Raw genomic sequence first — 57,671 nt, 5'->3', positions numbered from 1 at the left:
ACCACCTCGACCGGGGTCTTGGCCGGAACGGTGCCAATGGCGGCAGCGCCGGTTTTCGGACCCGACCGCATCGTCACGGCCCGCAATGTGTGGCCGGATGCCGCGTCGTTTGGCGCACCATCCTTCGGCGTTTTGGCATCCGTATCCGTGCCGCCAGCCTCGCCCGGCGGCGTCGGCCTCGGCGTCGGAATGGCGGCGATCAGCGGCATTTGCTGCGCGGCCCCATCCTTACCGCTGTAGGCCAACGGTGCAGTACCATCTCCATCCACCGCCGGAACAGCGATGGCTGCGGCGGCCTGCGGGTCCAGTTCGGGGATTTCCGGCTGCGCCATCGGTGCTTCAGGCTGCTGAACAACCGAGGCCGTTTCAACGGCGTGCACAGGCGGCGGCTCGGTTTCCGGAGCGGTAATCCCGGCGCTATCGGTCGAGATCGCGGTCGCCGGGGCCACAATTTCCGGCTGCTGATCGACCTTGGCCTCGGCAAAGGCCTGACGCTCGCCTGCCGGCATGGCCAGCCACAATGCGACCGCGGCCACGGCCAGAAGGGACATCGTTCCGACCGCGGCGATGACAAGATGCGCGTGCGCCTTGACCTCCTGCCACCAGGAGCGCCGCGCATCATAGCCATACTGCATCGAAATGCGCTGCCGTCCCGGCTTGCCGAAACTCGATAGCCCCTTCACCTAGACATCTCCAAAAGAGCCGGCGTTCTTTCATTCGAGGATCGGTTCAACGCCCGATCCGTCCAGCGCCGGTCTCGCACTCCCGTCGGACAGTGTGGCAGATTTCACCGCCATGGGCTATCCGCAGCCGGGGATAGTAAGGCAAATTGTGGCATCACTGCGTTAAGCCGGGGACAATGCGACTTATCTCTATTGCGGCGCAAGAGCTTGTGGCGGTGCTTTTTTCATACCAAAACCGCAGCGGTCCCATGGCAACAGGAGTGCGATTCGTGGCGTTTCGGGCATTGATCGGCGTCTTTTCCGCCCTCGCTATTCTGCTGCCGTCAGCGCAGGCGGTTCATGCGCAATCGCCTGAGATGCCTATCTTGTGGGATGCCAAGGAGCGCTTGCCGAAGCCGGACCTTTCGGCCCTGCCGCGTCTCCGGTTCCTGACCACCGTCGATTTCCCGCCCTTCAACTTCCTCGACGGCAGCGGCCGCCTGTCCGGCTTCCATATCGATCTGGCGCGGGCGGTCTGCGCCGAACTCGGCATCTCCGACAAATGCCAGATCGAGGCGCTGCCGTGGGCGGAACTGGAGGATGCACTCGCAAAAGGCAATGGCGAGGCCATCATCGCCGGCATTGCCGCGACCCGCGAGACGCGCGCGAAATACGTGTTCTCGCGCCCCTATCTGCAGTTCCCGGCCCGCTTCATCGTACCCAAGGCCAAGCCGCTCACCGAGCCCATCTATGACAAGATCCAGGACAAGTCCGTCGGCGTGCTGGCCGGCTCCGCGCATGAGCGCATGCTGCAAGACTATTTCGGCAAGGTGAAGACCGTGCCCTTCGCCAAGCCGGACGAACTCTATGCCGGTCTCAAGGCCGGCAAGGTCGATGCGGCTTTTGGCGACGGCATGCGGCTTTCCTTCTGGCTGGCAAGCGACGATGCCGCAAATTGCTGCCGCTTTGCCGGCGGCCCCTACATCGCGCCCGAATATCTCGGCACGGGGCTCTCCATCGCGGCCAAGGCCGACCAACCGATGCTGGCGGCTGCCTTCGACTACGCCCTGCAGGAAATTTCCGAGAAGGGCGTCTTTGCCGAACTCTATCTGCGCTACTTCCCGGTCAGCTTCTACTGATGTATGTCGCCCTGGGAACCGGCTTCGGGATAACGACATGCATAAAATCAAATACTTAAAGCGCGGCCAGCGAACCTGAAAGACGCGCTGCAGGCCTCAACAGGGTCAGGCCGAAAGCGCTTGCTCCAGATCGGCGATCAGATCGTCGGCGTCTTCTATGCCGGCGGAGAGCCGGACCAGCGAATCCGAAATCCCGATCGCGGAGCGCTGCTCGGCCGGAATGGACCCGTGCGTCATCAGCGCCGGATGCTCGATCAGGCTTTCGACGCCACCAAGGCTTTCGGCCAGGGCAAACAGGTGGGTGTGCTCGAGAAAGCGCTTGGTGCCGGCCAGGTCGCGGTCCAGTTCGACCGTCACCATGCCGCCGAAGGCGTGCATTTGCGTCTTGGCGATACCATGCTGCGGATGGCTTTCGAGGCCGGGATAGATGACGCGGCGCACGTCCGGCCGCGCCTCCAGCCAGCGGGCGATCTTCTGCCCGTTCTCAGAATGGCGCTCCATGCGCAACGCCAGCGTTTTCAGGCCCCGCAAGGCAAGGAAGCTGTCGAACGGACCGGAAATGGCGCCGACGGCATTTTGCAGGAATTTCAGCCTGTCCCTCAGGTCCGCGTTCTCGCCGACGATGACGGTGCCGCCGATCATGTCGGAATGGCCGTTGAGATATTTGGTGGTCGAATGCACGACCAGATCGATGCCAAGTTCCAGCGGCCGCTGGATATAGGGGCTGCAGAAGGTGTTGTCGGCAACCGCGATGATGCCCTTGCGTTTCGCCAGCGCCGCCACCGCCGCCAGATCGACGATGCGCAGCAACGGATTGGTCGGCGTCTCGACCCATAGCATCTTGGTGTCGGGGCGGATCGCTGCTTCGACCTTGGCCAGATCGGTGAAGTCGGCGAACGTCACCTGAAGCCCGGCCGAGCGCTTGCGCACCCGCTCCAGCAGGCGGAACGTGCCGCCATAGATGTCGTCGGTGGCGACGACATGGGCGCCGGCGTCGAGCAATTCGAAGATATTGGCGATCGCCGCCAGACCCGAGGCGAAGGCGAAAGCCGCCGTGCCGCTTTCGAGATCGGCCACCGCGCGCTCGAAGGCGAAGCGCGTCGGGTTCTGGCTGCGCGCATATTCGAAGCCCTTGTGCACGCCGGGGCTTTGCTGGGCGTAGGTAGAGGTGGCGTAGATCGGCACCATCACCGCGCCCGTCGTCGGATCGTGGCTCTGGCCGCCATGGATGGTGCGGGTCGAGAAGGCGAGGCGGTTCCTGCCCTTTGGCGGCTGTTGGGTCATCTTGAGCGTCTCAAATGGTTGATCAGGTCGATACGGGTGATGAGGCCGACGAACTCGTCGCCGTCGAAGACGATGGCGACCTCGTTGCGGTCGAACACCGGCAACAGCGCATCCAGTGTCTGGCTGGCCTGAAGCGTGTGAAGTTCCGAGGTCATCGCCGAGCGCACCGGCGCCTCGAAACGCTGCCAGCGGCCCTGATAGTTGCCGTCGACCCTGGCCAGTATATCGCTCTCGTCGATGATGCCGACCAGCTTGCCGCCGTCGAGCACGGGAAGCTGCGAAAGGTCGCCGCGCCGCATGCGGCCATAGGCGGTGAGCAGCGTGTCGTCCGAGCCGACGAAGACGGTGCCGCCCTCGCGGTGCGAGCGGGCGACGAGGTCGGAGAGGTCCCCATGCTGTTGCCGTTCCGCCAAACCCTGCTCGGCCAGCCAGAAATCGTCGAACACCTTTGACAGGTATTTGTTGCCGCTGTCGCAAACGAAGGTGACGACACGCTTGGGCGTCTGCTGTTCACGGCAGTAGCGAAGTGCCGCGGCAAGCAGCGTGCCCGACGAGGAGCCGGCCAGTATGCCTTCCTTCGACAACAGGTCACGCGCCGCCAGCATCGAGTGGCGATCCGAGATCGTATAGGCCTGGCTGACCAGCGAAAGGTCGGCATTCGGCGGCACGAAGTCCTCGCCGATGCCTTCCACCGTCCAGCTTCCGGCCTGCTCCAGCCGGCCGGTCTTGACCAGCGGCGCCAGCACGGACCCGGCCGGATCGGCCAGGATCATTTCGGTTTTCGGAGACACCTTGGCGAAGAAGCGGCCAAGGCCGGTCAGCGTGCCGCCCGAGCCGACACCCACCACGACGGCGTCGACATCGCCGTCGAGTTGCTGCCAGATTTCCGGACCGGTCGTCGTCTCGTGCGCAAGCGGATTGGCCGGATTGGCGAACTGGTTGACGTAGAAGGAGCCCGGCGTCTCGGCGGCGATCTTCTCGGCCATGTCCTGATAATATTCGGGGTGGCCCTTGCCGACATCGGAGCGCGTGAGGCGCACGTCGGCGCCAAGCGCGCGCAAATGCTGCACCTTCTCGCGCGACATCTTGTCGGGCACCACCAGGACGATGCGATAGCCTTTGGGGATGCCGACCTGCGCCAGGCCAAGGCCGGTATTGCCGGCGGTTGCCTCGATGATGACGCCGCCTTTCGACAATCTCCCGTCCCGCTCCGCGGCGGCGATCATCGAGCGGGCGATGCGGTCCTTGATCGAGCCGCCCGGATTCTGGCTTTCCAGCTTGATGAACAGGCGGCAGCGCCCGGTGTCGAACTTGGTCAGTTCGACCACCGGCGTCTCGCCGATGAGGTCGAGAACCGAGCCATAGGGCGGCCTCACCCGGTCGAATACGGCGTTCTGTTCGATTTTTGCGGTGCTCGTCATCGGATAGCTCCTTTTGCTCCCGATGCGCGCACTGATCGCAGACTTAGGCCTGCATTGTCGAAGACAAATATTTCAATAATTTTCTATTATCGGAATTGTTTTCCAATTCCGTGCAGTTCCGGTTGGACTCAGCGCGGCGCCGGATTCGACCGCGCCGGGCGCTCGCCTTCGCCTTCCGGCGTCTCGTCCATGGCGCCGTCGTCGATTTCGACGGCATCCTCAAGACGCGAGGCGATGAGTTCCTGGATGTCGCCGACCTCTTCCTGGATATCTTCCAGCGGAATCCCGGCTTCGGCAGCTGTGGCGGCGCATTCGCGGGCAAGCGTTTCGGCGTGCTGTTCGATCTTTATCGGCAAGGCGGGTGTCTGGCACTTCTCGCCGATCCATTCCTGCAGGAACTTGATCGCATGTTCACTCATTCCAATGCCCTGTATGTCCTGGTCTGGTTGTAACCTGCGGCGTCTCCAAAAAGATGCCGTTTGTTTCAAACTGCGTTGGCATTCATCAGGCCCAGGGTCGGAACCCTAGCATATCGACAGCCCGGGGCCTGACGGAGTTCAAGGTTTCAACAGATTCGTTTGGAGGGGTGGTACCGTTGGCTGGGCTCGAACCAGCGACCTCCGGATCCACAATCCGGCGCTCTAACCAACTGAGCTACAACGGCACATCGGCTTGGCCCGATCGGCGAAAAGTCCATCCTTTGCGATAAGCTTTGTCGTTCGGCGAAGCGTCAATACGGGTTAATGGAGTGTAATTCAAGCCATTTGGGAAGGCAAAAGGTCGCTTGCGCGAATTGCCCTCATCCTCCCTTGAAAAGCAGGCAAAGAAAAAGGCCGGCGGGAGGAGGTGCCGGCCTTTTCCTTTATTGGCCAGCGGAGAAATGCTGGCCGCTTCGCCCGTCGGGCAGAGGGAGGAGGAACCACCCGCCGGGTATTTGCCTGGCCGCCGAAAACCGGCGCCCCGAAAGATTGCGCGACCTGAAGTAGGATTACGCGACCTTGAGTTCCTTGAAGGTCTTCTCGAAGACGGCCTTGACCGGCTTGGAAACGTCCTCGGCGGCCTTGGAAGCGGCAGCCTGGAAATCCTTGGTCTGCTCGACGGTCTGCTCGACGCGCTGACGCAGGAACGCCGTCTGCAGCTCGAACACTTCCGACAGCGACTTGGCGCCGACGAGAGCCTCGAGATGCGAGAAATTGGCTTCGGCGTTGGTGCGCAGCGCAGAGATCGCCTTCAGCGACAGGTCGCTGGTGGCGGACCTGGCGGTCTCGTAGGTGGTTTCGAGAACCTTCTGGGCCTCTTCCGAGCCGGTCTTCAGCTTGGCATAGGCCTCTTTCGACTGCTCGACGCCCTTTTCGGCGAAAGCGCGGATCTGGTCGGTGGCCTTGGAAGCGTCAAAGCTCGGGAATTCGACATTGCCGATGATGTCGGCGGTCTTGGTCTTGTTCATTTTCCATCCTTTCAGGGGAAGCGACTTTGACACAAAGCCGTCTCGTTCATGTATGATGGCTGTATATAGCACGAATTTTGTGCAATGCAATATTTTTATTGCGACGCACCATTTCGGTCGGGCCGGGCGTTAACCACGTGGCCAGATTTCGGCTCCCAAACGCCATGGCTTGTGGACCTTCGCGCCATCGGCTTTTATTAACAAAGCGTTAACTGCAATCTGCCCGACCTGCGAGGGTTCGCCAAGCGCAATGCCGTCCGACAGCTACTCCTTCCTCGACGTCGCCGTACTCGATACGGTGCGGCAGCGCTTTGCCGCCGGCGACGCGCTGGTCATCCTGCCCACGGATCTGGAGCAGGTGCTGTGGGCGAACGGCCCCGGCGCTGCGCTGTTCGGCTACCCGGACATCGAACGCATCATCGGCGAATCCTCCGGCCTTTCCCCAGTCGCGCGGCGGCAGATCATGGCGACCTCCGGCTTTCCCGACATCGGCAGCGACCGATCCCTCATGGTTCGCCTGACCAGCGGCATGGTGAGCCACGCGGTCGGCTTCGTCGCCAGCAGCGTGACCATGCCCGACGGTGAAAAGGCCATCCTGATGGCCGTCCCGGTCGCGCAGGACGAGCAGGCCGGCTCAACCGGCCATGCCGCGAAGGCGATCGGCGGCTTCACCGAAGACGGTCATTTCCTCGCCTTCATCGACGGCAAGGGCGAAGTCGAGGCCGCGTCGCCGGGTTTTTCCGATTTGGGCATCGCGCCCCCGACGCTGGTCGCGCTGGTCGGCCAGGTTGCCAATGAGAGCGACAGGATCGTCAAGCGTCTCGTCGAGGCGGGTAAAAATTCCTATCCGGCGGGCATGGCCCGGCTCACCGACGATCCCGCTCGCCACCTTCTCGTCGTCATCGACGAAGGCCAGGTCGGCGGCATCGAACCATCGGCGCTGGCCCACAGTGCGGCCGAAGCCGCATCGGCGGTTCCCGGCTCCGGCGCCGGACATGCAGATACCGCTCCGCCCGACAGGCACCATCATCACGATCACTGGTATTTCAGCGATGGCGATGCCGCGCCAGACGCCGAACCCGACCAGGAGCCGGGCCATGCGGAGGCTCCAGATGCTTCGCAGGCGGAGCAGACGGCGACTTCCGAAAGCGATACGGCCACGGATGGCCTTTCCGGCGCAGAGCCGCCGAAGCGCGCACCGGCCCCTGTCCGCTTTGTCTGGCGCACCGACGCCGAGGGCAGGTTCAGTGCCGTCTCGCAGGAGTTTGCCGATGCGGTCGGCCAACCGGCGGCGGATGTCCTTGGCCGGCGTTTCAAGGATGTCTCCACGACCTTCGGTCTCGATCCGTCGGGTGAAATCTCCGGCCTTCTCGAGCGGCGCGACACGTGGTCTGGCCGCTCCGTGCTGTGGCCGCTGGCAGGCACGGGCCTGAAAGTGCCGGTCGATCTCGCCGCCTTGCCCGTCTACAGCCGCAACCGCGAGTTCGAGGGTTTTCGCGGATTCGGCGTTGCCCGCATGGCCGATGCAGTAGCGGACCCGGAAGGGATCGGCATGGCGCTGGTTCCAAACCAGCCGCAGCCGGCCGCCGAACCGGCACCGCCGGAAAGCCACACGGAAGCCGCGACGCCAGACCCCATCCAAAGTCCAGACCCTTTCCAGGGTGAAGTGCCGGCTCTTTCGATTGCTCCGAAGCCGGAGCGCCGTTTCACCGACAAGGTCATCCGGCTCGCGGAACACCGGCCGCCGGCCAATGACAAGGGCCTGTCGACGCTTGAGCGCAGCGCTTTCCGGGAGATCGGCGAGCGTTTGAAGAAGGTGAGCGAGCCCGAATTGCGCCCCGCGCCGTCCGAAGCCACCGACACGACCGCTCCGATGCCTTTACCGGAAGCCGTCACGGAAGTCGAAGGCACAAGCAAGCCAGTTGCGCCGCAGAGCGAAGCTGCGCCTGAAAGCGGGAGAGCGATGCAAGAACCGGCAGCGTCGGTGGCGCACGGCTCGCTGCTCGACTACGCGGATTCGGCGGCCGACCCCGTCGCAGATGACGACAGCATGGCTGTCGCCGATTTTCGCGATGCCGCGTTTCAAGAGCCCGGCGGCGACGATACCGTGGCGCCGCCCGCAGCGCCTGACCTCGCCGTCAAGCCCGCCGAACCTGCCCGCTCCATTGCCGGATTGCCGCTACAGGCCGGCAGCTTCCTGCCATCCGCCTTTGCCGAGGGGGAGCCGGACGCACCAGATATCTCGATCCTGGCCAAGCTGCCGGTGCCTGTCCTGATCCATTCCGGCGACGTCCTTCACTACGCCAATGACGAATTCCTCGATCTCGCCGGCTACGGCACGCTCGACGAACTCGACGAGGCCGGCGGGCTGGACACGCTGTTTGCCGAACCCTACGCCGATGACGGGACTGCCGACGAGGCCGACCGTGCGCTGCGCCTGCGCAGCCGGGACGGCAGCGAATTCCCGGTCGAGGCGATCCTGCGCTCGGTGCCCTGGCAGGACCGCAAGGCATTGCTGCTGGTCGTGCGCCGCACCGGCGACACCCGCGCCCCGGTCGCTGTCGAACCCGCGGCACCGCAGACCGCGGCAAGCGCGCCGCAGCAGCCGGACGTGTCGGAGCTCAAGGCGCGCATAGCCGAAATGCGCACCATCATCGACACCGCCACCGACGGTGTGGTGCTGATCGGGCGCGACGGCAACATCCGCTCCATCAGCCGGCCGGCCGAGGCTTTGTTCGGCTTCGACAGCGACGAGGTCAACGGCAAGCCATTTTCCTCACTGTTTGCCATAGAGAGCCAGCGCGCCGCCCGCGACTATCTCGCCGGCCTCACCGAGCATGGCGTCGCCAGTGTCCTCAACGACGGCCGCGAGGTCATCGGACGCGAGTCGCAAGGGCGCTTCATCCCGCTGTTCATGACCATCGGCCGCCTGCCCGGCGACAGCGGCTTTTGCGCCGTGGTGCGCGACATCACCCAGTGGAAGCGGGCCGAGGAGGATCTCACCCAGGCCCGTACCGTTGCCGAGCGGGCGTCGTCGCAGAAGACCGATTTCCTCGCCCGCATCAGCCATGAGATCAGGACGCCGCTCAACGCCATCATCGGTTTTTCGGAACTGATGGTGGACGAGAAGTTCGGCCCGGTCGCCAACGACCGCTACCGCGACTATCTGCGCGACATCAACCGGTCCGGCAACCATGTGCTCGATCTGGTCAACGACCTGCTCGACATCTCGAAGATCGAAGCCGGCCAGCAGGACATGGACTACGAAGCGGTGTCGCTCAACGACACGCTGGCGGAAACCGTGGCGCTGATGCAGCCGCAAGCCAACCGCGAGCGGGTCATCATCCGCTCCAGCTTCGCCTCGCGGCTGCCGGAAGTGGTGGCGGATTTGCGCAGCGTGCGCCAGATCGCGCTCAACGTCCTGTCCAACGCCATCCGCTACACCCAGGCCGGTGGCCAGGTCATCGTCTCCACCGCCTATGAAATCTCGGGCGATGTGGTGCTGCGCGTGCGCGACACCGGCATCGGCATGACGCAGGCCGAGATCGAACAGGCGCTGAAGCCGTTCAAGCAGATCAACGCGCTGAAGCGTGGCCGCGGCGACGGCACCGGGCTCGGCCTGCCGCTGACCAAGGCGATGGTGGAGGCCAACCGCGCCCGCTTCACCATCAGCTCGACCCCCGGCGAAGGAACGCTGGTCGAGGTCGCCTTCCCGTCGACGCGGGTGCTGGCCGAATAGCCAGGCTTTCACCGCGTAAAGAAAAAGGCGCCCTGGAGGGCGCCTGAATTATGGAATTTGTCACAACGGGCTTGAGCGAATTCAGCGCCTTGGCGGGGGCCGAGGAACGGGATTTCTCCCTCAAGTTGCCCGCGACTATCGGGGCGAGGACGTTAACAAATCCTTACCGGGCCGGCAGAAACTTTACGAATCCGTACCACAGCTGAAGTTTAGGTAAATTTGTCCGTTCAGCTTTCGTTTACCATCATGGCTTGACCATCTGCATCAGCTTGCCAACTCGGGCAGATCCCTGAACAGGTCCAGCGCCTCGGGATTGGCCAGCGCCTCCTTGTTCTTGACCGCGCGGCCATGGACGACGTCGCGCACGGCAAGTTCGGTGATCTTGCCGGATTTGGTGCGCGGAATGTCGGTGACGGCGACGATGCGGGCCGGGACATGGCGCGGGCTGGCGCCGGTGCGGATTTTTGCACGGATACGCTTTTCCAGAGCTTCGTCCAGGGCAACGCCAGCCGCCAGCCGCACGAAAAGCACCACTCGCACGTCATTGTCGAAGTCCTGGCCGATGGCGAGCGCCTCGAGGATTTCCGGCATCCGCTCGACCTGGTTGTAGATCTCGGCCGTGCCGATCCTGACCCCGCCGGGATTGAGGGTGGCGTCCGAACGGCCGTGAATGACGATACCGTCATGATCGGTCCATTCCGCGAAGTCGCCATGGCACCAGACATTGTCGAAGCGCTCGAAATAGGCGCCGTGATATTTTTTGCCTTCAGGGTCGTTCCAGAATCCGATCGGCATGGCCGGAAACGGTCGGGTGCAGACCAGTTCGCCCTTCTGTTGCCGGACAGGCTTGCCGTCGTCGTCCCAGACATCGACCGCCATGCCCAGTCCCGGCCCCTGGATCTCGCCTTCCCACACCGGCTCGGTCGGAACGCCCAGCACGAAGCAGGAAACGATATCGGTGCCGCCCGAGATCGAGGCCAGGTGCACGTCGCGCTTGATACCTTCGTAGACGAAGCGGAAATCTTCCGGCGACAGCGGCGAGCCTGTCGAGGAGATGGTGCGCACGCTGGCGAGATCGTGGCTGCCAATGGGTTTCAGCCCGGCCTTGCGCACCGAATCGATGAACTTGGCCGAGGTGCCGAAATAGGTCATCTTCTCGGCGTCGGCGTAGTCGAACAGCACGTTGCCGTCCGGATAGAATGGCGAGCCGTCGTAAAGCAGAAGGGTCGCACCCGTCGCCAGTCCGGTCACCAGCCAGTTCCACATCATCCAGCCGCAAGTGGTGAAGTAGAAGAAGTGGTCGCCCTCGGCCAGCCCGGCATGCAGCCGGTGTTCCTTGACGTGCTGGATCAACGTACCGCCGGCGGAATGCACGATGCATTTGGGAATGCCGGTGGTGCCCGACGAGAACAGGATGAACAGCGGGTGCGAGAACGGCAGCCGCTCGAACGTCACCTCCTTGATGGCGAAAGGTTCGATCGCCGCGTAAAGGGCGGCGGCCTTGTCGATCGACGACGCGACGTCGTCCGAGGTGCCGAGATAGTCGACGATCAGCACCTTTTTCACGCTGGCAAGCTTCGCCGCCACCGCAGCGACCTTGTCGGCCACCTCGATGGCCTTGCCGTTGTACCAATAGCCGTCGGGGGCGATGAACACCACCGGCTCGATCTGGCCGAAGCGGTCGAGCACGCCCTGTTCGCCGAAGTCGGGCGAACACGACGACCAGACCGCGCCGAGCGAGGTTGCGGCCAGCATCGCGGCAATCGCTTCGGGCATGTTCGGCATCATTGCAGCGATGCGATCGCCCTGCTTGACGCCAAGAGAGACGAAAAGCTGCTGCAGGCGCGAGACCAGCGCGTGCAGTTCGTTCCACGACAGCCGCCGCTCGACCTTGTCCTCGCCGCGAAACACCATCGCCGTGCCCGGCCCGCTGGTGCCGAGAAGGTTCTCGGCATAGTTAAGCCTGGCCTCGGGGAAGAACCGCGCACCGGGCATCCGGTCGCCATCGGCAAGCACGGAGCCGCCCTTGTCGCCGATCACGCCGCAGAAGTCCCAGACCAGGTCCCAGAAAGCCTCGGGTTCGGCAACCGACCACGCATGCAACGCGCCATAGGAGGCAAGCTCGCGCCCGGCACGCGTCTCGGCTTTCGCGGCAAATGCCGTCAGCGGTGAAGCCTCGATGCGCTCCGCGCTCGGCTCCCACAAGGGCATTGTTGTGGTCATGATCTGTCCTCCATTCGCGCCGTAGCGTGTCCTGAACAAAGGCAGCGGCGCGTCACATGTCTGCCGGCCCGGTTAAGCACACCGTGGCGCGACAGGGCAAGCATATGTGCGGGCACGGGGCGTCGATGTGGGCAATGCGCCTTGGCGAGGTCATAAAGACTTGAAATGCATCCGACACCGGTTACACCTTGCGTCGGCTTGGCGGAACGCAAAGAAGGGGCGAGATGCCATCAACCTGGATACGACGAGGCGTATGGGCGGCCGGCTTTGTCGTGATCGTCGCGACACTGGTGTTCGTGGCGCTTCCCTTCATCGCCTCGACCCGGATCGTGCGCGACCGCATCGCCTGGGAGATGAGCGCGTGGAGCGGCTATCGCGTCACCATCGCCGGCGCTCCGCACATTGAGGTCTGGCCACAGTTCCGCGCCATCCTGACGCAAGTCGCGCTGTCGCAATGGACCGATGCAAACGAGCGGCCGGTGGTCGCAGCCGAGCGCGTCGAGATCGGCCTGTCGGCGATGGCCGCCTTGCGCGGCGATGTCGTGTTCTCTTCGGCTCGCCTGATCCGCCCCACGCTCAGGGTCGAGCGCACGGCCAAGGGCCTTTACATGCCGCCCTTGCCGGAAGGCGGCCGCATCAACCGCTCCATCGACACTGCGCGCGCGCTGTTGAGCGCCGATCCCGCCAACCCCGATATCGGCAGGTTGCCCGCCGATGCGCTGGGCCTGCTGGAATTTCGCGACGGCCGAATCGTTGCTGCGGTCAACGGCAAGGAAGAAGAGATCGTCACCAGCCTGACCGGGCAGGCGAACTGGTCGACGCTGAACAGCGGCGCATCGTTGTCGGCCTCGGGAATCTGGCATGGCGAAAGCGTGACCCTCGACGCTGCTTCGGCCAAACCGCTCCTGCTTGCCGCCGGCGGCCCCGCCCCCGTCACCCTCAATTTGAAGGCGGCGCCCGCCAATCTCTCTTTCGAAGGGACGGCCAGCCTGTCCGCCAATGCCTATGTCGACGGGCAGTTGAAATTCTCGGCGCCGTCGCTGCGGCGCATGCTGGATTGGTCGGGCGCCGGCATCGCGCCCGGAGCCGCCATCGGCTCCGTTTCCATTTCGAGCAAGGTCGCAGGCAGCGCCGGCCGCGTGAAATTCGACAGCGCCGAGATCGTCCTCGACAAGAACCCCGGCATGGGCGCGCTCGATTTTGCCATTGCCGAGGGGCGGCCGGTCATTTCCGGCACACTCGCCTTCGAAACGCTCGACCTCGTTTCATTCCTGTCCGCCTTCACGCCGCTTTCTTCGCCGGCCGGCCAGGTCTCCGGCGAGATCGACCCCTCCTTCGCTGATCGGCTCAACCTGGACCTCAGGCTGTCGGCGGCGCGTGCAACCGCAGGCGCCATCACGCTGGCCGAGGTCGCGGCCACCGCGCAGGTCAAGAACGGGCTCGCCGCCTTCGACGTGTCGGATGCCGCCGCTTTCGGAGGCCATGTCCAGACCAGCCTGCGCTTCGACCGCAATCCAGGCGGCACCCAGGTCGAGATGCGGCTGCTTGCCTCGGACATCAATGGCGGGGCTTTCGGCGAGGCGGCCGGCATGGCGCGATTGATGCCGACCGGGACAGGAACCGTCTCCATCATCCTGAAAGGCCCCGGCAAGGGCTGGAACTCGATCCTCGAAAATGCCGACGGCTCGATATCGGCGACGTTCGGGCCTGGCTCGCTGACCGGCCTGAACCTGCCGGCATTCCTGAAACGCAACTCCGAGCGCGGCTTCTTCCCGCTCGACGACGTCGACGACGGCACCGTGGCGATCGACGGCGCCGAGTTGAAGGCGAGCATCGCCAAGGGCGTCGTGCGCATCGACAAGGCGCAGGCCACATCCGGCAAGTCGCGGCTATGGCTGACCGGCATCATGCCCTATGCGGGGCGCGGCCTTGCCCTGTCCGGCGGCATCGCCCCGACGACCCCCGCAGCCGCCCCGAAGGATAGCGAAAGCGTGGCAGCCGCAAACGCGAACCAGACGCAATTCTTCGTCGGCGGCAGCTGGAGCAGGCCGTTCATCTCGCCGATAACGCCAGCAATCCCAGTCGAATAATCTGGTGCATGTCGGAAAACGACTTGCATAGAAACCGGTAACTGGAGCGCGCCGGCGAATCTGAAAGATCGCGACGCGCGCTCTGGCGCTTCATGGTCAGACAGGAAGCGGGTCAAGCCCGCTGTGCGGCCTGCTCGTCGCGTCGCCGCTGCACTTCACGCTGCTTGTTGACGATCGACGCGGCAATGACGCCGACGGCAACGATGGCGATCAGGATGGTGCAGGCCGCGTTGATCTCCGGCGTCACGCCAAGGCGCACCTGGCTGTAGATCTTCATCGGCAGCGTCGTTGCGCCCGGCCCCGATGCGAAGCTTGCGATGACGAGGTCGTCGAGCGAAAGCGTGAAGGCCAGCATCCAGCCCGAAATCACCGCCGGCGCAATCACCGGCAAGGTGATCTGGAAGAAGGTCTTCACCGGCGGCGCGCCAAGATCCATAGCCGCCTCTTCCAGCGACCGGTCGAAGGTGAGCAGGCGCGATTGCACCACCACCGCAACGAAGCACATGGAAAAGGTGATGTGGGCCAGCGTGACGGTAAGGAACCCGCGGTCGAGGCCGACGGCGACGAACAGCAACAGCAGCGACAGGCCAGTGATCACTTCGGGCATCACCAGCGGTGCGAACACCATGCCGGTGAACAGCACCCGGCCCCTGAAGCGCGTGTAGCGGGTCAGCACCAGGGCGGCCAGCGTGCCCAGCACCGTCGCCACCGAAGCCGAGACCAGCGCGACGCGGATAGTTACCCAGGCCGCATCCATCAAGCCCTGGTTCTGGAACAGCGACGCATACCATTTGGTCGAGAAGCCACCCCACACGGTGACGAGCTTGGAGGCGTTGAAGGAGAAGATGACAAGCAGCACGATCGGCAGATACAGGAACGCAAAGCCCAGCACGATCGAGGTGATGTTGAAGCGGCTCCAGGTCGTGTTCATGTCAGCGATCCTGTTCCTGCGCCTTGGCCTGCGCATGCTGGAAGAGCACGATCGGGATGACCAGGACGAGCAGCAATATGGTGGCCACCGCCGAAGCGACCGGCCAGTCGCGGTTGTTGAAGAATTCGTTCCAGAGCGTGCGGCCGATCATCAGGGTCTGCGATCCGCCGAGCAGGTCGGGAATGACGAATTCGCCCACCGCCGGGATGAACACCAGAAGACAGCCGGCGATCACGCCGGGCAGCGACAGGGGAAAGGTGATCTTCCAGAAGGCGCTGATCGGCGGACAACCCAGATCGTTGGCGGCTTCGATGAGCGAATTGTCCATCTTCTCGAGCGTCGAATAGAGCGGCAGCACCATGAAGGGCAGGTAGGAGTAGACGATGCCGATGAAGATGGCGGTGTAGGTGTTGAGGATGATCAGCGGTTCCGAGACGACGCCGACGCCTATCAGGAACTGGTTGAGCAGGCCCTCCGGCTTCAGGATGCCGATCCAGGCATAGACGCGGATCAGGAACGAGGTCCAGAACGGCAGGATGACCAGCATCAGCAGCGTGGGCCGCAGCGAGGCCGGAGCGCGCGCCATGCCATAGGCGATCGGATAACCGACCAGCAGCGTCAGCACCGTCGAAATTCCGGCGATGACGACACTGGAGACATAGGCGTTGAAATAGAGCGCGTCTTCGGTCAGCCACAGATAGTTGTCGAAGCTCAGCTCTTTCAGCGAACCCAGAAGACCGGAGATACCGCCGCCCAGGTCGAGGGTCGGCATGTAGGGTGGCATCGAGATCGCCGTCTGCGACAGCGATATCTTGAACACGATGACGAACGGAACGAGGAAGAAGAACAGCAGCCAGCAATAGGGAATGATAATGACCAGGCGCGCTGCCAGGCCCGAGATGATCCGGGACAGGCGCGACTTGTTTTCTCCGGCTGGTGCGTTGACCGAAACTGAGGCGGCGGCATTGGTCATAACCGCCCCCTAGCGCGTCAAGACGACACCGGCGTCCGGCCGGAAGGAGACCCATGCGCGATCACTCCAGGTCAGCGGGTCGTCAACGGTACGGGACGCGTTCATGGTGCTGGCGCGAACCACCTGCCCGTCTTCCAGCTTGACGTGATAGACCGTCATGTCGCCGAGATAGGCGATGTCGTAGACTTCGCCTTCAAGCGCGTTGACCGCGTCGGCCGGCTTCCTGGACGAGACCTTGATCTTTTCCGGGCGTATGGCGAAGGCCACGCTGGCGCCCGCCGTGGCGTCGCCGGCGTTTTCTACGAGGATTTCGGCCCCGGTCGATCCGGTGATCCGCGCCGTCTTTTCGGTGCGCTCGGCGACCGACCCCTCGAACATGTTGACGTTGCCGACGAAGCCGGCGACGAAACGCGAGTTGGGGGCCTCATAAACCTCGGCCGGCGTCGCCACCTGCATGACTTCGCCCTTGTCCATGATGGCGATGCGGTCGGCCATCGTCATCGCCTCTTCCTGGTCGTGGGTCACGACGACGAAGGTGAGGCCGAGTTCCTGCTGCAGGTCCATCAGTTCGAACTGGGTTTCCTCGCGCAGCTTCTTGTCGAGCGCGCCGAGCGGCTCGTCGAGCAACAGCACTTTCGGGCGCTTGGCGACCGAACGGGCCAGTGCGACGCGCTGGCGCTGCCCGCCCGACAATTGGTGCGGCCTGCGCTGGGCGAAGTGCTCGAGCTTGACCAGCTTGAGCATCTCGGCGACCCGCGCGTCGATGTCGGCCTTGGCCATGCCGTCCTGCTTCAGGCCGAAGGCGATGTTCTTCTCCACCGTCATATGCGGAAACAGCGCATAGGACTGGAACATCATGTTGACCGGCCGCCGATACGGCGGAATCCCCCGCAAATCCTGGCCGTCGAGCAGGATGCGGCCTTCCGTCGGCTCCTCGAATCCGGCGAGCATTCTGAGCAGGGTCGACTTGCCGCAACCGGACGCGCCCAGCAGCGCGAAGAATTCGCGCTCGAAGATCGCCAGCGACAGATTGTTGACGGCGGTGAAGTCGCCGAAACGCTTGGTGACGTTTTCAAAGCGGATATACGGCTTGGTATCCGGATCGTTCCACGGTGCAAAATCCCTGCGTATACTGCCCAGTGACTTCATGTCCCGCTCCGTCCCTGCACGCCCGCCCGGGCGCTCTACGCTGGTGGCAAGAGCCCCGGCGGGATATCGCCGGGGCTCTGATTGTGTCGGTTATTGACCGGTCACGACCTTGGTCCAGCTGCGCGTGAACAGGCGCTGGGTCTTCGGGTCAAGCGATGTGTTGACGAACAGCTTGGCCAGCACGTCCTCCGGCGGATAGACAGCCGGGTCTTCGCGCACCTCGGCATCGAGGAATTCCTGCGATGCCTTGTTGCCATTGGCATAATAGACGTAGTTCGAAGACTTGGCGATGACTTCAGGCCGCATCATGTAGTTGAGGAACTCATGCGCCTCGGCTGGATGGGGTGCGTCGGCCGGGATCGCCATCTGGTCGAACCACATCTGCGTGCCTTCCTTCGGAATGGCATAAGCGAGTTCGACGCCGTTCTTGGCTTCGTCGGCGCGGTCGCGGGCCTGGAAGACGTCACCCGACCAGCCGACCGCCACACAGATGTCGCCGTTGGCGAGGCCGTTGATGAACTCCGAGGAATGGAACTTGCGCACATATGGGCGCACCTTGAGCAGTGCCTCCTCGGCTTTCGCGACGTCCTCGGCCTCATGGCTGTCCGGGTTGAGGCCGAGATAAGCCAGCACGACGGGGATCATGTCGGTCGGCGAATCGAGGAAATTGATGCCGCAGTCCTTGAGCTTGGCGGCCTGTTCGGGATCGAACACGGCCTTCCAGCTATCGATGCTGTCGGTGCCGAGCGCTTCCTGCACCTTCTTCACATTGTAGCCGATGCCGACCGTGCCCCACATGTAGTTGATGGAATATTCGTTGCCGGGGTCGAAGATCTGGGTGCGCTCGGAAACGATGTCCCACATGTTCTTCAGATTGGGCAGCTTCGACTTGTCGAGCTTCTGGTAGACGCCGGCCTGAATCTGGCGGGAGAGGAAGCTTCCGGTCGGCACCACCACGTCATAGCCGCTGCCGCCTGCCAGAAGCTTGGTTTCCAGGATCTCGTTGGAATCGTAGACGTCGTAGACGACCTTGATGCCGGTTTCCTTGGTGAAATCCTCTATGATCGAGGAGTCGATATAGTCCGACCAGTTGTAGACATTGACCACGCGCTCCTGCGCCTGTGCTCCGAAAGCAAAGGACGCAGCCGCCAGAACGGTTGTGGCGAGAAGCCATGTTGCCTTGTTATTCATTCGATTCTCCCTTGATGAATGTTCCCTTGCCGGTTCGCGGCGATGCCGCAACCGGTCTACATGTGCCTAATTCTATTGAGCTTTTTGGCTCCTAACAAGCAGCAATTGGCCGCAGTGGGAGAGCCTTTCCGGGCAGCACGGGCAATGTGTCCGGCTGCCGCCGGATTTTGCCTGAGGCCGCGCAACGGCGCTGTTCCAGTGCTGGCGCAGGCGCGAGATCGATGATTTCGGCCAGCCGCCAGCGGACTGGTTGGAACAAGGGGCAAGATGAGCCTGTCTCGTTGTTGCCTTCCCGCACAGCCTGCCCGGCGCGTCGATGACTTGTCAATGGCTAAGCGGAGCGGCGCTGCGATGGCCCTTCACAAAACAGCGACCGCGTGGCGGTCAGTTGGGGGATGGCAATCCGCTGACGCCGGGGCGCGAGGGCTGCGTCTGCCGCTTGAATTCGAGTGCCAGATGGATAAGCAGCGCGGCGAAAACCACAGTGCCGCCGACGATGGTACGGCTGGAGGGAACCTCCGCATGCGCCAGCCAGACCCAGATCGGGCCGAGCAGCGGCTCGAAGGTGCCGAGCAGTGCTGCCATCGCCGCCGGGATCATGCGGGCGCCGGTCGCAAAGCAGGCGAGGCCAAGGCCGAGATTGACGACGCCGAAGGCGAACAGGAAACCCATGTCATGGGCCGACACCATCAGCGTCGAGGCCTGGCTCAGGGCAAAAGCGGCGGCAAGCATGGTGCCAAGGCAGGTGGCGGGCGTCATGCGCACATGCGCGAAGCGCCGCGTGATGACGGTTGCCGTTGCAAACAGGACCGCAATCAGCAGCGCCAGCCCGTCGCCGACCGGAGACACCGCGCCGCCGAGCGATTCCGACACCATGATACCGACGCCGGCGATGACCGCCGCAATGGCGATCCATGTGGCGGTCGACACTTTTTCGCGAAAGGCGATCCAGGCAAACAGCGCCGCCATCAGCGGCACGCCGGCCTGCATGAGCAGGATGTTGGCAACCGTCGTATAGGCCAGCGCCACCACGAAACTGGTCGAGGCGGTAGCAAAGCATAGTGCTACGGCAAAGCCCGGCAACCCCATGTCGCGGAACAGCTTCAGCGTGCCCCGCCCTCCGTCACGCCAGGCCATGAAGCAGAGCAGGAAGGCCGCCGCCCATATCGAGCGCCAGAACACCACGGTCCAGCTGTCGGCGATGTCGATATAGCGGGCGATCGCACCGCCAAAGCTCCACATCAGAGCCGACAGGAACACGAGCAAGACGCCGCGGCGTTCGTCGCGCGGCGCAAGCGCCGGGCCGGATTGTACTGGACTGGAGACGACTTCGGTCATGGCGGCGGTTTCAAAAAAGAGAGCGGATATGCCGTCGGCGGCCGGTTGTGATGCGGTCTGGATAACGCAAACCGCAGGCGCTTGCGTGATCCACGCGCTGTTCGTGGTTGTGGCAATGCGCCCGGCCGATCGGCCCAACCCGTGGGCCGGATCCAGCCTACTGGAAGTCGAAGGCCGAAAGCCCCGTCACCATCTCGTCGAGGCCGAGCGGACGGGTCACCGGGGGGGCCGCGCGCGACAGGCAGCCCGGCCGCTCGCACAGCCGGCAGGCGGCGCCGACCGGGGTGGTGGCGACCGCTCCTTGTCCAGCCTTGCCGGCCGCAGCAATGAGTGCCGCGCCATAGACGACCTCATCCTTGAAGGCGATGTCGCAACCGAGCAGCAGCGCCGTGCGGCGCGGCCGCTCGTTGAAGGCCCCTTGCGGGCCTTCCAGCGTGCGGGCCACGCACAGGAATTCCGCCCCGTCCGGCATCTCCACCGCCTCGACGAAGATCTGGCCGGGCTGCGTAAAGGCGGCATGCACCGGCAGCTTGGGGCAACCGCCGCCGAAGCGGCTGTGCGGAAAGCCGAGGCTGCCGGCCTTGCGGAACGGGTGGCCGGCATTGTCGATCTCGAGCATGAAGAACGGCACCCCGGCGCTGCCCTGCCTTTGCAGCATGGTCAGCCGGTTGGCGGCCTGCTCGAACGACACGCCGAAGCGCGAACGCAAAACGTCGATGTCGTAGCGGGACCGGTTCGCTGCCGCCAGGAACGGCTGATAGGGCATCATCAGCGCATGCGCGCCATAGCGGCCAAGCTCGAAACGGGCCAGCCGCCGCGCCTCGTCGCTCGACAGCTTGAGCCCCTGGATCTCGCCGGCGACGGCCACCGTTATGCGGATCAGGCAGGCTTCCATCGCCACTTCGCGCAACTGGTCGAAGGGCGACAGCCGCTCGGACAGGAACAGGCGCTGCGAATGGCGGTCGTAGCGGCGGCGCCAGTTGGGCATGGTGGCCACCGGCAGCACCTTGACGACGATGCCGTATTCGCGCTTCAGCCACGCCTTCAGCGCCCCGAACAGGTCGTCGCCCGGATCGAGCACGCTGGTGAAGGCCTCAGCCTCTTCCTCGATATTGGCGAAATGGTTCGCCCGCCGCTCGAAGACCTCATGCACCTCGTCGATCGGCAGCCTTGCACCGGAAAGGGCCGTGCCACGCCCTTCATGCGCCAGAAGTTCGTTGAGGTCGGACAGGCGTTCGGCCTGCTCGCGATAGGCGCGGTAGAGCTTGACGATGGCCGCCGCAGCGTTGGGCGCGGCCTCGGCGACCTCGACCAGTTCCTGGTCGCCGGGCAGTTCGCCGGCCAGCAGCGGGTCGGAAAACGCTTCCTTCAGCGCCGCGATCGAGCCGCGCGCCTCCCCTTGCAGTTCGTCGGGCTCGACCTTGTAGACGGAAGCCAGCTTCAGGATCAGCTGAACCGTCAGCGGCCGCTGGTTGCGCTCGATCAGGTTGAGATAGGACGGCGAAATGCCGAGCCCCTCCGCCATCGCCGTCTGGGTCAGCCCCTTGGCGTTGCGGATGCGGCGGATACGCGGCCCGGCGAAGATCTTCTGTTCGGCCATGCCTGTCGCCCTACATTCCGGCTTTACAGCAATTTACAAAATTTGACCGACCCGAAGACCAGCAACGTCTTTTACACCTTTTACAAATTTACAACGCCCTAATGTCAAAGGCAACACAGATTTTCCTTTATTTTTCGGCCTTTCATACTGTTTTTCTCGCTCTTTTCGCGGCGCAATGTAAAGACAGTCATATCGATGCATCATCAATCCGGGCTGCGGAAGTGGTGCTTTCCTTTCAAGGCAAGATAGCTGGAGCCGCAAATGACTGATTTTTACAACCTCGTCCCATCCGCATCGGAAGGCCGCTTCGACGGTATCGAGCGCCCCTATTCCCCGGAAGACGTGAAGCGGCTGCGCGGCTCGGTGCAGATCAGGCACACGCTGGCCGAGAACGGCGCCAACCGGCTGTGGAAGCTCATCCATGAGGAATCCTTCGTCAATGCGCTCGGCGCCATGACCGGCAACCAGGCCATGCAGCAGGTGCGTGCCGGCCTGAAGGCCATCTATCTGTCGGGCTGGCAGGTCGCGGCGGACTCCAACACCGCTTCGGCGATGTATCCCGACCAGTCGCTCTATCCGGCCAACGCCGCGCCCGAACTGGTCAAGCGCATCAACCGCACCTTGCAGCGCGCCGACCAGATCGAGGTTTCCGAGGGCAAGGGCCTGTCGGTCGACACTTGGTTCGCGCCGATCGTCGCCGACGCGGAAGCCGGCTTCGGCGGCCCGCTCAACGCCTTCGAGATCATGAAGGCGTTCATCGAGGCGGGTGCCGCCGGCGTCCACTTCGAAGACCAGCTCGCGTCGGAAAAGAAGTGCGGCCATCTCGGCGGCAAGGTCCTGATCCCGACCGCTGCCCACATCCGCAACCTCAATGCCGCCCGCCTTGCAGCGGACGTCATGGGCACGCCGACCTTGATCGTTGCCCGTACCGACGCGGAGGCCGCCAAGCTGCTCACCTCGGACATCGACGAGCGCGACCAGCCTTTCGTCGATTACGATGCTGGACGCACGGTGGAAGGCTTCTACCAGGTGCGCAACGGCATCGAGCCGTGCATTGCCCGCGCCATCGCCTATGCGCCGAATTGCGACCTGATCTGGATGGAAACCTCCAAGCCGGATCTGGGGCAGGCAAGGAAGTTCGCGGAAGCGGTGCAAAAGGCCCATCCGGGCAAGATGCTGGCCTACAACTGCTCGCCGTCGTTCAACTGGAGGAAGAACCTCGACGACGCCACCATCGCCAAGTTCCAGCGCGAACTGGGCGCCATGGGCTACAAGTTCCAGTTCATCACGCTGGCTGGCTTCCACCAGCTCAACTTCGGCATGTTCGAGCTGGCGCGCGGCTACAAGGATCGCCAGATGGCGGCCTATTCGGAGCTGCAGGATGCCGAGTTCGCGGCGGAAGCCAATGGCTACACGGCGACCAAGCACCAGCGCGAAGTGGGCACCGGCTATTTCGACGCCGTGTCGCTCGCCATCACCGGCGGCCAGTCGTCGACGACGGCAATGAAGGAATCGACCGAGCAGGCACAGTTCAAGCCGGCTGCGGAATAACCACCAGCGACGCCCAAAAGGGTCGTCAACCCAGGGAGAACCGAAATGGCTTCGATCAGCCGCGTCAAGGAAAGGGCCGAGGAACAGTCCTCGACCATGAATACCGATCAGCAGGCGACAATCCGCATGCTGGCCAACGACCTGCACCGCCTCAACCAGTCGGTTATGAAGGCCGTCGAAGCCGGCGTTTCCGTCGAACTGGTGCGCTCGGCCCGCCACCATGGCGGCGACGGCAACTGGGGCGACCTGCTGATCCCGGTCATCGTGACGCAAAGTCATAGCTGAGCCGACATCGTTTCCACGATCGGGAACCGGTCAGGATTTGTTAATCACCCGCGCGTTTCACGCGCGGGTGATTTCATTTTGGGCGATCTAGACCCTATAGACATAGGTGATGGAATTTGCCTTACTCGCCCCGCTGGCGAAAGCGCTGCGGCCCGTTCCATTGGTTCTTGACACAGGTTACCGTATCAACCAAAGGTTACATAGATTTCAACCCTTAATTGAATGTTTGGTGTAGTCGCCTTGCCTACGCATACCTCCGATCGAAACGACGAAGCTTCCAGAGCCGCGCGAGGCGCGACAGGGCCACTGGTCGTGGACATGTCGAAAATCCTGATTGTCGGCAAATCCCGGATCAATCAGGTGGTGGTTTCAAAAATCATCGAGAGATTGGGGCTGAAGCCGACCTCGGAAACGCCCGAGACCGCAGCGAAAGTGCTGCTGGCCCTGGTGCCCGGCGCGATTGTGCTCGACGGCGGGCCCGACAACAAGGACTGCGAGGCCTTGATGCCGGCGATTGCGGCGTTGCGGCAAGCCTCCGGCCAATCGAGGCCTTCGGTGATCCTGCTTTCAAACCGCAACGGCACGCCTGAAAACCTGTCGCTGTCCGGCCTGATCGATGTCGTCGTGGCCAAGCCCATCACCTCCGACCGGCTGCAACCGGTGCTGAACCGGCTGATCGTGTACGGCCACGCCTGAGGCCGCGCCGGGACTGCCTACGGCTCGGCGCGCATCCTGAGGGATGCATAGTAGCGACTTATCTCTTTGTTTGAGCATTGGATTTTCCGAAAGCCGGATTCCACTTTTCGGTCCGATACTCTAAACAAAGCGCATAAAACGCGCAGCGAATCCGAAAGATCGCGACGCGCTTTGGATTTCCGCAAAGGAGCAGTGCGATGAGCATCGATGAGCTTCTCGATTCGGCGGCCCCCGAAGGCACCGTGCCTGCCATCACCATTCGCCGCCCCGACGACTGGCATATCCATCTGCGCGACGGCGCCATGCTCAAGGCCGTGCTGCCGTTCACCGCCGCCCAGTTCGCGCGCGGCATCGTCATGCCCAATCTGGTGCCGCCGGTCACGACCGTTGCCGGCGCCGCGGCATACCGCGACCGCATCCTGGCGGCGCGGCCGTTCGGTTCCGACTTCCAGCCCTTGATGACATGCTATCTCACCGATCGCACCAGGCCGGATGAGATCGAGAAGGGTTTTGCCGAGCGCGTCTGGATCGCCGCCAAGCTCTATCCGGCCGGGGCCACCACCAATGCCCATCATGGCGTGACCGATCTTGTTGCGCTCGCCCCGGTGCTGGAGCGGATGGAAAAGATCGGCATGCCGGTGCTGGTCCACGGCGAATCGACTGACCCGCAAGTCGATATCTTCGATCGCGAAGACGTGTTCATGGAACAGAGCCTGTTGCCGCTCATCAAGCGTCACCAGGGCCTGAAGATGGTGATCGAGCATGTCACCACCGCCGGCACCGTCGACATCGTGCGGGCGCACGCGCCGCGTGTCGCCGGCACCGTCACCCCGCATCACCTGGTCATCAACCGCACATCGATCTTCCAGGGCGGCTTGCGCCCGCACCTCTATTGCCTGCCAGTGGCGAAGCGCGAAAGCCACCGCCTTGCGCTGCGCAAGGCGGTCACCTCAGGTGAAAGCTGCTTCATGATCGGCACCGATACGGCCCCGCATGTGCGCGGCGCCAAGCAGGCCGAGTGCTGCTCCGCCGGCATTTTCGGCGGCGTCACCGCCTTGCAGACCTATGTGCAGGTGTTCGAAGAGGAAGGCGCGCTGGATCGCTTCGAGGCCTTCGCATCGCTGAACGGCGCCCGCTTCCATGGCCTGGAGCCGAATGCCGGCACGGTCACCCTGCTCAAGCGCCCGGCCAGCGTGCTTTCAGCCGTTGCGGTGGACGACCAGGAGGTCGTCGTTTTTCGCGGCGGCGAAGTGATGCCCTGGTCGATCGGTACGGTGACGGCCTGAGACCTTTTCCGAAATGGATGCACGTATCGTAGGGTGCGCCTGAAACTCAGGTCAGGGCGAGCCGGAATCGAAGATGGGCGCGTAGCGTCCAAACTAGCGGCTTTCGAGAACCGGAGCGCAGTGTACGTTTGGTACATGAGCACCGGAAGCGCAGAAAGCCGCCATTTGCAGGCCACCATCATCTGAATCTATCCGCCCATTCCACTTCTCGGCAGTTTGATGAGTTCTTCGAAGCGGGCGCGCAGCTTTTCGTCGACGACACGCGGGACATGGCGCGGGAAGCGCTCGGCAAGCACGCGTTTTTTCTCGGCTATCGCCCGCATCAGGATATCGGGCCGGCCCTTCTCGTTCCATTCCTTGGGTGAGAAGCGGTCGCCCACCGCCGGATAGAAATATTCGGTCTGCATCAGCCTCAGCGTCTGCTCGTTGCCGAGATAATGGCCGGGACCGCTCAGGCAGACCTCCGAAATGGTATCGACCGACAGCGCTTCGTCGCTGACCTCGAGACCCCGCACGCAGCGCAGGCAGTGGCCGAGCATGTCGTTGTCGATGATCAAGCTTTCAAGACAGAAGCCGAGCAGCGAGGCATGCATGCCGGCCGATTCATAGACGAGGTTGAGCCCGGCCAGACCCGCCATCACATTGGTGATGCCCTTCTCGTAACCCGCCTGGATATCGGGCAGCTTGGAATCCGACATGCCGGCGGCGGAACCGCCGGGCAGGTCGTAGAATTGCGCCATCTGGGCACAGGCGGCAGACAGCACCGCCTGTTCCGCCGAACCGCCCGACATGGCGCCGGTCCTGAGGTCGGAGACGAACGGCCAGGTGCCGAAGATCGCCGGATGGCCGGGTTTCAACGCATTGACATAGATGAGGCCGACCAGCACTTCGGCCACCGCCTGCACGACCGCGCCGGCTATTGCCGCCGGTGCCGTCGCGCCAGCCTGGCCAGCCGACAGAAGCAGGATCGGAATGCCGCCTTCGACGCAGGCTTCGAGCACGCCGCAGGCGTCCTCGGCGAATTTCATCGGCGGCACGACGAAGCAGTTCGAATTGGAGACGAACGGCCGGGCGCGGAAATTGTCCTCGCCGCCGGCGATCGCATAAAGCAGGTCGAGGGCCGGCTTGACGTTCTCGCGCACCGTGAACGACGTGCCGACATGTTTCGAGGTGCCCATCACGCAGGCGTAAAGCGTGTTGAAGTCCATTTCGAGCGGGTCGGGAATATCGCGCGGCACCATCGGGCGCTGGAAGAAATGGATGTTGTCCAGCCCTTCCACGAGGCGGGCGGCATCGTAGATGTCCTGCAGCAGCGACTCGCGATACTGCCGTTTCTCCACATCGACCAGATGCACGGCAGCGCCGGCGGTGCCGTAGTGAACGCGCGTGCCCTGGATCACCATGTCGTGCTTGGGGTCCTGGCCGTGAAGCGTGAAATGCCGCGCGGCGCGCTTGATGGTGTCGAGCACCAGGTTGCGCGGAAAGCGGAGACGCCCGTCCTCGCCCAGCGTTGCCCCAGCCCGCGTCAAGGCCTCGATGCATGAGGGAATGGCGTTGGCGAAGCCGACCGTTTCAAGAACGGTGAGAACCGCTTCGTGGATTCGTTCGAGGTCGTTCTGGTCCAACGGCTTGTACCTGCCGCCTTCCAATCCGGGCCGGATCGGCCTGACATCGTCGGCCAGCGGGGCGGCCCGCATGGCGCGCCTGGCTTCACGGCCGCCGGCCCGGCGCGAACGCTGGTCCGCGCCTTCTTCCTGCTTTTCAGCGATTGCCGACATGGCTGGCTCCTCCTGGTTTCCGCAAAGCCATGCCTCGATGGTTGGTCCACCGCTTGCCGGCTTTCTTCCCTTATAGGAGGGCGACTATGCTCCAGCCATCGACCCGGACCATGAGCCAGCACATTGCACCAGATGGGCCAGGAAAGCGCCTCCCGATACCCCGGGGTCCGGACTCAATCAGCGGTCGAAATGGAAGCGGCGCGCGGCTGGATCAGGCGGCCGCCGGCCGGCGCCCCGCCGCCGTGGCGAGTTCGCGGATGCCCGGTTCGATATGCTGGAGCGCAATGGAGGAAATACCCAGCCGCATGAACCGCGACGGCTTGTCGTTCTGGTCGAAGAAGCGCCCGCCCGGCTCGATGATGACGCTGCGGCTGGCTGCGGCGGCAGCAAGGTCGCGCGCGTCGATCCCGCGCGGCCCCTCCAGCCACAGCGACGTTCCGCCGGCCGAATCGGTCGGGCGCCATTCGGGCAGGAAGGCGGAAATGGCGTGGACCAGCCGCTTGCGGCGCTCCTCGAAGGCCGACGACAGCCGCCGCACCAGCGCCTCATGATGACCGAGCGACAAAAACAGCGCCACGGCGCGCTGGTTGTTGGCCGGCGGATGCCGCAATATGAAGCGCCGCAGCGCCCGCAATTCGGCGATCAGGTCGGCGGAGGCCACGATGTAGCCAAGACGCAGGCCAGGTGCCAGCGTCTTCGACATCGAGCCGACATAGACCACGCGCCCGGAGCGATCGACGCTCTTCAGCGCCTGCTGCGGCGCTTCGTCGAGCAACTGGCTGTCGTAGCCATCCTCGATGATGATCTGGTTGTTGCGGTTGGCGCGCGCCAGCAGATCCTGCCGCCGTTCGTCGGACAGCGGCACCATGGTCGGGCAGTGGTGGCTGGGCGTCACGAAGACGAAGCCGGCATCCGAGGGAATGGCGCTGGTCACGATGCCGGACTGGTCCACCGGCACCGGCAGCGTCTGCGCGCCGGCCAGCCGGAAGATCGAGCGCGCATCCGGATAGCCCGGATCTTCCATCGCCACCTTGGAGCCCTTGGTCATCAAGAGCGTCGCCAGCATGTAGAGGGCGTTTTGCGCGCCCAGCGTGACGATGATCTCGTCGGGATTGGCGAAGATGCCGCGCCGCGGCAACAGCCGTGCCTGGATCTGCTCGATCAACAGCGGGTCGTCGCGGTCCACCATGTCGGAGGCCCAGCTGCGGATTTCCAGCACCGCCAGCGCCATGCGGTTGCATTCGCGCCATTCGGCTGTCGGAAACAGCGCCGGGTCGAACTGGCCGTAGACGAACGGATAGGACGACTTGATCCAGTTTTCGTGCTTGGCCGGCGGCGGCATGTCGCTGGCCGCGATCTGGCGGCGCGCCTTCCAGTCGATCTCGTTGGCCTGCTCGGGAGCCTTCTGCGGCCTTGCCGGCGTCGCCAGCACTTCGGGGTTGACGAAATGGCCGCGCCGTTCGCGGGCGACAAGGAAACCCTGGTCCACGAGCTGCTGGAAGGCCAGCACGACCGTACCGCGCGCCACGCCGAGTTTCTCCGCCAGGATGCGGCAAGACGGGAGCGGCATGGAGGCGGCGATCTGCCGGTCCAGGATGGCCGCGACGATCGCCTGCCTGATCTGCGCCTGGAGGGTTTGGCCGGATTCCGCCGAAATGCGGAACAAGCCCGACCATATGGCCGTGTCATTTCGCTGTGGCATGGGCGTTTCCTCGGTCGTCAGTCCCTGGGGGTCAAAATCTGGGTGGTCAGTCTTTTCCATTTTGGTGGACCAGTCGAATGTGCCGTGGCACAAACAATTAAGCCAATCAATTTTTCTGATCGCTAGGATTTATGCCAGTGATCGATGGCCATGCGGCCAGCACGCTTTCGGCATTCGGAAATGCTATTCAATCGATTGAAATTCAACTAGACAGAATGCCTCAAGCCTCGCCGCAGGCGGGCGAGGTCTGCTAGACTGCCTCGCGAACGATCGGAGCCTCCTCGTGGACACATCATCTTTCCAGGAAAACCTTGCCGCGTTGCGCGCCCATCGAGCAGCAACGGCGGGCGACATGCGCACGGCCTTCGCCGCCGATCCGAAGCGCTTCACCCGCTTTTCCGCCACCGACGGCGACCTTCTGCTCGACTGGTCGAAATGCGCCGTTGATCGAACGACGATGGACCTGCTCGGCAAGGCAGCGGCCGCCGCCGATGTCGAGGGTCGGCGGGCGGCGATGTTTTCCGGCAAGCACATCAACCTGACCGAGGACCGCGCCGTGCTGCACACGGCGTTGCGCAATTTTTCCGGCAACGGCCTCACCGTCGACGGCCAGGACGTGCGGGCCGACGTCATCGCCGTGCTCGACGCGATGAGCGCCTTTGCCGAGGCGGTCCGCTCCGGCAAAGCCAAGGGGGCAACCGGCAAGGCAATCACCGATATCGTCAATATCGGCATCGGTGGCTCCGATCTCGGCCCGGCCATGGCGACGCTGGCGCTGGCGCCCTACCATGACGGCCCGCGCGCGCATTACGTGTCGAACATCGACGGCGCCCACATCCATGATACGCTGAAGGGCCTCGATGCCGAGACGACGCTGTTCATCATCGCCTCCAAGACCTTCACCACCGTCGAGACGATGACCAATGCCGAGACCGCCCGGCGCTGGATCGAGCGCGCGCTCGGCCCCGACGCTGTCGGCAGGCATTTCGCCGCCGTCTCCACCGCGCTCGACCTCGTCGCCAAATTCGGCATCGCGCCCGAACGCGTGTTCGGCTTCTGGGACTGGGTCGGCGGCCGCTATTCGGTGTGGGGGGCGATCGGCCTGCCGGTGATGATCGCCGTCGGACCGAAGAACTTCCGAGCCCTGCTCGCCGGCGCGCATGAGATGGACGAGCACTTCCGCACCGCGCCGCTGATGGAGAACCTGCCGGCGTTGCTTGGCCTCGTCGGTTGGTGGCACCGGGTGGTGTGTGACTATCCGGCCCGCGCCGTCATTCCCTATGACCAGCGCCTGTCGCGCCTGCCGGCCTATCTGCAGCAGCTCGACATGGAATCGAACGGCAAGAGCGTCACGCTGCAAGGCGGTCCCGTTGCTACCCCCACCGGGCCGCTGGTGTGGGGCGAGCCCGGCACCAACGGCCAGCACGCCTTCTTCCAGCTTCTGCATCAGGGCACCGACACCATCCCGGTCGAGTTCCTCGCCGCTGCCAGCGGCCACGAGCCGGAGCTGAGGCACCATCATGACCTGCTGCTCGCCAATTGCCTGGCCCAGTCCGAAGCGCTGATGAAGGGCCGCACTCTGGAGGAAGCGCGCGCCCAGATGCTGGCCAAGGGCATGAAACCCGAACAGGTGGAGAAGATCGCGCCGCACCGGGTCTTTTCCGGCAACCGGCCCTCTGTCACCATCCTCTACAAGAGCCTCGACCCGCGCACGCTCGGCCGCCTGATCGCGCTCTACGAGCATCGCGTTTTCGTGGAGGGCGTGCTTTATGACATAAACTCGTTCGACCAGTGGGGTGTCGAACTGGGCAAGGAACTGGCGACGCAGCTTCTGCCTGTCGTCGAGGGCAAGCAGGATGCCGCAGGCAGAGATGCCTCGACGGCGGGTCTGGTGGCATGTATCCACCGTTTGAGGGGGTAGGTTTGGCGGACATCAAAGGCATATTGTTCGACAAGGACGGCACCCTTGTCGACTTCAACGCGACATGGTCGGGCGTTGCCGACTTCATGGCGCTCGAGGCTGCCGAAGGCGACAGGGCGCAGGCCGACAGACTGCTTGCGGCAGCCGGCCTCGATCCGCAAACTCGCCGCTTCAAGGCGGATTCGGTGTTCGCCGCCGGCACCAATCTCGATGTGATCGAACTGTGGTTGCCGCATCTTTCACGGGCGCAACAGAGCGAAGCGGTGGCGCGGTTCAACGCCATCACCACCGAACAGGGGGCTGCGATGGCGGTGGCCCTGCCGGGCATCGTCGACGCGCTGGCCGCGCTCCACGCCAGGCCCTACCGGCTGGGCGTCGCCACCAACGATTCCACGCTCGGCTGCGAAAGGACGCTGGCGGCCCTTGCCATCGCGCAACTGTTCGACGCCGCCTATGGCTACGATGCCGTCGCCAACCCGAAACCGGCGCCGGACACCGTCGTGGCCTTTTGCGATCTCACCGGGCTGAAACCTTCCGAGATCGCCATGGTCGGCGACAACCGCCACGATCTCGAAATGGCACGCGCCAGCGGCTGCGGCCTCGCGATCGGGGTTCTTTCCGGCACCGGCACGCGCGAAAGCCTCGCGCCGATCGCCGATGTCGTGCTGGGCTCGGTTGCCGAACTGCCGGGCTTCCTGGCCGCAGCCAGATAGAGCCGGCCCCGCCGGCGCGTGAAAGCGGGGCGCCGGCCGATCAGGTTCCCGCGACTCGCTTCAAGCCTTCGTCCTGATACATGCCGCTGTCCCGAAACCGGTTCCCACTTTCAGGGGCGGCCTGCATCAGTCCTGCAGCAGGCCGATGATGTCGCGCACCGAGCGCATCGTCTTTTCGGCCAGTACGCCGGCGCGTTCGCCGCCATCCTTCAGCACGGCATCGACATAGGCGCGGTCGGCGGAAATGCGGCGCATCTCGCCGGCCACCGGCGCAAGCCTGTCCACCGCAAGGTCGGCCAGCGCCGGCTTGAAGGCGGAAAACTGCTGGCCGCCATATTGCTTCAGCACAGCCTCTTTCGTGATCTCGGCAAGGCCGGCATAGATGCCGACGAGGTTTTCCGCCTCGGGGCGGCCCGCCAGGCCGTCGACCTCGCCCGGCAAGGCATCCGGGTCGGTCTTGGCCTTCTTGATCTTCTTGGAGATGGTGTCGGCATCGTCGGTCAGGTTGATGCGCGACAGGTCCGACGGATCCGACTTCGACATCTTCTTGGAACCGTCGCGCAGGCTCATGATGCGCGCCGCCGGACCACCGATCACCGGTTCGGTAATCGGGAAGAAGCCGTTGACGGTCTCGTCGCCAACCTTCATCTCGACGCCGACGCCAAGTTCGGCGATGCGGCCGGAGAAGTCGTTGTTGAACTTCTGGGCGATGTCGCGGGTCAGTTCCAGATGCTGCTTCTGGTCTTCGCCCACCGGCACATGGGTGGCGCGGTAGACGAGGATGTCGGCCGCCATCAGGCTCGGATAGGCCAGCAGGCCGAGCGAGGCGTTCTCGCGGTCCTTGCCGGCCTTGTCCTTGAACTGCGTCATGCGGTTCATCCAGCCGATGCGCGCCACGCAGTTGAATATCCAGGCAAGCTCGGCGTGCTGCATCACCCGGCTCTGGTTGAAGACGATGTGCTTGTTCGGATCGATGCCCGAGGCAAGGAACGCGGCGGTGATCGAGCGGGTCTGGTCCTTGAGGTCCTCATGCACCAGTTGCGCGGTCAGCGAATGCAGGTCGACGACACAGTAGATGCAGTCCGAAGTCTCCTGCAGGGCGACGAATTTCTTGATGGCGCCGAGATAATTGCCGAGATGCAGGTTTCCCGTCGGCTGTACGCCGGAAAAGACGAGCGGCTTGAAGGCGGTCATAATGTCCCCGTGGCTTGTGGAGGGCCGTTCGAGCATGTCCCCCGGGTCTCGGACCTTCCGGACAGGATAGTGCGGCTGGAAAACCCGCGCGGCGAAATTGTTCGACGGCGCGCTTATGAACGATGGCAAGGGCGCGATCAAGAGGGCCGGAGCGAAGTAGGTCGCACGCTGTCTTGGCCGGCAACCGCGTGATACGATACCCATCCCGGGAACGTTTTTGCCCGCATGTCATCCAATGGCTCGGACGGAGGAATTCTTCATGCCGTTGCCGAAGCAAAGCGCGCGCGATCGCGCCGGCGACCTTGACGACCAGGCCATGGTTCGTCTCGCGCTGGCGCAGGATGCCGACGCGTTACGAACCATCATGACACGACACAACCAGAGGCTCTACCGGCTGGCGCGAAGCATCCTCATTGACGACACCGAAGCGGAAGACGTGCTGCAGGAGGCCTATATGCGCGCCTTTGCCGGTCTCGCCGGCTTCCGCGGCGAAGCCACGCTGGCAACCTGGCTGTCGCGCATCGTCATCAACGAAGCGATCGCGCGCTTGCGCAAGAAGCGACGCTTTCCCACCGTGCCGCCGCCGCAGCGCGGCATGCAGGCGGTAGAACTTATCGCTTTTCCTTACACCACGGGCCCGGTCGATCCGGAACGACAAATGGCACAAAGACAAATCCTCGAATTGGTCGAAAAGGCCACCGACAGTCTTCCGCAGGACTTCCGGGCGGTGTTCATGGCACGGGCTATCCAGGGCCTGAGCGTGGAGGAAACCGCTGAATTGCTCGACCTCAAGCCGGAAACGGTCAAGACCCGGCTGTTCCGCGCCCGCAAGCTGTTGCGCGAGCAGCTGGAGACGCAGGTCGGCGAAGTGCTTGCCGAGGCCTTTCCGTTTGCCGGCGAGCGCTGCGCGGGCGTCACCGAAAAGGTCATGCGCAGGCTTGGCCTCTCCAGCGATCGCGCCGGCGCCTAGCGCGTCGCGATTTGCGGGCCGCGCTTCAAGTCTCTGGTTTTATGCATGTCGTGATCGCGAAACCGGTTCCCGCTTCGGGCGTCATGCATTCGCCAGGGCGCGCTGCGGCAATTCCAGTGCGGCCGGAATGTTTCCTGACCCCGCGCGAAAACTCGGGAACGTTTTGGTGCGGTGCGCATCCAAGCAGTGTCAGAAGGTGGCGCGCACCCCTTGCCGCGCCTGAAAATGGAGTTCGACATGACCATCAAATTGAATCTCGCCGTTGCGGCCGCGTGCCTGCTCGGCGCCGTCAGCTTTGCCCAGGCGGCTGACAAGCCGACCGATCCGCAGATCGCCCATATCGCCTACACCGCCGGCGTCATCGACATCGAGGCCGCCAAGCTCGCCGTCGAGAAGTCCAAGACCAAGGAAGTCGTCGACTTCGCCAACTCGATGCTGGCCGACCACGAAGCCGTCAACGTCCAGGCGCTCGACCTGGTCAAGAAGCTGAACGTGACGCCGGAAGACAACGACACTTCGAAGGCGCTGGCCGCTGCCGCCGCCACCAAGCGTGACGAACTATCCAAGCTCGACGGCGCCGCCTTCGACAAGGCCTATATCGACAACGAGGTTGCCTACCACGCCCAGGTCAACGGCGCGCTGGAAACCCTTTTGATCCCGTCGGCCACCAATCCCGAGCTGAAGAGCCTGCTCGAGACCGGCCTCAAGCTCTTCCAGGGCCACCTGCAGCATGCCGAACATGCCGCTGCGGCGCTGAAGTAACAGCGACCCCGACGGCCGTTCAGCCGTCCAATTCCGAGGCCGGATCCATCAACCCGATCCGGCCTCGTTGCCAAAATTCGCGCGATGATCCATCATTGCCGCGCGTTGAACCCGCCTCGCCGGGCTCAAGCGGCGGAGGTGGTCATGCATCCAAACCGGGATGAACTGACAGCCCTTTTCAGCCGGGCGTCCGCGCATGCGCTTTCTTTCAGAACATCGATCACCGACAGGCCGCAGCGCCCTGAGCGCTCTTACGGCGAAATGCGGCAGCGTTTCGAAGCGCCGGTGCCCGAAACCGGTGACGCTGGCCCGGACGTGCTGGAGGAACTTGCCCGGCTGGCCGCGCCAGGCCTGCACGCCACGACGGGACCCCGCTTCTTCGGCTGGGTGATCGGCGGCTCGCACCCGGTGGGCGTCGCAGCGGACTGGCTGGCATCCGCCTGGGGCCAGAACGCCGGCAACCACACCGCAGCACCGGCCGCCGCCGCCGCAGAGGCCGTCGCCGCGGCATGGATGCTCGACTTGCTGCACCTGCCCCGGCAAGCCTCGGTCGGCTTCGTCACCGGCGCGACGATGGCCAATTTCGTCTGCCTGACGGCGGCGCGGGATGCCGTCTTGCGGCATAGCGGCTGGGACGTCGAGCAAAAGGGCCTGTCCGGCTCGCCGCCGATCCGCGTCCTCATTGGCGACGACGCTCACACGACGGTGTTCTCCGCCCTGCATTATCTTGGCTTCGGCCGGGACAATCTCGCCCGGGTAGCCACCGATGCCAGAGGCGCCATGTCCATGGACGATTTCGAGGCAAAACTCGGCGAGGCCGAGGGGGCCGTCATCGTCATCACCCAAGCCGGCCAGATCAACACCGGGGCGTTCGATCCCCATCAGGCGATCGTTCCACTGGCCCGGTCGCGCGACGCGTGGATCCATGTCGATGGCGCATTCGGCCTCTGGGCCCGTGCCTGTCCGAGCCGGGCCTCGCTGGCACAAGGCGTGGAGGCCGCCGATTCATGGGCGACCGACGGGCACAAGTGGCTGCAGACACCTTATGACTGCGGCTATGCCTTTGTCCGCGACGCAGAGGCCCATCGCCGCGCAATGACCATTGCCGCCAGCTATCTGCCGCCAGTCAACGGCTCGGAGCGGGATCCATCGCACTACGTGCCGGAACTGTCACGCAGGGCTCGAGGCTTCGCAACCTGGGCAATGCTGAAGCACCTCGGACGCCAGGGCGTGGCGGAACTGGTCGACCGCCACTGCACATTGGCCGCGTTGATGGCCGGCCTGCTGCGCGCCGAGCCGGGCGTGGCCATCCTCAACGAGGTCGTGCTCAATCAGGTGCTTGTGCGCTTTGGAGATGCCGAGCCTGCCGATACCGGCGACAAGCTTACGCTCTCGACAATCGAGCGGTTGCAACAGGACGGCACCTGCTTCGCGGGCGTGGCGAAATGGCGGGACCGCTGGGCCATGCGCCTGTCGGTGATCGGCTATTCGACAACGGAAGACGACATCCGCCGCTCAGCCGAAGCCATCCTGCAATGCTGGCGCGACGCCCGCGCACAGGCATCCTAGAGCGGCGGACGCCCGGATAAATCCGGGCTACCGCTCTACCTTGTTGTTTTAGCCGCATTTTGTGCGACGCCAGACGATTCCGTCTGGCTGCAAATGCTCTAGCTCTCCGTGCCGGTCGGTCTGGCGCGCCTCATGCTGCGGCGGACCATGCCGAGATCGGCCCCGCCGATGGCGAAGGCGAGCCCGAAATAAAGCAGCGCGCCGGCCCCCGACAAAGTGGCCACCGTCGCCGCCTTGGTGACAAGCGGGGACGACGATGCCAGCCAGGGCGCGCACCAGATGCCGGCAAAATAAAGCGCTGCCCCCATCATGACAGCGGCGGCGACCAGTCGGGGAATGCGCTTCATGAGCGCTGCTTCGCGTCCCCAATGGCCGCGCCGCACCAAACCCGCCAACAGCATCACCGCATTGATCCAGCCGGCGACCGCCGAGGCAAAGGCAATGCCCGGCGCGCCCATGCGCGGAAATAACAAAAGCGCGAAGCCGACATTCACCGCGACCGAAATGGCGGCGAAGATCATCGGCGTCCTGGTGTCCTCGCGGGCAAAGTAGCCGGGCGTGAAGGCCTTGATCAGCACGAAGGCCGGCAGGCCGAGGCCGAAAATGGCGAGGATCGCGGCCACTGTCGGCGTCGACCCGTTGGCGGCAAAGGCGCCGCGCTCATAGAGCAGGCGCACGATCGGCTCGGAAAAGACCAGAAGGGCGGCGGCGGCCGGCAAGGTCAGGAACAGCACGAATTCGACCGACCGGTTCTGCAAATTGGCAGCTTCATCGAGGTTGCCGGCCTTCAGCGCCCGCGACAGTTCCGGCAAAAGCACGATGGCGACCGCGATGCCGACGACGCCGAGCGGCAGTTGATAGACGCGGTCGGCCAGCGCCAGCGAGGAGACGGCGCTGTCCTGCGTCGAGGCGATCGCCGTGCCGATCAGCGTGTTGATCTGGGTGATGCCGCCGGTCACAGCCGCAGGCAGTGCCAGAAGGAGAAGGCGCTTCACGCCCGGCGTCATGCGCGGCCGCCGAAAGCCGATGGCGATGCCGGCATGGCGCGCCGCGATCCAGACGATCGCCAGTTGCACCACGCCCGCCGCCATCACGCCCCAGGCCATGGCGTAGCCGACGGTCAGCCCGTCCGCTCCGGTGCGCCAGGCCTGGTAGAGCACGCCGATCAGGATGACGTTGAGGAACACCGGCGCAATTGCGGCGGCGAAATAGCGCCGCAGCGAATTCAGCATGCCGGCCATCATCGCCGCCAGCGACATGCACACCAGATACGGAAACATGATGGTGGCCAGCGCCACGGTCAGGTCGTATTTTTCCGGGTCGTCGGCGAAGCCCGGCGCGATCACCGTGCGCACCAGAAGCGGCATCGCCAGTTCCATGACAACGGTCAGCACGATCAGCGCGCTGAACAAAACGCCGAACACCTCCTCCGAAAAGCGCCGCGCGCCGTCGACGCCGCCGGCCTCGATCTCCTTGGCGAACAGCGGCACGAAGGCGGTATTGAAGGCCCCTTCGGCAAACAGCCGGCGGAAGGTGTTGGGAAACTGGAAGGCGGCATAGAAGGCATCGGCCACCGGCCCGGTGCCAAGGGCCGCCGCCATCAGCATTTCGCGGGTGAAGCCGAGAATGCGGCTCACCAGCGTCCCCGACGCAACCGTCGCGAATTTCTTGACCAGGCTCATTGTGCGAGCTTCTTCCTTGTGGCCACTGCGGACAGGGAGGATTTCAAGGCACCGATCCCCACTCTATTCCGCCGCCGCATTCGATCTGGCGAGCTGTGCATGCACCGACCCGTCCAGCGCCTCGACCAGCCTGGTGCGGATCATCTTGATGCGGGCCGGATTGTCGATCTTCTGGCCGGTCAGGTCGGTGACATAGAAGGTGTCGATGACCTTCTCGCCGAAGGTGGTGATATGGGCCGAAGCGATGTCGAGCGACAGGTCGGACAGCGCCCCGGTGATCTCCGACAACAGGCCGGGCCGGTCCAGCCCCTCGACCTCGATCACCGAAAAGCGGTTGGACAGGCTGTTGCGGATCTCGGCCCGCGAGGCGATGCGGAACACCTTGGCGCCGCGCCTGGGCCTGGTGCGTTTGGCGATCATCTCGGGCAACCAGGCCCTGCCCGACAGCACGTCCTCGATCAGCTTGCCGACCCGCTCGGCGCGGCGGCGCTCGTCCTCGTCCATCTCGAACTCGCGGCTGATCAGGATCGAGTCGAGCGCGCGTCCGTCGGAGGTGGTGAAGATCTGCGCTTCGATGATGTTGCCGCCGGCGGCGGCACAGGCGCCGGCAACGACGGAGAGCAGGCGCGGGTGGTCCTGCGCCAGCACCGTGATCTCGGTCACCGCCTCGAATTCGTGCGCCTTGACCATGGTGGCAAGCTTGTGGCCAGCCGCATCCGCCTCGCGCACGAATTCGGCATGGCGCACCTGATCGGCCAGATCGACGGTCAGGAGATAGTTCTCGTAGTGCAGGCCGACATAGGCGCGCCGTTCCGCTTCGGGCCAGCCGGGCAAGGCTTCGGCCAGCTTGTCGCGCGCCTCGGCGGCGCGTTCGGCCCGCGACATCTCCGAGAAGCCGCCGGTCAGCAGCAACTCGGTCTCGTAATAGAGGTTGCGCAAAAGCTGGCCCTTCCAGCCGTTCCAGACACCGGGGCCGACGCCGCGAATGTCGCACACGGTGAGGATGAGCAACAGCTTCAGCCGCTCGACCGACTGCACGATGGCGGCGAAATCCTCGATCGTCTTGCGGTCGTTCAGGTCGCGGGTCTGCGCCGTCATCGACATGACCAGGTGGTTGTCCACCAGCCACGCCACCGTCGCGGTGTCGGCCGCCGACAGGCCCATATGAGGGCCGAGCCGCCGCGCGATCCGGGCGCCCGCCACCGAATGGTCCTCGGGCCGGCCCTTGGCGATGTCGTGCAGCAGCACGGCGACGTAGAGCGCATCGCGGCTCTTCTTCAGCCCCGGCATCAGCGAATGCGACAGCGGATGCACCCTGGCATCGTCGCCGCGTTCGATCTCGGCCAGCACGCCGACGCAGCGGATCAGATGCTCGTCCACCGTATAGTGATGGTACATGTTGAACTGCATCATGGCGACGATCTTGCCGAAATCGGGGATCAGCCTGGCCAGCAGCCCCGCCTCGTTCATCCGGCGCAAATTAAGTTCGGCGGAGCGATCCGAAGTCAGGATGTCGAGGAACAGCCGGTTGGCCTCGGCGTTGCGCCGCAGCGTCTTGTCGACCAGCCGCAGCGAGCGCCTCACCAGCTTCAGCGCATTGGGATGAAATTCGAGCCCGTGCCGGTCGGCAAACCAGAACAGCCTGAGCAGGTTCACCGGGTCGCGTTCGAATACCCCCTCGTCGGCCACATTGAGGCGATGGTTGTCGACCATGAAATCACTGGTCCCGGCCAGCTTGCGCCGCCGCCGCGAGAAGCCGGAGAACATGCGGTCGAAGCCCGGCACGTGCTTGGCCTGCTCTTCCTCCAGCGCCGCGCAGAAAATGCGGGTCAGGTCGCCGACCTCCTTGGCGATGAGGAAATAGTGCTTCATGAAGCGCTCGACCGCCGACAGGCCGGGATGGCTGGTGTAGCCCAGCCGCTCGGCGATATCGCGCTGGATGTCGAAATGCAGCCGCTCCTCGGCCTTGCCGGTGAGGAAATGCATGTGGCAGCGCACCGCCCACAAGAAGTCTTCCGACTTCAGGAACTGCCGGTATTCGCCTTGCGTGAACACACCCTTGCCGACCAGTTCGGCACCGCTGCGCACCCGGTAGAAATATTTGCCGATCCAAAACAGCGTGTGCAGGTCGCGCAAGCCCCCCTTGCCGTCCTTGACGTTCGGCTCGACCAGATAGCGGCTCTCGCCGGCCTTGGCGTGGCGCGTGTCGCGCTCGGCCAGCTTGGCCTGCGCATATTCCAGCCCGGTCGCGGCCACCACTTCGCGGTCGAACCGCTTCAGAAGCTCCTGGCACAGCTTCTCCTCGCCCCACAGGAAACGCGTTTCGAGCACGGCGGTGCGGATGGTCATATCGGAGAGGGAAAGGCGGATGCAGTCGTCGATGTTGCGGGTGGCGTGGCCGACCTTCAGGCCCATGTCCCACAGCATATAGAGCATGTATTCGACGATCTGCTCGCCCCATGGCGTCTGCTTGTAGGGAAGCAGGAACAACAGGTCGATGTCGGAGCCGGGAGCCAGCGTGCCACGCCCGTAGCCGCCAACGGCGACGACCGCCATGCGTTCGGCAGCGGAGGGGTTCTTGGCCGGATAGACGTGGGCGGTGGCGAAGTCGTACAGCGCGCGCACGATCTCGTCCATGACATGCGACAGCCTGGCCGCGCAGGCGGTGCCGCCGCCGTCCTTCCTCAGCATTGCTTCGGCGACCGTCATCCCGGTCGCCCTGCGTTGCTTGAGGAGATCGAGGACCGCCGCGCGCGTCTCGGGCGCCGAGGCGGCATTTTCGACCACCAGCGCCGAAAGCGCGCGGCGCAGCGCTGCGCCGTCGATCAATTCATCCAGCTTGAGGGAGATTTTCGCCATATGCGCCGGAACGTCTCTTCGTTTCGGCGGCGTCTATAGCGTGTTTTTGCAGCAAACGGTATGGGCTTGGCGATTATCGGGCGGACGTCGCCTCACGCGACGGCGGTCAGCACGTACTCGAACGAAACGCGGTTACGGCCTTGCCGCTTGGCTTCATAAAGGCAGCGGTCGGCCTGCCGCATGACATCCGGGAACTTGACGCGACGGCGCCCGACTTCGGCACCGCCGATGCTGACGGTCAGGGCGGCTGCCTCCTCGCTTTCCACCTGCCAGGGGATGCACTGCACCTGGCGGCGGATCAGTTCCGCTATCTGCATGGCCTCGTCCTTGTTGACCGAAACCAGCAGGATGGCGAACTCCTCGCCGCCGATGCGGCCGACGATATCCTTGCGGCGAACGGCGTATTGCAGCGCACGGGCAATCTTCACCAGCGCCTCGTCGCCCTTCGGATGGCCGTAGCGGTCGTTGACATCCTTGAAATGATCGGCATCGACGATCAGCAGGAAATGCCCTTCGCTACGGTCACGCTGCTCGTCGACATGGCGCAGGAAACCTTCCCGGTTGAGCAGCCCGGTCAGCTGGTCGTGACTTGCAACGAAGCTCAATCGTTCATGCGCCCTGGCGAGATCGGCGAATGACAGCTCAAGCTTGTCATGCGTCTTTTGCAGCTTCTCCGCCTGGACAAAGATATAGACGGCAATCGGCGTGCCGACGAAGACGGGAATGGCCAGGCACTCAACCCAGCTCAGCCAGTCGATCGTCATGGAAAGCGCCCAGCGCAGCGAAAACGAGATCGCAAACGTCGCCACGACAGCCGGGCCGATGACGAGCAAAGTTCTTGCGGTAATGCGCTTGGTACGTTGATTCATAGTGGCCGGACCTTAATCTGGATTACGATGCAATAGGGTTATCGAATTGCTTCGTATTTTAGCCGTTCGTTGAAAAGCCGGCATTGTCAAAAGCGCCTCGCCACAAGGGGCCTTGACCTTCCAGTTACTGGAAGCCCTATCTCTGCACGACAAAACGATTTCGAGGTCTCGCCATGGCGCATTCGCATCACGATCATCACCATCACGACGGCACCCACGAGGACACCCACGGGGACACCCACAGGCATGGCCATTCCGCCGACGGCTCCTGCTGTTCGGCCAAGCCCCCGGCACAAGCGGAAGTGGTGCGCGACCCCGTCTGCGGCATGACGGTCGATCCTGCCGCCGGCAAGCCGTCTGCCGACCATGAAGGCCGCACCTTCCATTTCTGCAGCGCGAGTTGCCGGACCAAATTCGTCACGCACCCGGAAAACTACCTGACCGCGAAAGACCCGGTGTGCGGCATGAACGTGGACCGCGCCAGCGCCCGCCATTTCCTGCGCCATGAGGGCGAGAAATTCTATTTCTGCTCGGCTGGCTGCCTGCAAAAATTCGAGGCCGAGCCGGGCAGATATCTTGGCGACCGGCCTGCCCCGGCGCCGATGCCGAAGGGCACGCAATATACCTGCCCGATGCACCCCGAGATCGTCAGCGACAAGCCGGGCGACTGCCCGATCTGCGGCATGGCGCTGGAGCCGATGGGCGTGCCGACCGGCGACGAAGGGCCGAACCCGGAACTCGTGGATTTCACCCGGCGCCTGTGGATCAGCGCGCTGTTGGCGCTGCCGCTGTTCATCATCGCCATGGCGCCGATGCTGGGCCTGCCGTTGCGCGACTGGATCGGCGAGCGCACCGCCATCTGGATCGAATTCGCGCTGGCCACCCCGGTCGTGCTGTGGGCGGCGCTGCCCTTCTTCAAGCGCGGCTTCGCCTCCATCCTGAACCGCAGCCCCAACATGTGGACGCTGATTTCGCTCGGCGTCGGCGCCGCCTATCTCTACAGCGTCGCCGCCACCTTGTTCCCCGACCTGTTCCCGCATGAGATACGCGGCCATGGCGACGCTGTGCCCGTCTATTTCGAGGCCGCCGCGGTCATCGTCGCGCTGGTCTTCGTCGGCCAGGTGCTGGAACTGCGCGCCCGCGAAAAGACCGGCTCGGCCATCCGCGCCCTGCTCGACCTCGCCCCCAAGACGGCAAGGCTGATCGGTGCCGACGGCAGCGAGCGCGACGTGCCGCTATCCGAGGTCAAGGCCGGTGAACGGCTGCGCATTCGCCCCGGCGAAGCGGTGCCCGTCGACGGCACGGTCGAACAGGGTCGCTCCACCATCGACGAATCGATGATCACCGGCGAGCCGATCCCGGTCGAGAAGGCCGAGGGCGACAGTCTCATCGGCGGCACGCTCAACAAGAACGGCACGCTGGTCATGCTGGCCGAAAAGGTCGGCTCCGAAACCACCCTGTCGCAGATCGTCGAACTGGTGGCCAAGGCGCAGCGCAGCCGCGCCCCCATCCAGGGGCTGGCCGACCGCGTGTCATTCTATTTCGTGCCGGCGGTGGTGCTGGTGGCAATTGCGGCCTTCGTCGCCTGGATGCTGCTCGGCCCTGAACCGCGGCTGGTCTTCGCCATCGTCTCGGCGGTGTCGGTGCTGATCATCGCCTGTCCGTGCGCGCTCGGCCTCGCCACGCCGATGTCGATCATGACGGCAACCGGGCGCGGCGCGCAGGCAGGCGTGCTGATCAAGGAAGCCGCGGCCCTCGAGCGGCTGGCCGCCGTCGACACGCTCATCGTCGACAAGACCGGCACGCTGACCGAAGGCAAGCCCAAGCTGACCGACGTCGTCGCGCTCGGCGGCTTCGGCGAGGACGAGGTGCTTTCGCTTGCCGCGGCCATCGAGCAGGGCTCCGAGCATCCCTTGGCCGACGCCATCGTCGAAGGCGCGCACGACCGCAAGCTCGCGATCGCCGCCGCAGACGGCTTCGAGGCGGTCAACGGCAAGGGCGTGTCCGGCACGGTCGGCAAGCACCGCATCGTACTCGGCAACGCGCTGTTCCTCGGAGAGCTCGGCATCGATGCCGCGCCGCTCTCCGACCGCGCCGATGCGCTGCGGCAGGACGGACGCTCCGCCGTGCTGGTCGCCATCGACGGCAAGCCGGCCGGCATCGTCGCCGTATCCGATCCGATCAAGCCGACCGCCGCCGAAGCGCTGAAGGTGCTGACCGAAGCCGGCATGGTGATCGTCATGGCGACCGGCGACAACGAGCGCACCGCGCAAGCCATCGCCGCCAGACTCGGCATCAAGCGCGTGCGCGCCGGGCTGCTGCCGGAGGCCAAGGCAAAGCTTGTCGAGGAATTGAAGGCGCGCGGCGCGGTGGTGGCGATGGCCGGCGACGGCATCAACGATGCGCCCGCACTGGCAGCCGCCGATGTCGGCATCGCCATGGGCACCGGCGCCGATGTTGCACTGGAAAGTGCCGGCATCACGCTTCTGAAAGGCGACCTCACCGGCATCGTGCGGGCGCGCCATTTGGCGCAAGGCACGCTTGCCAACATCAAGCAGAACCTGTTCTTCGCCTTCCTCTACAACGCGCTCGGCGTGCCGGTCGCTGCCGGCGTTCTCTATCCGCTCACCGGTGCGCTGTTGTCGCCGATGCTGGCGGCGGCAGCGATGAGCCTGTCCTCGGTCTCGGTGATCGCCAATGCGCTGCGCCTGCGGACGCTGAAGCTCTAGGATTTTTCGCAATTCGGGCGGGTCAACCAACAGGAGACCATCGATGATTTCCAGCAAACTGAAATTCGCCGCACTTGCAATCGCGCTGGCTGGCGGCGTCGCTACCTTCCAGATCGCCTCGGCACAGACCGATCACAGCACCCACGACATGGCGGCGATGGGCGCGGACAGCACCTCCACGGCCGGCTACAAGGCGGCGATGGACAAGATGCACGCCGACATGGGCGCGCTCGAATACTCCGGCGATGCCGACGTCGATTTCGCGCGCGGCATGATCCCGCACCACCAGGCCGCCATCGACATGGCCAAGGTGCTGCTCGAGCACGGCGACGACCCTGACATGCGCAAGCTCGCCGAAGCGGTCATTTCCGCCCAAGAGGCCGAAATCAGGCAGATGCAGGAATGGCTGGCCGCGAATCCGCCGAAGTAACCCACTCGCCGATTGTCGCGGCGCTCCGGGTTGGCGCGCCACGCCTTTTGTGGCCTTTTGCCCGTGACCGCCTTGGCGACGGAGCATGACGATGACAACGAGGACCACGAAACTGCCCTGCGGCGAAGCGGTTCCCGTGTTCGGGCTGGGCACGTGGAAGATGGGCGAGGCGCAAAGCCGTTTTGCCGATGAAGTTGCGGCACTGCGCCTCGGCCTCGACCTTGGCGCCACATTGATCGACACCGCCGAAATGTATGCCGACGCCGAGCTTGTCGTGGCCGAGGCCGTCAAGGGCCGCCGCGACGGGCTGTTCCTGGTCTCCAAGGTGCTGCCGTCGAATGCCGCGCGCGCCGGCGCCATCGCCGCCTGCGAGCGCAGCCTGAAACGGCTCGGCACCGACCGCATCGACCTTTACCTGCTGCACTGGCGCGGCGGCGTGCCTCTGGCCGAAACCGTCGCCGCCTTCGAGGCGTTGAAGGCGGCGGGAAAAATCCGCCACTGGGGCGTCTCCAATTTCGATCTCGACGACATGGACGAACTGGAGGGCGTGCCGAGCGGCAGCGCCTGCCAAGCCAACCAGGTTCTCTACAACCTCGCCCGGCGCGGCATCGAGTTCGACCTTATGCCATGGAGCCGCAAGCGGGCCCTGTCGATCATGGCCTATTCGCCGGTCGACCAGGGGGCGCTGGCCCGCAGCGGCAAGCTGGACGCCATCGCCACCCGCCACGATGCGACAGCGGCGCAGGTCGCGCTTGCCTGGACGATCAGTCAGGCCGGCGTCATCGCCATCCCCAAGGCGGTGCGGCCCCGGCATGTCCGCGACAACATCGCCGCGCTGGACATCAAACTGACGCCGCAAGATCTCGCCGAACTCGACAAGGCCTTCCCGCCGCCGCAGCGCAAGCGCCCGCTGGAGATGATCTAGGTGTTTGATCCCGAAAAGTGGAAACCGGTTTTCGGGCACGATCACGCTCAACCAGACAAGGCCGAGAACAGCCGAGAGCCCAAAGGGACCCCCGGCAGCATAAGCTCAACCCAACGGCTTCAGTTTCGCCTCGATCGAGGCGCGCTTCGGCTCCAGGAACGGCGGCAGCGCCAGCCGCTCGCCAAGGCTCTCCATCGGCTCGTCAACGGCAAAGCCCGGCCCATCGGTGGCGATCTCGAACAGGATGCCGTTCGGCTCGCGGAAATAGAGCGAGCGGAAGTAATAACGCTCCACCTCGCCGCTCGACGGCAGGCCGAAGCCTTTCAGCCGTGCCGTCCATTCGTGGATGCTGGCGACATCGGGCGTGCGGAAGGCGACATGATGCACGGCACCTGCCCCTTGCCCGGCCGGGTCCAGCCCCGGCTGCACCGCGACATGCAATTCGGCCGCCGCTCCCCCTTCGCCCATCTCGAATACGTGCACCGTGCCTTCGCCGTCCGGCGAGGCATAGCTGCGCGTCTCGCGCATGTTCATCACCTTGGTCAGCACCGGTTCGGTACGCGACAGATCCGGCACGGAAATGGTGATCGGGCCAAGGCCGCGGATCTGGTGCTCGGCCGGCACCGGGCTTGCCTGCCACGGATGCGTTTCGCCGGCACCGCCGTCATCGACCAGCCGGAAACGCTGGCCCTCGAAATCCTCGAAGTCGAGCCCGCCGCGCCCATCGACCTCGACCACATCGCCAACCTTGACGCCCGCCTTCACCAGGCGCTCGCGCCACCAGTCGAGGCTGGCGTGGCCGGCAACGCGCAGACCGGTGCGGGAAATCGAATGCGTGCCGCGCCGCTCGGGCGCCACCGGCCAGTCGAAGAAGGTCAGGTCGGTGCCGGGCGAGGCTTTGCCATCGGCATAGAACAGATGATAGGCGCTGGTGTCGTCCTGGTTGACCGTCTTCTTCACCAGCCTCAGGCCTAGCGTCTCGGTGTAGAAGCGCTTGTTGGCCGGGGCATTGGCGGTGATCGCGGTCAGGTGATGAATGCCTGTCAGTTGCAGTGTCATGATGTCCTCCTTGGACTGATGGTCCGTTTCGACCTGCAATATCGGCCTTCGCACTGGTTCCATAAATAGAGACGGTCGAGGACTGTTCGTTCACTTTTCGCAGACAATGGCGAGGCCGTTGGCCGCATTGCCGTTGTCCGCGGGGTCGGCATCATAAAGCACCGGTGCAGGGCCGGCGCGCAAGTCCTCCTTCGCCGCGCCTGCCCGGCAGGACCAGGACCAATCGACGGAACCCAGATGACCATCACCGCGCACCCCATCCATCGCCTGTTCGAAACCTATGCGCTGGAGATCACCGGCAAGGATATCGCCGAGATCGGAGAAGCGCGGGCCACAATCGCCCCGTCGACCCCCATCAACATTGCCTTCCTCGGCAATGAGAGCCACGACCAGCGCATCAACGCCGCCACGGTCATCCGCCAGTGCGGCTTCCTGCCGGTGCCGATCATCTCATCGCGCCGGTTGAAGTCGAAGGACGACCGCGACGCGCTTTTGTCCGGCCTTGTCCGCGCCGCCCATATCGAGCGCGTCATCCTCGTCGGCGGCGACCCGTCATCGCCAGCCGGTCCCTACCGCGATTCGCTCGACCTCATCGCCAGCAACATCCTCGACGACCACGGCATCCGCCATGTCGGCATCGTCGGTTATCCCGAAGGCCATCCGAAGATCGTCGAAGCGGCACTGTGGGATGCGCTCGCCCGCAAGGTCGAACTGTTGCGCGGGGCCGGGCGAACCGTCGAGATCACCACCCAATACGGCTTCGACGCCGAGGCCGTCATCGTCTGGATCGAACGGGTGCGGGCGCTGGGCATCGACGCGCCGATCCGCATCGGCGTTCCCGGCCCTGCAGATGTCAGGCGCCTGCTGCGCTTTGCCGTACAGTTCGGCGTCGGCACCTCGGCGGCAATCGCGCACAAATACGGCTTCTCGCTCGCCAACCTTCTCAGCAAGGTCGGGCCGGGACGGTTTCTCGCGCAACTCGGAAAAAGGCTCGCCGCCGATGACCTCGGCACGATCCGGCTCCACTTCTACCCGTTCGGCGGCATTGCCCCGACGGTGGACTGGATCGCCCGGCAAAAAGAGGCGCATCGGCCGGCGGCGCTCGCCTGAGTGTTGCCGCTGGCCGCGCCCGTCATGGGCAGGTCGTCACCTGGTTCGAACAGGTCCCCGTCGTCCAGCCATTGAACTCGCTGCCGAGAAACGTCCCCTTGATCTTCACCCAATTGCCCTCGCAGGCTTCGAGCCGCTCGATGGCAAAGGAATCCGGTCCTGCGCCTACGCCCTCGGCATCCTGGCCGATGAGTCGGGTGACGACAGGCGCGCTGATCGACGGGTCGCGCCGCAGGTCGATGGCGTTGACGGTAAGCGAAAGGAACCGACCCGTCACCCAGCCCTCGCCCTCGAAGAGAACCTTGGTCTTCTGATCGCCGACATAGTCTTCCCGCACCGCCTTTTCGATGCGGAACCAGCCGTCCTTCGACCCTGTGATCGAAACTTCGGCCCCGAATGAATGGCCCTCAGTCTCGACGGGCGGAGGAAGCGTCGCCACCACGGCGGCGTCGGTTCCCGCTGCGGCGCGCACATTGAGCCCGTTGGGATCCTTGTCGGTCGTCCATGCGGCAATGCTGCAGGCCGTCACCGAATCGGCTTTGCTTGCAGCGCACACGGCGGTCGCAGTTGTGCCGACAAACAGGGTAGCGCAGACGGCACGAAACAGGTTGCGGCGCATCGATGTCCTCCCCGTTGTTCAGCGTCGGCCTTCAAGAATGCAGCACGCAGCGGCGAATAACAACGTGGTCTGCGTTCTGACCTACACCATGGCCTTCAGCCGATAGAGCATCTCCAGCGCCTCGCGCGGCGTCATCTCGTCGAGATTGAGCGAACCGAGCGCTTCGCCCACCGCATCGCTCTTGACCGGGCTTGAGGACCTCGGGGCCTCGCGTTTGGCCGCTATCGAAAACAGCGGCAGATCGTCAGCCAGCCGGTCGGTCTTGCCGGAAACCTCGCCTTCCTCCAACTGGTGCAAAACCTCCTTGGCGCGCGCCACCACCGCCTCCGGCAGGCCGGCAAGCCGCGCCACCTGCACGCCGTAGCTGCGGTCGGCCGCACCCTTGCCGATCTCGTGCAGGAAGACCACGTCGCCCTCCCATTCCTTCACCCGCATGGTGACGTTGTGCAGGCGCGCCAGCTTTCCCGCCAGCGCCGTCATCTCGTGGAAATGGGTGGCGAAGACCGCGCGGCAGCGGTTCTTCTCGTGCAGGTATTCCACCGCCGCCCAGGCGATCGACAGGCCGTCATAGGTGGCGGTGCCGCGGCCGATCTCGTCCAGGATGACCAGCGCCCGTTCACCGGCCTGGTTGAGGATCGCCGCCGTCTCGACCATCTCGACCATGAAGGTGGAGCGCCCGCGCGCCAGATCGTCGGAAGCGCCGACGCGGGAAAACAGCCGGTCGACGACGCCGATATGGGCGCTCGTCGCCGGCACATAGGAGCCTGTCTGGGCAAGGATGGCGATCAGCGCGTTCTGGCGCAGAAAGGTCGACTTGCCGCCCATGTTCGGCCCGGTCAGCAACCAGATCGCCCCGGCTTTGGCGTCGCCTTCCGGAGACAGGTCGCAGTCATTGGCAACGAACGGCGCTTCGGCGGAGCGGCGCAACGCCTGTTCGACCACCGGGTGACGCCCGCCAACGATGTCGAAGGCGAGGCTGGCATCGACCTGCGGGCGGCACCAGTTCTCACTCTCGGACAACAGCGCCAGCGCCGCCGAAACGTCGAGCACGGCCAACGCTCCAGCCCCGGCGCGGATCGCGTCCGCTGCCGCCACCGCCTCCGTCACCAGCGCCTCGAAGACGGCAAGCTCGATGGCCAGCGCCCGGTCGGCGGCATTGGCGATCTTCGTCTCCAGCCCGGCAAGCTCGGTGGTGGTGAAGCGCATGGCGCTGGCCATGGTCTGGCGGTGGATGAATTTTCCACGCGCCTCGTCCGTACCGGTCATGGCGGCTGAATGATTGGCCGTCACCTCGATGTAATAGCCCAACACATTGTTGTGCCGGATCTTCAGCGAGCGGATGCCGGTTTCTTCGGCGAGGTCGCGCTCCATGGCGGCGATGACGCGGCGCGTGCCGTCGCGCAACGCCCGCATCTCGTCCAGTTCCGCATCGTAGCCGGCGCGCACGAAACCGCCGTCGCGTTTCAACAGCGGCAGTTCATCGCCAAGCGCCCTTTCCAGATGGGCGGCCAGCGGCGGCGGCAAATCGGAAATGGCGCTCAGCGCCTGTGCGATTTCAGTCGGGGGTGCTGCATTGGCGAAGATGTCGGCGATGGCCATAGCAGCGGAAAATCCTGCCCGCAAGGCGCCGAGATCGCGCGGCCCGCCACGGTTCAGCGCCAGCCTGGACAGCGCCCGTGGCATGTCGGCAACGCCCTTCAGCGCAAGCCGCACCGCCTCGCCGAGGCGCGGCTCGTTGCGGAAGAACGACACCGAGTCGAGCCTTGCTGCAATCGCCGCCGGATCGGTCAGCGGCGCCATCAGCCGGTCGGCCAGAAGCCGCGCGCCGCCGCCGGTCACGGTGCGGTCGATAGCCTTGAACAGCGAGCCGTCGCGGCTGCCGGACAGCGTGCGCAAAAGCTCCAGATTGGCGCGGGTCGCCGGATCGATGAACAGCGTCGAGCCGGCCTCCTCGCGCTCGGGCCTGGACAGCGGCGGACGCTCCGCCTTCTGCGTTTTCTCGACATAGGCGATCGCCCCGCAGATTGCCGACAGTTCGGCGCGGCTGAAGCTGCCGAACGCGTCCGGCGTCGCCACGTCGAAGAAGCGGGCGATCCGGCCGGGCGCCGTTGCCGAATCGAACAGCGACGGCGGCTGCGGACTGGCGACGCGGCCGAGCACGTCGAGCACCGGCTTCAGTCCGGCATCGTAGAAGACCGGCTCGGCGACGATCAGTTCGCGCGGATCGACGCGGAAGATGTCGGCCAGCAACCGCTCGCCGGTGGTCTCGGCGACGCGGAAGGCACCGGTGGAAATGTCGATCCAGGCCAACGCGTAGGTTCCTTCGGTGCCTGTCGCGCCCTTCACCCGCCCCAGCGCCATCAGGAAGCTCGATTCGGACGGCGCCAGAAGCTTGTCCTCGGTGATGGTGCCGGGCGTCACCAGCCGGATCACGTCGCGGCGCACCACCGACTTGGAGCCGCGCTTCTTTGCTTCGGCCGGGTCCTCGATCTGCTCGCACACCGCAACGCGAAAGCCTTGCCCGATCAGCTTTTGCAGATAATCGTCCGCCGCATGCACCGGCACGCCGCACATCGGGATATCGGCGCCCTGGTGCTTGCCGCGCCTGGTCAAGACGATGCCGAGTGCCGCACTTGCCTTTTCCGCGTCGTCGAAGAACAGTTCGTAGAAATCGCCCATGCGATAGAACAGCAGCGAATCCGGGTTCGCCGCCTTGATCTCGATATATTGTTCCATCATCGGGGTAACGCCGCCCGCGGCGGCTGACATCGGTGTAGCGCCGCCCGCGGCGGCCGGCATCGGCGTCACGCCGCCGGCAGCAGGCGCCGGCACGCCAGCGCCGTCCGACGCTGCCATGGCCCCGATGCGGATGGAAGTGGTGTCGTTCAAGAAACTCTTTCCATTATTTGCCAGTTCATCTGCTTGGCGCTTTACGGCGGCGAAGTGTAGCCTTAATCCCGAACAACCCACAAAAGAAAGACGGCGCGCGCCGGCCAGGCGTCTGCCCACGGAGGATCCAGCAGCATGGCACGCAAGGACGGCAAGGACGAGCAAGGCCCATCGGTCAGCGCACAGGAGGCACTGGAGTTCCACGCCATGGGGCGTCCCGGCAAGCTGGAGATCGTGCCGACCAAGCCGATGGCCACCCAGCGCGATCTTTCGCTCGCCTATTCGCCGGGCGTGGCGGTGCCGGTGCAGGCCATCGCCGACGACCCGAGCAGAGCCTTCGACTACACCGCCCGCGGCAACATGGTCGCAGTCATCTCCAACGGCACCGCCATTCTGGGCATGGGCAATCTCGGCGCGCTTGCCTCCAAGCCGGTGATGGAAGGCAAGGCGGTGCTGTTCAAGCGCTTCGCCGATGTCGACGCCATCGACCTGGAGGTCGACACCGAGGACGCCGACGCGTTCATCAACTGCGTCAGATACCTCGGCCCCTCCTTCGGCGGCATCAACCTGGAAGACATCAAGGCGCCCGAGTGCTTCATCATCGAGCAGCGGCTGCGCGAACTGATGGACATCCCCGTCTTCCACGACGACCAGCACGGCACCGCCATCATCTCGGCCGCCGGCCTCATCAATGCGCTCGAGGTCACCGGGCGTGACATGAAGACGACGAAGCTCGTCTGCAATGGCGCAGGTTCCGCCGGCATCGCCTGCATCGAGCTGATCAAGGCGATGGGCTTCTTGCCCGAAAACGTCATCCTGTGCGACACCAAGGGTGTCGTCTACCAGGGCCGCACCGAAGGCATGAACCAGTGGAAGTCGGCGCATGCGGTCAAGACCGAGGCGCGCACGCTCGCCGAGGCCATGAACGGCGCCGACGTCTTCTTCGGCCTCTCCGCCAGGGGCGCGCTGACCACCGCCATGGTGCAGTCGATGGCCAGGAACCCGATCATCTTCGCCATGGCCAATCCCGACCCGGAGATCACGCCCGAGGAAGTGGCCGAGATCCGCACCGACGTCATCATGGCCACCGGCCGCTCGGACTATCCGAACCAGGTCAACAACGTGCTGGGCTTCCCCTATATCTTCCGCGGCGCGCTCGACGTGCGGGCCACCACCATCAACGACGCCATGAAGATCGCGGCGGCGCATGCGCTGGCCGAGCTTGCCCGCAAGGACGTGCCCGACGACGTCGCCACCGCCTACCAGGGCAACCGGCCGAAATTCGGCCCCAACTACATCATCCCGGTGCCGTTCGACCCGCGGCTGATCTCGGCCATCCCGGTTGCCGTCGCCAAGGCGGCGATGGAAACCGGCGTGGCGCTCCGGCCGATCATCGACCTCGACAAGTATGTCAACGAATTGTCGGCCCGCCGCGACCCGATCGCCTCCACCTTGCAGCGCATCTACGACCGCGTGCGCCGCCAGCCCAAGCGCATCGTCTTTGCCGAGGGCGAGGAGGAGCAGGTCATGCGCGCCGCCGTCTCCTATGTGAACCAGAACCTCGGCACCGCCATCCTGCTCGGCCGCGACGACGTCATCAAGGACAACGCCCGCAATGCCGGCATCGACCTCGACAAGCCGGGCATCGAGATCATCAATGCGCGGCTGTCGCGCCGCAACGCCATCTATGCCGACTACCTCTATGAGCGCCTGCAGCGCAAGGGCCACCTGTTGCGCGACTGCCAGCGCCTCATCAACAACGACCGCAACCACTTCGCCGCCTGCATGGTGGCGCTGGGCGACGCCGACGGCATCGTCACCGGCGTCACCCGCAATTACTCGACCGCGCTGGAGGACGTGCGCCGGGTCATCGACGCCCGCCCCGGCCATTGCGTCATCGGCGCCTCGATCGTTCTGGCGCGCGGCCGTACCGTCATCGTCGCCGACACCGCCGTGCACGACATGCCCGATGCCGAGCAGATCGCCGACATCGCCGAGGAAGCGGCCAATTTCGCCCGCAGGATGGGGTATGAACCCCGCGTCGCCATGCTCGCCTACTCCACCTTCGGCCATCCGCAGGGCGAGCGCTCCGAGAGAATACAAGAGGCCGTAAAAATACTCGACAAGCGCCGCGTCGATTTCGAATATGACGGCGAGATGGCCGCCGACGTGGCGCTGAACCCCAACGGCATGCGCCAATACCCGTTCTGCCGTCTCACCGGACCGGCCAACGTGCTGGTCATGCCCGCCTACCACTCGGCCTCGATCTCGACCAAGATGCTGCAGGAACTCGGCGGCTCGACCGTCATCGGCCCCCTGCTGGTCGGCCTCAACAAGCCGGTCCAGATCGTGCCCCTCAACGCCAAGGACTCGGACATCGTCAACATGGCCGCCATCGCCGCCTACACGGCGGGCGCCTGAAAACCCCACCGGCGCCTGCTGCCCATGCGGTCGGGCGGTCGTGGACCATCGCGCCCGGCGGCGAAGTCTGGCACCCCTTGCCCGCCGCCGCCATCGGCGGCGGCGGCAACCATGACCTACCTTCCTGCCGGAGCGCGCCATGAAGGCTGACAGCAGCGGAACCGGATGGTTCATCAGCGCGCTGGGCGCGGCCCAGATCTGCTCGTGGGGCACCATCTTCTACGGCTTCCCGCTGATCGCCGAAGCCATGCGCGCCGATCTCGGCTGGTCGAAATCGGAGCTTTACGGCGCGGCCACCATCGGCGTGCTGCTTGCCGGCCTCGCCGCCTATCCCGTCGGCGCGGCCATCGACCGCGGCCACGGACGCCTCATCATGACGGGGGCCTCCGTCGCCGCCGGGCTGTTGCTTGCCGCCTGGTCCCAGGTCGAAAGCATCGCCGCCTTCTATCTCGTGCTGGCGGGGCTGGGCTGCATGCAGGCGGCCACGCTCTACGAACCCGCCTTTGCGGTGGTCGCCCGCAGGGTCGGCGCGCTGAAAGCACGCAGGGGCATCACCGCGCTGACGCTGTGGGGCGGCTTCGCCAGCACCGTGTTCATCCCGATCATCCAGTTCGTCATCGAAATGCGCGGCTGGCGCGATGCGCTGCTGGTCATGGCTGCCGTCAACATCCTGGTCTGCGGCGGCCTCTATTTCCGCGCCATCGACCCGGCAAGGGACGCGCCGCGCCACGTCGCGCAACCTGGCGAACCCGTTCCCGCCGCCGGGCGCGCCGCCGTGGCGGCGGCGATGCGCAAGCCGGCCTACTGGGGCCTGATGGTCGCCTGGGCGTCCTATGCCCTGGCGTTCTCCTCCCTCACCTATCACTTCTTCCCGCTGTTCCTCGAACGCGGCCTCGACACCAGGGGGGCGGTGACGGTGCTCGCCGTCATCGGCCCGGCCCAGGTCGCCGGACGCATCGCCATCGGGGCGCTGGCGGCGGAAGCGCCGGTGCGCAAGCTTGGCTCCTTCATCGTGGTGGTGTTTCCGCTGGCGATCCTGGGCTTTGCCTTCGCCCCGCCGCAGACCTTGCTCCTCGCGGCCATCGCCGCCTTCTACGGCGCGGCCAACGGCATGATCACCATCGTGCGCGGCGTCGCCGTTCCCGAAATGGTGAGCCGCGAAGCCTATGGCGCCGTCAACGGCTCGCTGGTGGCGCCGATGAACATGGTGACGGCGCTCGCCCCGTTCGGCGCCGCCCTTCTGTGGCAGGCGAGCGGCGGCTACGGCGCCGTTCTCGCCGTCATCTTTGCCGGCTCATTGACTTTATGCGCCGGATTCTGGTTCGCGGCCTATTGGGCGAGGAAATAAGTTTCGCCTCGGCCCCGCGTAACTTGGAAAGCGGGATCTGAGCGTAGTTGATCAAAGGCTGATTTGGGTGGTTTTCTGCCTGTCCGGTTCTGGATACGGATGTGGAGGTCATTCAGGTAGCGTTGCGTATCGAGGGAAAGGCGCACCCATCTTGGGTCGTTCTGACGCTCGGTGGTGAGCTTTTTGGCCAAGGCTTCATGCTCACCCCGTGGCGAAGCGACCGCCTAGCTGAACGGCGTGATGTCATTTTCCAGTTGCGCAACTTCTTTGCGCACAATCTTCGCAAATGCGTGTCAACGGCGGAGCAAAACCAGGCCACTGGGGCGGAGTAAAACCGGGCCAGTCTGGGCGCGGCGGAGGCCGCTCGCGAAGCGCGCTTTTCCATAGCGCAGTAGCGAGCGAGCGGCCGTCAGGATTTGGCGTGGTTGTCGCGGGTCAGACGGTGCCTGGCTGATCGCCCGTTTCGGCGGTGGCCTGGTTTTGCTCCGCNTGGACATAAATTCACATGTCAACGGCGGAGCAAAACCAGGCCACTGGGGCGGAGTAAAACCGGGCCAGTCTGGGCGCGGCGGAGGCCGCTCGCGAAGCGCGCTTTTCCATAGCGCCGTAGCGAGCGAGCGGCCGTCAGGATTTGGCGTGGTTGTCGCGGGTCAGACGGTGCCTGGCTGATCGCCCGTTTCGGCGGTGGCCTGGTTTTGCTCCGCCGCGTCGGCCGTGGCAGCGGCGCGACGCCGTCCGGCAGATTGTTTGAGGCGGTAGCTGTCGCCATTCATGGTGAGGATGTGGACATGGTGTGTCAGGCGGTCGAGCAGCGCGCCGGTTAGCCGCTCCGATCCCAGAACTGACGTCCAGTCTTCAAAAGGCAGGTTCGAGGTGACGATGGTCGAGCCGCGCTCGTAGCGCTGGGAGAGCACTTCGAACAGCAGCTCCGCTCCGGTCGGCGACAGCGGCACGTAGCCGAGTTCATCGACAATGAGCAGCTTCACCGCCTGCAGTTCACGCTGCAGCTTCAAAAGCCGTTTCTCGTCGCGGGCCTCCATGAGTTGATGCACGAGGGCGGCCGCGGTGGTGAAGGCGACGGGGAATCCTTTCTGGCAGGCGGCAAGGCCAAGGGCGAGCGCGACATGGGTCTTGCCGGTTCCGCTGTTGCCGAGCGCGATGACGTTCTCGCGGCGCAGGATGAACTCGCAACGCGCCAGTTCCAGCACCAGCATCTTGTTGAGCGAGGGGATGGCGGTGAAGTCGAACGTGTCGAGGCTCTTTGTGGCCGGGAACCTGGCCTGCTTGATTCTCCGTTCGACGACGCGGCGTTCCCGGTCGATCAGTTCCAGTTCCACCAGGCGCAGCAGGTAGCGGGGATGGTCGACGCCGTCGCGGGCGCACTCGCGGGCAACCTTGTCATATTCCCGCAGCACCGTTGGCAGCTTCAGCTGCTTGAGGTGATGGCCGAGCAGCACCTGCGGCGTGCCGCTCGTCGTTCCCGCCGGCATCACGTCGACTGTTCCCTTGCTCATACTGCTCTCCCGGGAATGAGCACGGCGTAGTCGGCCGCCAATGTCGTCCTCACGCTGGTCTTCGGCAGATGCGGATAGGCGGCGAGGTCGAGCCGCGCCGGCCTTCGCTCGATCCGGGCCAGCGCGATCTGCTTGACGGCGTCGAAGCCGATTGCACCGAGCCGGATCGCCTCGGTGACGGCGTAGGTCACCACATCCTTCGGGATCGCCTCCATCAGCCGCAGCACTTGAATGAACTCGCGCTTGCCGCGATTGCCCATGCGTGCCTCCATCAGGTGACGCAGATGCTGGAACGTCTCGGGCAGGTTCCAGTCCTTCAGGGGGGCTGCCTGATCAAGCGCGTTGGGTTTGGTCTCGATCAGCGCCAGATAGTGCAGCGGGTCGAACACGAAGGTGCCCGAACCATACGAACGTTGATGGCGGGCAATCTCCTCGCCGCCGCACAGGATGACGACCTGGTCGACGAAGCCCTTCACCAGAACCCTCTGGAAGCCATAGGCCGTCGGCACCGAGTAGTCGTTGCCACGGTAGCGCACCAGCGCCGTTGACGAGACCCGGGCCACCCGCTTCTCGCAGGGCTCCAGAAGGACGGCGGGCAAGTCCCTGAACGCTGCAAGGTCGGCTTCAAGGCGCTCGCCGATGGTCGCATCATGGCGGCCAGCACGCTCGTTCTGCCGCGCCCGGCAGCGCGCGGCCAGCATGGCGTTGAGATCATCGAAGTTCGCCGCCACGGGGATCGGCGTCAGGAAGTTCGAGCGGGCATACTTCACCAGCCCCTCGACCTTGCCCTTGTCATTCCCCTTGCCGGGCCGGCCGAACCGGTCGCTGAACAGATAATGGCTCACCAACTCCGTGAAGGCCCGCGTCCGATCCCGCTTGCCGTCGCCACAGATCTTGGCCACCGCAATTTTGGTATTGTCGTAGAGCACCGACAGCGGCACGCCGCCGAAGAAGGCGAAGGCCGAGACGTGGCCGTCCAGGAACGCCTCCGTCGTCTCCGCCGGATAGGCCTTCACGAACGGCGCATCCGACTGCGGCAGGTCCATGCAGAAGAAGTGGATCTTCTGCCGAACCCCGCCGATCACGCCGACCGCCTCGCCAAAATCCACCTGCGCATGGCCCGGTGGATGCGACAGCGGCACAAAGGTCTCACGGCCGCGCGCCCGAGCGACCCGGACATAATCCTTCACCACCGTATAGCCGCCGCCGAACCCATGCTCATCACGCAGTCGCTCGAAGATCCGCTTCGCCGTGTGTCGCTGCTTCACCGGGCCAGTCCGGTCCGCCTCAAGGATCGCGTCGATCACCGGCAGCAGAGCACCAAGCTTCGGCTTCGTCACCGGCTTGGAGCGCGTGTAGCCCGGCGGCAGCGAGAAACGGCACATCTTCAGGACCGTCTCGCGGCTCAGCCCGAAAACCCGCGCCGCCTCACGACGGCTGTTGCCTTCAACGAAAACGAAATGCCGGACGGCGGCATAGACTTCCACGGCAAACATCCCGGCCGACCCCCAAAGGGATCAGCCTAGCCACTGGACGGTTTTTACTCCGCCCGCACCAGCATTATGCCGGCGCTCCATGGCCTAATTTGTCACCGCCGCGCACA

The 57,671-nt window shown here is 64.6% G+C and carries 42 protein-coding genes and 1 tRNA gene (1 of these 43 running past the window's edge); 19 read left to right on the top strand and 24 right to left on the bottom strand.

The window, feature by feature from the left end; translation table 11 throughout:
* A protein-coding gene (locus tag ASD64_RS18680) for an SH3 domain-containing protein (protein ID WP_156460228.1) crosses the window boundary here: on the bottom strand, positions 1-683 show its 5' portion. The gene continues 79 nt to the left of window position 1, outside the view; 683 of the gene's 762 nt are visible here — the first part of the coding sequence; it begins with the start codon at positions 681-683; its stop codon lies off the left edge, out of view.
* A gap of 356 nt (positions 684-1,039) precedes the next feature.
* Between ASD64_RS18680 and ASD64_RS18675 the strand changes: the two genes are divergently transcribed.
* Complete coding sequence (locus ASD64_RS18675) at positions 1,040-1,801, top strand: transporter substrate-binding domain-containing protein (RefSeq protein ID WP_156460230.1); 762 nt, start codon at positions 1,040-1,042, stop codon at positions 1,799-1,801.
* A gap of 105 nt (positions 1,802-1,906) precedes the next feature.
* On the opposite strand, the gene ASD64_RS18670 is transcribed toward ASD64_RS18675, so the two are convergent.
* From ASD64_RS18670 to ASD64_RS18650, 5 genes are all read right to left on the bottom strand, one after another.
* Positions 1,907-3,085 (bottom strand): cystathionine gamma-synthase, encoded by a 1,179-nt coding sequence (locus tag ASD64_RS18670; protein WP_056108253.1) that lies wholly within the window; start codon positions 3,083-3,085, stop codon positions 1,907-1,909.
* Positions 3,082-4,506 (bottom strand): pyridoxal-phosphate dependent enzyme, encoded by a 1,425-nt coding sequence (locus ASD64_RS18665; protein ID WP_056108250.1) that lies wholly within the window; start codon positions 4,504-4,506, stop codon positions 3,082-3,084. The genes ASD64_RS18670 and ASD64_RS18665 overlap by 4 nt, the downstream gene beginning before the upstream one ends.
* A gap of 128 nt (positions 4,507-4,634) precedes the next feature.
* The gene (locus ASD64_RS18660) at positions 4,635-4,925 is read right to left on the bottom strand and encodes a DUF768 domain-containing protein (protein WP_056108247.1); all 291 of its coding nucleotides are present in this window, start codon (positions 4,923-4,925) and stop codon (positions 4,635-4,637) included.
* Positions 4,926-5,093: 168 nt separating this feature from the next.
* Positions 5,094-5,170, bottom strand: a tRNA-His gene (locus ASD64_RS18655).
* Between the two features lie 324 nt (positions 5,171-5,494).
* Entirely contained in the window at positions 5,495-5,953 is a 459-nt protein-coding gene (locus tag ASD64_RS18650) for a phasin (protein ID WP_056108244.1), read from the bottom strand.
* A gap of 250 nt (positions 5,954-6,203) precedes the next feature.
* On the opposite strand from ASD64_RS18650, the gene ASD64_RS18645 reads away from it, so the two are divergent.
* Positions 6,204-9,692: a PAS domain S-box protein gene (locus tag ASD64_RS18645; RefSeq protein WP_056108242.1), complete on the top strand. Its 3,489-nt coding sequence runs from the start codon at positions 6,204-6,206 to the stop codon at positions 9,690-9,692.
* A gap of 264 nt (positions 9,693-9,956) precedes the next feature.
* Here the strand turns inward: ASD64_RS18645 and ASD64_RS18640 are convergent, their stop codons facing one another.
* Positions 9,957-11,915, bottom strand: a complete 1,959-nt coding sequence (locus ASD64_RS18640; RefSeq protein ID WP_056108238.1) for an acetoacetate--CoA ligase — start codon at positions 11,913-11,915, stop codon at positions 9,957-9,959.
* Between the two features lie 224 nt (positions 11,916-12,139).
* On the opposite strand from ASD64_RS18640, the gene ASD64_RS18635 reads away from it, so the two are divergent.
* Positions 12,140-14,005 (top strand): AsmA-like C-terminal region-containing protein, encoded by a 1,866-nt coding sequence (locus tag ASD64_RS18635; protein WP_056108236.1) that lies wholly within the window; start codon positions 12,140-12,142, stop codon positions 14,003-14,005.
* 112 nt (positions 14,006-14,117) lie between these two features.
* On the opposite strand, the gene ASD64_RS18630 is transcribed toward ASD64_RS18635, so the two are convergent.
* The 6 genes from ASD64_RS18630 to ASD64_RS18605 all read right to left on the bottom strand — a co-directional run bounded on the left by ASD64_RS18630 (position 14,118) and on the right by ASD64_RS18605 (position 21,187).
* Positions 14,118-14,936, bottom strand: a complete 819-nt coding sequence (locus ASD64_RS18630) for an ABC transporter permease subunit (RefSeq protein WP_056108233.1) — start codon at positions 14,934-14,936, stop codon at positions 14,118-14,120.
* Between the two features lies 1 nt (position 14,937).
* Positions 14,938-15,909, bottom strand: coding sequence for an ABC transporter permease subunit (locus ASD64_RS18625; protein ID WP_056108229.1), 972 nt, complete (start codon positions 15,907-15,909; stop codon positions 14,938-14,940).
* Between the two features lie 9 nt (positions 15,910-15,918).
* Positions 15,919-17,058 carry an ABC transporter ATP-binding protein gene (locus ASD64_RS18620; protein ID WP_056108226.1) on the bottom strand — a complete coding sequence of 380 codons (1,140 nt, stop codon included), beginning with the start codon at positions 17,056-17,058 and terminating at the stop codon, positions 15,919-15,921.
* A gap of 90 nt (positions 17,059-17,148) precedes the next feature.
* The gene (locus tag ASD64_RS18615; RefSeq protein WP_056108223.1) at positions 17,149-18,249 is read right to left on the bottom strand and encodes a polyamine ABC transporter substrate-binding protein; all 1,101 of its coding nucleotides are present in this window, start codon (positions 18,247-18,249) and stop codon (positions 17,149-17,151) included.
* Between the two features lie 384 nt (positions 18,250-18,633).
* Positions 18,634-19,587, bottom strand: a complete 954-nt coding sequence (locus ASD64_RS18610) for a DMT family transporter (protein ID WP_056108520.1) — start codon at positions 19,585-19,587, stop codon at positions 18,634-18,636.
* 157 nt (positions 19,588-19,744) lie between these two features.
* Positions 19,745-21,187, bottom strand: coding sequence for a helix-turn-helix domain-containing protein (locus ASD64_RS18605; RefSeq protein ID WP_056108218.1), 1,443 nt, complete (start codon positions 21,185-21,187; stop codon positions 19,745-19,747).
* A 261-nt stretch (positions 21,188-21,448) separates the two neighbouring features.
* On the opposite strand from ASD64_RS18605, the gene aceA reads away from it, so the two are divergent.
* The 4 genes from aceA to pyrC all read left to right on the top strand — a co-directional run bounded on the left by aceA (position 21,449) and on the right by pyrC (position 25,005).
* Positions 21,449-22,738: an isocitrate lyase gene (gene aceA, locus ASD64_RS18600; RefSeq protein WP_056108215.1), complete on the top strand. Its 1,290-nt coding sequence runs from the start codon at positions 21,449-21,451 to the stop codon at positions 22,736-22,738.
* Between the two features lie 45 nt (positions 22,739-22,783).
* Entirely contained in the window at positions 22,784-23,023 is a 240-nt protein-coding gene (locus ASD64_RS18595) for a hypothetical protein (protein WP_056108211.1), read from the top strand.
* Between the two features lie 318 nt (positions 23,024-23,341).
* Positions 23,342-23,719 (top strand): response regulator, encoded by a 378-nt coding sequence (locus ASD64_RS18590; RefSeq protein ID WP_244480853.1) that lies wholly within the window; start codon positions 23,342-23,344, stop codon positions 23,717-23,719.
* A gap of 197 nt (positions 23,720-23,916) precedes the next feature.
* On the top strand, positions 23,917-25,005 hold the full coding sequence (gene pyrC / locus ASD64_RS18585) for a dihydroorotase (protein ID WP_056108206.1): 1,089 nt from the start codon (positions 23,917-23,919) through the stop codon (positions 25,003-25,005).
* A 188-nt stretch (positions 25,006-25,193) separates the two neighbouring features.
* Here the strand turns inward: pyrC and ASD64_RS18580 are convergent, their stop codons facing one another.
* Together ASD64_RS18580 and ASD64_RS18575 are read right to left on the bottom strand one after the other, a co-directional pair.
* Positions 25,194-26,783 carry a trimethylamine methyltransferase family protein gene (locus tag ASD64_RS18580; RefSeq protein WP_056108203.1) on the bottom strand — a complete coding sequence of 530 codons (1,590 nt, stop codon included), beginning with the start codon at positions 26,781-26,783 and terminating at the stop codon, positions 25,194-25,196.
* 211 nt (positions 26,784-26,994) lie between these two features.
* Positions 26,995-28,485 carry a PLP-dependent aminotransferase family protein gene (locus tag ASD64_RS18575; protein WP_056108200.1) on the bottom strand — a complete coding sequence of 497 codons (1,491 nt, stop codon included), beginning with the start codon at positions 28,483-28,485 and terminating at the stop codon, positions 26,995-26,997.
* Positions 28,486-28,768: 283 nt separating this feature from the next.
* Between ASD64_RS18575 and pgi the strand changes: the two genes are divergently transcribed.
* On the top strand, positions 28,769-30,406 hold the full coding sequence (gene pgi / locus ASD64_RS18570; RefSeq protein ID WP_056108197.1) for a glucose-6-phosphate isomerase: 1,638 nt from the start codon (positions 28,769-28,771) through the stop codon (positions 30,404-30,406).
* Between the two features lie 2 nt (positions 30,407-30,408).
* Entirely contained in the window at positions 30,409-31,119 is a 711-nt protein-coding gene (locus tag ASD64_RS18565) for an HAD family hydrolase (RefSeq protein WP_056108194.1), read from the top strand.
* A gap of 126 nt (positions 31,120-31,245) precedes the next feature.
* Here ASD64_RS18565 and trpS read toward each other — a convergent pair whose 3' ends face one another.
* Complete coding sequence (trpS, locus tag ASD64_RS18560) at positions 31,246-32,313, bottom strand: tryptophan--tRNA ligase (protein ID WP_056108191.1); 1,068 nt, start codon at positions 32,311-32,313, stop codon at positions 31,246-31,248.
* Between the two features lie 259 nt (positions 32,314-32,572).
* On the opposite strand from trpS, the gene ASD64_RS18555 reads away from it, so the two are divergent.
* The 3 genes from ASD64_RS18555 to ASD64_RS18545 all read left to right on the top strand — a co-directional run bounded on the left by ASD64_RS18555 (position 32,573) and on the right by ASD64_RS18545 (position 35,614).
* Entirely contained in the window at positions 32,573-33,283 is a 711-nt protein-coding gene (locus ASD64_RS18555; protein WP_056108518.1) for an RNA polymerase sigma factor, read from the top strand.
* Positions 33,284-33,520: 237 nt separating this feature from the next.
* On the top strand, positions 33,521-34,045 hold the full coding sequence (locus tag ASD64_RS18550; RefSeq protein ID WP_056108515.1) for a DUF4142 domain-containing protein: 525 nt from the start codon (positions 33,521-33,523) through the stop codon (positions 34,043-34,045).
* A gap of 144 nt (positions 34,046-34,189) precedes the next feature.
* Positions 34,190-35,614 (top strand): pyridoxal phosphate-dependent decarboxylase family protein, encoded by a 1,425-nt coding sequence (locus tag ASD64_RS18545; protein ID WP_156460226.1) that lies wholly within the window; start codon positions 34,190-34,192, stop codon positions 35,612-35,614.
* A gap of 98 nt (positions 35,615-35,712) precedes the next feature.
* On the opposite strand, the gene murJ is transcribed toward ASD64_RS18545, so the two are convergent.
* The 3 genes from murJ to ASD64_RS18530 all read right to left on the bottom strand — a co-directional run bounded on the left by murJ (position 35,713) and on the right by ASD64_RS18530 (position 41,024).
* Positions 35,713-37,296: a murein biosynthesis integral membrane protein MurJ gene (murJ, locus tag ASD64_RS18540; protein WP_056108188.1), complete on the bottom strand. Its 1,584-nt coding sequence runs from the start codon at positions 37,294-37,296 to the stop codon at positions 35,713-35,715.
* Positions 37,297-37,359: 63 nt separating this feature from the next.
* Positions 37,360-40,155, bottom strand: a complete 2,796-nt coding sequence (locus tag ASD64_RS18535; protein ID WP_056108186.1) for a [protein-PII] uridylyltransferase — start codon at positions 40,153-40,155, stop codon at positions 37,360-37,362.
* Positions 40,156-40,247: 92 nt separating this feature from the next.
* The gene (locus ASD64_RS18530) at positions 40,248-41,024 is read right to left on the bottom strand and encodes a GGDEF domain-containing protein (protein WP_056108183.1); all 777 of its coding nucleotides are present in this window, start codon (positions 41,022-41,024) and stop codon (positions 40,248-40,250) included.
* A 173-nt stretch (positions 41,025-41,197) separates the two neighbouring features.
* Here ASD64_RS18530 and ASD64_RS18525 point away from each other — a divergent pair, with 173 nt between their 5' ends.
* From ASD64_RS18525 to ASD64_RS18515, 3 genes are all read left to right on the top strand, one after another.
* Positions 41,198-43,753 carry a heavy metal translocating P-type ATPase gene (locus ASD64_RS18525; protein WP_056108179.1) on the top strand — a complete coding sequence of 852 codons (2,556 nt, stop codon included), beginning with the start codon at positions 41,198-41,200 and terminating at the stop codon, positions 43,751-43,753.
* 43 nt (positions 43,754-43,796) lie between these two features.
* Positions 43,797-44,183 (top strand): DUF305 domain-containing protein, encoded by a 387-nt coding sequence (locus ASD64_RS18520; protein ID WP_056108175.1) that lies wholly within the window; start codon positions 43,797-43,799, stop codon positions 44,181-44,183.
* Between the two features lie 85 nt (positions 44,184-44,268).
* Complete coding sequence (locus tag ASD64_RS18515; protein ID WP_056108174.1) at positions 44,269-45,108, top strand: aldo/keto reductase; 840 nt, start codon at positions 44,269-44,271, stop codon at positions 45,106-45,108.
* 105 nt (positions 45,109-45,213) lie between these two features.
* Here ASD64_RS18515 and ASD64_RS18510 read toward each other — a convergent pair whose 3' ends face one another.
* The gene (locus ASD64_RS18510) at positions 45,214-46,167 is read right to left on the bottom strand and encodes a ring-cleaving dioxygenase (protein ID WP_056108509.1); all 954 of its coding nucleotides are present in this window, start codon (positions 46,165-46,167) and stop codon (positions 45,214-45,216) included.
* A gap of 237 nt (positions 46,168-46,404) precedes the next feature.
* Between ASD64_RS18510 and ASD64_RS18505 the strand changes: the two genes are divergently transcribed.
* Positions 46,405-47,277 (top strand): methylenetetrahydrofolate reductase, encoded by an 873-nt coding sequence (locus ASD64_RS18505; protein WP_056108169.1) that lies wholly within the window; start codon positions 46,405-46,407, stop codon positions 47,275-47,277.
* Between the two features lie 22 nt (positions 47,278-47,299).
* Here the strand turns inward: ASD64_RS18505 and ASD64_RS18500 are convergent, their stop codons facing one another.
* Positions 47,300-47,896 (bottom strand): SH3 domain-containing protein, encoded by a 597-nt coding sequence (locus ASD64_RS18500; RefSeq protein WP_056108164.1) that lies wholly within the window; start codon positions 47,894-47,896, stop codon positions 47,300-47,302.
* 81 nt (positions 47,897-47,977) lie between these two features.
* On the bottom strand, positions 47,978-50,695 hold the full coding sequence (mutS, locus tag ASD64_RS18495; RefSeq protein WP_056108507.1) for a DNA mismatch repair protein MutS: 2,718 nt from the start codon (positions 50,693-50,695) through the stop codon (positions 47,978-47,980).
* Positions 50,696-50,920: 225 nt separating this feature from the next.
* Between mutS and ASD64_RS18490 the strand changes: the two genes are divergently transcribed.
* The 3 genes from ASD64_RS18490 to ASD64_RS18480 all read left to right on the top strand — a co-directional run bounded on the left by ASD64_RS18490 (position 50,921) and on the right by ASD64_RS18480 (position 54,886).
* Positions 50,921-53,206 carry an NADP-dependent malic enzyme gene (locus ASD64_RS18490; RefSeq protein ID WP_056108161.1) on the top strand — a complete coding sequence of 762 codons (2,286 nt, stop codon included), beginning with the start codon at positions 50,921-50,923 and terminating at the stop codon, positions 53,204-53,206.
* A 139-nt stretch (positions 53,207-53,345) separates the two neighbouring features.
* Complete coding sequence (locus ASD64_RS18485) at positions 53,346-54,554, top strand: MFS transporter (RefSeq protein ID WP_056108157.1); 1,209 nt, start codon at positions 53,346-53,348, stop codon at positions 54,552-54,554.
* A 101-nt stretch (positions 54,555-54,655) separates the two neighbouring features.
* Positions 54,656-54,886 (top strand): hypothetical protein, encoded by a 231-nt coding sequence (locus tag ASD64_RS18480; protein WP_056108154.1) that lies wholly within the window; start codon positions 54,656-54,658, stop codon positions 54,884-54,886.
* A gap of 318 nt (positions 54,887-55,204) precedes the next feature.
* On the opposite strand, the gene istB is transcribed toward ASD64_RS18480, so the two are convergent.
* Both istB and istA read right to left on the bottom strand, forming a co-directional pair.
* Positions 55,205-56,044, bottom strand: coding sequence for an IS21-like element helper ATPase IstB (gene istB, locus ASD64_RS18475; RefSeq protein WP_056108505.1), 840 nt, complete (start codon positions 56,042-56,044; stop codon positions 55,205-55,207).
* 20 nt (positions 56,045-56,064) lie between these two features.
* The gene (gene istA / locus ASD64_RS18470) at positions 56,065-57,564 is read right to left on the bottom strand and encodes an IS21 family transposase (RefSeq protein ID WP_056108152.1); all 1,500 of its coding nucleotides are present in this window, start codon (positions 57,562-57,564) and stop codon (positions 56,065-56,067) included.
* Positions 57,565-57,671 lie beyond the last annotated feature (107 nt).

Source organism: Mesorhizobium sp. Root157, from assembly GCF_001427385.1.
In the GTDB taxonomy this organism is placed as follows: Bacteria; Pseudomonadota; Alphaproteobacteria; order Rhizobiales; family Rhizobiaceae; genus Mesorhizobium.
Note: the sequence above shows the minus strand (reverse complement) of the source record. Positions and strands in the feature narration are given on the sequence as shown.

Bases quoted from the DNA above. Each gene is read 5' to 3' on its own strand.
- ASD64_RS18530 (WP_056108183.1), bottom strand. From the start codon at position 41,024: ATGAATCAACGTACCAAGCGCATTACCGCAAGAACTTTGCTCGTCATC.
- ASD64_RS18635 (WP_056108236.1), top strand. From the start codon at position 12,140: ATGCCATCAACCTGGATACGACGAGGCGTATGGGCGGCCGGCTTTGTC.
- ASD64_RS18555 (WP_056108518.1), top strand. From the start codon at position 32,573: ATGCCGTTGCCGAAGCAAAGCGCGCGCGATCGCGCCGGCGACCTTGAC.
- ASD64_RS18675 (WP_156460230.1), top strand. From the start codon at position 1,040: ATGCCTATCTTGTGGGATGCCAAGGAGCGCTTGCCGAAGCCGGACCTT.
- ASD64_RS18620 (WP_056108226.1), bottom strand. From the start codon at position 17,058: ATGAAGTCACTGGGCAGTATACGCAGGGATTTTGCACCGTGGAACGAT.
- pyrC (WP_056108206.1), top strand. From the start codon at position 23,917: ATGAGCATCGATGAGCTTCTCGATTCGGCGGCCCCCGAAGGCACCGTG.
- ASD64_RS18590 (WP_244480853.1), top strand. From the start codon at position 23,342: ATGTCGAAAATCCTGATTGTCGGCAAATCCCGGATCAATCAGGTGGTG.
- istB (WP_056108505.1), bottom strand. From the start codon at position 56,044: ATGCCGGCGGGAACGACGAGCGGCACGCCGCAGGTGCTGCTCGGCCAT.
- ASD64_RS18660 (WP_056108247.1), bottom strand. From the start codon at position 4,925: ATGAGTGAACATGCGATCAAGTTCCTGCAGGAATGGATCGGCGAGAAG.
- ASD64_RS18525 (WP_056108179.1), top strand. From the start codon at position 41,198: ATGGCGCATTCGCATCACGATCATCACCATCACGACGGCACCCACGAG.
- trpS (WP_056108191.1), bottom strand. From the start codon at position 32,313: ATGACCGCCTTCAAGCCGCTCGTCTTTTCCGGCGTACAGCCGACGGGA.
- ASD64_RS18650 (WP_056108244.1), bottom strand. From the start codon at position 5,953: ATGAACAAGACCAAGACCGCCGACATCATCGGCAATGTCGAATTCCCG.
- ASD64_RS18670 (WP_056108253.1), bottom strand. From the start codon at position 3,085: ATGACCCAACAGCCGCCAAAGGGCAGGAACCGCCTCGCCTTCTCGACC.
- ASD64_RS18645 (WP_056108242.1), top strand. From the start codon at position 6,204: ATGCCGTCCGACAGCTACTCCTTCCTCGACGTCGCCGTACTCGATACG.
- ASD64_RS18535 (WP_056108186.1), bottom strand. From the start codon at position 40,155: ATGGCGAAAATCTCCCTCAAGCTGGATGAATTGATCGACGGCGCAGCG.
- ASD64_RS18515 (WP_056108174.1), top strand. From the start codon at position 44,269: ATGACGATGACAACGAGGACCACGAAACTGCCCTGCGGCGAAGCGGTT.
- ASD64_RS18640 (WP_056108238.1), bottom strand. From the start codon at position 11,915: ATGACCACAACAATGCCCTTGTGGGAGCCGAGCGCGGAGCGCATCGAG.
- ASD64_RS18505 (WP_056108169.1), top strand. From the start codon at position 46,405: ATGACCATCACCGCGCACCCCATCCATCGCCTGTTCGAAACCTATGCG.
- ASD64_RS18595 (WP_056108211.1), top strand. From the start codon at position 22,784: ATGGCTTCGATCAGCCGCGTCAAGGAAAGGGCCGAGGAACAGTCCTCG.
- murJ (WP_056108188.1), bottom strand. From the start codon at position 37,296: ATGAGCCTGGTCAAGAAATTCGCGACGGTTGCGTCGGGGACGCTGGTG.
- aceA (WP_056108215.1), top strand. From the start codon at position 21,449: ATGACTGATTTTTACAACCTCGTCCCATCCGCATCGGAAGGCCGCTTC.
- ASD64_RS18580 (WP_056108203.1), bottom strand. From the start codon at position 26,783: ATGTCGGCAATCGCTGAAAAGCAGGAAGAAGGCGCGGACCAGCGTTCG.
- ASD64_RS18500 (WP_056108164.1), bottom strand. From the start codon at position 47,896: ATGCGCCGCAACCTGTTTCGTGCCGTCTGCGCTACCCTGTTTGTCGGC.
- ASD64_RS18665 (WP_056108250.1), bottom strand. From the start codon at position 4,506: ATGACGAGCACCGCAAAAATCGAACAGAACGCCGTATTCGACCGGGTG.
- ASD64_RS18605 (WP_056108218.1), bottom strand. From the start codon at position 21,187: ATGGCCGAACAGAAGATCTTCGCCGGGCCGCGTATCCGCCGCATCCGC.
- ASD64_RS18545 (WP_156460226.1), top strand. From the start codon at position 34,190: ATGCATCCAAACCGGGATGAACTGACAGCCCTTTTCAGCCGGGCGTCC.
- istA (WP_056108152.1), bottom strand. From the start codon at position 57,564: ATGTTTGCCGTGGAAGTCTATGCCGCCGTCCGGCATTTCGTTTTCGTT.
- mutS (WP_056108507.1), bottom strand. From the start codon at position 50,695: ATGCCGGCCGCCGCGGGCGGCGCTACACCGATGTCAGCCGCCGCGGGC.
- ASD64_RS18510 (WP_056108509.1), bottom strand. From the start codon at position 46,167: ATGACACTGCAACTGACAGGCATTCATCACCTGACCGCGATCACCGCC.
- ASD64_RS18625 (WP_056108229.1), bottom strand. From the start codon at position 15,909: ATGACCAATGCCGCCGCCTCAGTTTCGGTCAACGCACCAGCCGGAGAA.
- ASD64_RS18630 (WP_056108233.1), bottom strand. From the start codon at position 14,936: ATGAACACGACCTGGAGCCGCTTCAACATCACCTCGATCGTGCTGGGC.
- ASD64_RS18615 (WP_056108223.1), bottom strand. From the start codon at position 18,249: ATGAATAACAAGGCAACATGGCTTCTCGCCACAACCGTTCTGGCGGCT.
- ASD64_RS18575 (WP_056108200.1), bottom strand. From the start codon at position 28,485: ATGCCACAGCGAAATGACACGGCCATATGGTCGGGCTTGTTCCGCATT.
- ASD64_RS18490 (WP_056108161.1), top strand. From the start codon at position 50,921: ATGGCACGCAAGGACGGCAAGGACGAGCAAGGCCCATCGGTCAGCGCA.
- ASD64_RS18520 (WP_056108175.1), top strand. From the start codon at position 43,797: ATGATTTCCAGCAAACTGAAATTCGCCGCACTTGCAATCGCGCTGGCT.
- ASD64_RS18610 (WP_056108520.1), bottom strand. From the start codon at position 19,587: ATGACCGAAGTCGTCTCCAGTCCAGTACAATCCGGCCCGGCGCTTGCG.
- ASD64_RS18550 (WP_056108515.1), top strand. From the start codon at position 33,521: ATGACCATCAAATTGAATCTCGCCGTTGCGGCCGCGTGCCTGCTCGGC.
- ASD64_RS18485 (WP_056108157.1), top strand. From the start codon at position 53,346: ATGAAGGCTGACAGCAGCGGAACCGGATGGTTCATCAGCGCGCTGGGC.